Origin of the sequence: uncultured Zhongshania sp., assembly GCF_963975605.1 — a bacterium.
Taxonomy (GTDB): domain Bacteria; phylum Pseudomonadota; class Gammaproteobacteria; order Pseudomonadales; family Spongiibacteraceae; genus Spongiibacter; species Spongiibacter aquimaris.
Genome location: NZ_CAXBHN010000002.1, coordinates 345,354 through 403,024, shown reverse-complemented (window position 1 = coordinate 403,024; position 57,671 = coordinate 345,354). Strand labels below are relative to the sequence as shown.

The 57,671-nt window shown below is 49.4% G+C and carries 53 protein-coding genes, 1 tRNA gene and 1 other RNA gene (2 of these 55 cut by a window edge); 34 read left to right on the top strand and 21 right to left on the bottom strand.

All coding sequences use genetic code 11. From position 1 onward, the window contains the following. The 7 genes from ispD to rpoS form a co-directional block, all read left to right on the top strand. Positions 1 to 29, top strand: the 3' portion of a protein-coding gene (gene ispD, locus AAC007_RS04195; protein WP_339674750.1) for a 2-C-methyl-D-erythritol 4-phosphate cytidylyltransferase. It extends 679 nt beyond the left edge of the window; the window shows 29 of its 708 coding nt (coding positions 680-708); the start codon falls outside the window, past its left edge; its stop codon occupies positions 27 to 29. Then, on the top strand, positions 26 to 511 hold the full coding sequence (gene ispF / locus AAC007_RS04190) for a 2-C-methyl-D-erythritol 2,4-cyclodiphosphate synthase (protein WP_339674747.1): 486 nt from the start codon (positions 26 to 28) through the stop codon (positions 509 to 511). The genes ispD and ispF overlap by 4 nt, the downstream gene beginning before the upstream one ends. Then, positions 511 to 1,524, top strand: a complete 1,014-nt coding sequence (locus tag AAC007_RS04185) for a tRNA pseudouridine(13) synthase TruD (protein ID WP_339674745.1) — start codon at positions 511 to 513, stop codon at positions 1,522 to 1,524. The genes ispF and AAC007_RS04185 overlap by 1 nt, the downstream gene beginning before the upstream one ends. 67 nt (positions 1,525 to 1,591) lie before the next feature. Continuing rightward, on the top strand, positions 1,592 to 2,233 hold the full coding sequence (locus AAC007_RS04180) for a protein-L-isoaspartate(D-aspartate) O-methyltransferase (RefSeq protein ID WP_295871550.1): 642 nt from the start codon (positions 1,592 to 1,594) through the stop codon (positions 2,231 to 2,233). Positions 2,234 to 2,297: 64 nt separating this feature from the next. Further along, on the top strand, positions 2,298 to 3,203 hold the full coding sequence (locus tag AAC007_RS04175) for a DUF368 domain-containing protein (RefSeq protein ID WP_339674743.1): 906 nt from the start codon (positions 2,298 to 2,300) through the stop codon (positions 3,201 to 3,203). Between the two features lie 168 nt (positions 3,204 to 3,371). Then, positions 3,372 to 4,160, top strand: a complete 789-nt coding sequence (locus AAC007_RS04170; RefSeq protein WP_339674741.1) for a peptidoglycan DD-metalloendopeptidase family protein — start codon at positions 3,372 to 3,374, stop codon at positions 4,158 to 4,160. Positions 4,161 to 4,233: 73 nt separating this feature from the next. Further along, positions 4,234 to 5,229: an RNA polymerase sigma factor RpoS gene (rpoS, locus tag AAC007_RS04165; protein WP_339674739.1), complete on the top strand. Its 996-nt coding sequence runs from the start codon at positions 4,234 to 4,236 to the stop codon at positions 5,227 to 5,229. A gap of 81 nt (positions 5,230 to 5,310) precedes the next feature. Here the strand turns inward: rpoS and fdxA are convergent, their stop codons facing one another. The 3 genes from fdxA to AAC007_RS04150 all read right to left on the bottom strand — a co-directional run bounded on the left by fdxA (position 5,311) and on the right by AAC007_RS04150 (position 9,228). Beyond that, positions 5,311 to 5,634, bottom strand: a complete 324-nt coding sequence (gene fdxA, locus AAC007_RS04160) for a ferredoxin FdxA (protein WP_219041750.1) — start codon at positions 5,632 to 5,634, stop codon at positions 5,311 to 5,313. A 150-nt stretch (positions 5,635 to 5,784) separates the two neighbouring features. Continuing rightward, positions 5,785 to 8,367, bottom strand: a complete 2,583-nt coding sequence (gene mutS, locus AAC007_RS04155; RefSeq protein ID WP_339674733.1) for a DNA mismatch repair protein MutS — start codon at positions 8,365 to 8,367, stop codon at positions 5,785 to 5,787. A gap of 168 nt (positions 8,368 to 8,535) precedes the next feature. Further along, positions 8,536 to 9,228, bottom strand: a complete 693-nt coding sequence (locus AAC007_RS04150) for a hypothetical protein (RefSeq protein ID WP_339674730.1) — start codon at positions 9,226 to 9,228, stop codon at positions 8,536 to 8,538. Positions 9,229 to 9,652: 424 nt separating this feature from the next. On the opposite strand from AAC007_RS04150, the gene recA reads away from it, so the two are divergent. After that, positions 9,653 to 10,681, top strand: a complete 1,029-nt coding sequence (recA, locus tag AAC007_RS04145) for a recombinase RecA (protein ID WP_296434029.1) — start codon at positions 9,653 to 9,655, stop codon at positions 10,679 to 10,681. Positions 10,682 to 10,792: 111 nt separating this feature from the next. Here recA and AAC007_RS04140 read toward each other — a convergent pair whose 3' ends face one another. From AAC007_RS04140 to AAC007_RS04085, 12 genes are all read right to left on the bottom strand, one after another. Then, positions 10,793 to 11,950 carry a PilT/PilU family type 4a pilus ATPase gene (locus AAC007_RS04140; RefSeq protein WP_339674727.1) on the bottom strand — a complete coding sequence of 386 codons (1,158 nt, stop codon included), beginning with the start codon at positions 11,948 to 11,950 and terminating at the stop codon, positions 10,793 to 10,795. 81 nt (positions 11,951 to 12,031) lie between these two features. Next, positions 12,032 to 14,056: a pilus assembly protein TadG-related protein gene (locus AAC007_RS04135; RefSeq protein WP_339674724.1), complete on the bottom strand. Its 2,025-nt coding sequence runs from the start codon at positions 14,054 to 14,056 to the stop codon at positions 12,032 to 12,034. A gap of 5 nt (positions 14,057 to 14,061) precedes the next feature. Next, complete coding sequence (locus tag AAC007_RS04130) at positions 14,062 to 14,331, bottom strand: DUF3613 domain-containing protein (protein WP_339674721.1); 270 nt, start codon at positions 14,329 to 14,331, stop codon at positions 14,062 to 14,064. Then, positions 14,328 to 15,026 carry a hypothetical protein gene (locus tag AAC007_RS04125; RefSeq protein ID WP_296434025.1) on the bottom strand — a complete coding sequence of 233 codons (699 nt, stop codon included), beginning with the start codon at positions 15,024 to 15,026 and terminating at the stop codon, positions 14,328 to 14,330. Before AAC007_RS04125 ends, AAC007_RS04130 begins: the two co-directional genes overlap by 4 nt. Before the next feature lie 16 nt (positions 15,027 to 15,042). Beyond that, a complete protein-coding gene (locus AAC007_RS04120) occupies positions 15,043 to 15,912 on the bottom strand; it encodes a type II secretion system F family protein (RefSeq protein ID WP_296434023.1) in 870 nt (289 codons plus the stop codon). Between the two features lie 9 nt (positions 15,913 to 15,921). Next, complete coding sequence (locus AAC007_RS04115; protein WP_296434022.1) at positions 15,922 to 16,785, bottom strand: type II secretion system F family protein; 864 nt, start codon at positions 16,783 to 16,785, stop codon at positions 15,922 to 15,924. A gap of 17 nt (positions 16,786 to 16,802) precedes the next feature. Beyond that, the gene (locus AAC007_RS04110; protein WP_296434020.1) at positions 16,803 to 18,056 is read right to left on the bottom strand and encodes a CpaF family protein; all 1,254 of its coding nucleotides are present in this window, start codon (positions 18,054 to 18,056) and stop codon (positions 16,803 to 16,805) included. A 17-nt stretch (positions 18,057 to 18,073) separates the two neighbouring features. Then, the gene (locus AAC007_RS04105) at positions 18,074 to 19,381 is read right to left on the bottom strand and encodes a type II and III secretion system protein family protein (protein WP_339674716.1); all 1,308 of its coding nucleotides are present in this window, start codon (positions 19,379 to 19,381) and stop codon (positions 18,074 to 18,076) included. Between the two features lie 41 nt (positions 19,382 to 19,422). Next, positions 19,423 to 20,346 (bottom strand): Flp pilus assembly protein CpaB, encoded by a 924-nt coding sequence (gene cpaB, locus AAC007_RS04100; protein ID WP_339674714.1) that lies wholly within the window; start codon positions 20,344 to 20,346, stop codon positions 19,423 to 19,425. A gap of 168 nt (positions 20,347 to 20,514) precedes the next feature. Then, positions 20,515 to 20,997, bottom strand: a complete 483-nt coding sequence (locus AAC007_RS04095) for a TadE/TadG family type IV pilus assembly protein (protein ID WP_339674713.1) — start codon at positions 20,995 to 20,997, stop codon at positions 20,515 to 20,517. A 39-nt stretch (positions 20,998 to 21,036) separates the two neighbouring features. Continuing rightward, positions 21,037 to 21,486, bottom strand: coding sequence for an A24 family peptidase (locus tag AAC007_RS04090; RefSeq protein ID WP_339674712.1), 450 nt, complete (start codon positions 21,484 to 21,486; stop codon positions 21,037 to 21,039). A 27-nt stretch (positions 21,487 to 21,513) separates the two neighbouring features. Continuing rightward, complete coding sequence (locus AAC007_RS04085) at positions 21,514 to 21,690, bottom strand: hypothetical protein (protein WP_339674710.1); 177 nt, start codon at positions 21,688 to 21,690, stop codon at positions 21,514 to 21,516. 215 nt (positions 21,691 to 21,905) lie between these two features. Here AAC007_RS04085 and AAC007_RS04080 point away from each other — a divergent pair, with 215 nt between their 5' ends. Further along, complete coding sequence (locus tag AAC007_RS04080; RefSeq protein WP_339674709.1) at positions 21,906 to 22,307, top strand: regulatory protein RecX; 402 nt, start codon at positions 21,906 to 21,908, stop codon at positions 22,305 to 22,307. A gap of 551 nt (positions 22,308 to 22,858) precedes the next feature. Next, positions 22,859 to 23,287, top strand: coding sequence for a Spy/CpxP family protein refolding chaperone (locus tag AAC007_RS04075; protein WP_295871600.1), 429 nt, complete (start codon positions 22,859 to 22,861; stop codon positions 23,285 to 23,287). Between the two features lie 65 nt (positions 23,288 to 23,352). On the opposite strand, the gene AAC007_RS04070 is transcribed toward AAC007_RS04075, so the two are convergent. The 3 genes from AAC007_RS04070 to mnmC form a co-directional block, all read right to left on the bottom strand. Then, a complete protein-coding gene (locus AAC007_RS04070; RefSeq protein WP_339674708.1) occupies positions 23,353 to 26,313 on the bottom strand; it encodes an insulinase family protein in 2,961 nt (986 codons plus the stop codon). 315 nt (positions 26,314 to 26,628) lie between these two features. Continuing rightward, positions 26,629 to 27,480, bottom strand: a complete 852-nt coding sequence (locus tag AAC007_RS04065; protein ID WP_339674707.1) for a glutaminyl-peptide cyclotransferase — start codon at positions 27,478 to 27,480, stop codon at positions 26,629 to 26,631. A gap of 139 nt (positions 27,481 to 27,619) precedes the next feature. Beyond that, entirely contained in the window at positions 27,620 to 29,683 is a 2,064-nt protein-coding gene (gene mnmC / locus AAC007_RS04060; RefSeq protein WP_339674706.1) for a bifunctional tRNA (5-methylaminomethyl-2-thiouridine)(34)-methyltransferase MnmD/FAD-dependent 5-carboxymethylaminomethyl-2-thiouridine(34) oxidoreductase MnmC, read from the bottom strand. Positions 29,684 to 29,731: 48 nt separating this feature from the next. Between mnmC and AAC007_RS04055 the strand changes: the two genes are divergently transcribed. The 14 genes from AAC007_RS04055 to AAC007_RS03990 all read left to right on the top strand — a co-directional run bounded on the left by AAC007_RS04055 (position 29,732) and on the right by AAC007_RS03990 (position 47,040). Continuing rightward, entirely contained in the window at positions 29,732 to 31,375 is a 1,644-nt protein-coding gene (locus tag AAC007_RS04055) for a peptide ABC transporter substrate-binding protein (protein ID WP_339674705.1), read from the top strand. 2 nt (positions 31,376 to 31,377) lie between these two features. Beyond that, complete coding sequence (locus AAC007_RS04050; protein ID WP_295871613.1) at positions 31,378 to 32,322, top strand: ABC transporter permease; 945 nt, start codon at positions 31,378 to 31,380, stop codon at positions 32,320 to 32,322. A gap of 13 nt (positions 32,323 to 32,335) precedes the next feature. Next, the gene (locus AAC007_RS04045; RefSeq protein ID WP_339674703.1) at positions 32,336 to 33,646 is read left to right on the top strand and encodes an ABC transporter permease; all 1,311 of its coding nucleotides are present in this window, start codon (positions 32,336 to 32,338) and stop codon (positions 33,644 to 33,646) included. Beyond that, positions 33,643 to 34,644 (top strand): ABC transporter ATP-binding protein, encoded by a 1,002-nt coding sequence (locus AAC007_RS04040; protein WP_295871615.1) that lies wholly within the window; start codon positions 33,643 to 33,645, stop codon positions 34,642 to 34,644. The genes AAC007_RS04045 and AAC007_RS04040 overlap by 4 nt, the downstream gene beginning before the upstream one ends. Beyond that, a complete protein-coding gene (locus tag AAC007_RS04035; RefSeq protein WP_295871616.1) occupies positions 34,641 to 35,624 on the top strand; it encodes an oligopeptide/dipeptide ABC transporter ATP-binding protein in 984 nt (327 codons plus the stop codon). The genes AAC007_RS04040 and AAC007_RS04035 overlap by 4 nt, the downstream gene beginning before the upstream one ends. Positions 35,625 to 35,733: 109 nt before the next feature. After that, positions 35,734 to 36,201: a hypothetical protein gene (locus AAC007_RS04030; protein ID WP_339674702.1), complete on the top strand. Its 468-nt coding sequence runs from the start codon at positions 35,734 to 35,736 to the stop codon at positions 36,199 to 36,201. Between the two features lie 151 nt (positions 36,202 to 36,352). Continuing rightward, positions 36,353 to 38,059, top strand: coding sequence for an AMP-binding protein (locus AAC007_RS04025; RefSeq protein ID WP_339674701.1), 1,707 nt, complete (start codon positions 36,353 to 36,355; stop codon positions 38,057 to 38,059). 58 nt (positions 38,060 to 38,117) lie between these two features. Continuing rightward, positions 38,118 to 42,020 (top strand): ATP-dependent RNA helicase HrpA, encoded by a 3,903-nt coding sequence (gene hrpA, locus AAC007_RS04020; RefSeq protein ID WP_339674700.1) that lies wholly within the window; start codon positions 38,118 to 38,120, stop codon positions 42,018 to 42,020. Positions 42,021 to 42,432: 412 nt separating this feature from the next. Next, the gene (locus AAC007_RS04015) at positions 42,433 to 42,819 is read left to right on the top strand and encodes a hypothetical protein (protein WP_339674698.1); all 387 of its coding nucleotides are present in this window, start codon (positions 42,433 to 42,435) and stop codon (positions 42,817 to 42,819) included. A 50-nt stretch (positions 42,820 to 42,869) separates the two neighbouring features. After that, positions 42,870 to 43,736, top strand: a complete 867-nt coding sequence (locus tag AAC007_RS04010; protein WP_339674696.1) for a DUF692 domain-containing protein — start codon at positions 42,870 to 42,872, stop codon at positions 43,734 to 43,736. Beyond that, positions 43,733 to 44,482, top strand: a complete 750-nt coding sequence (locus AAC007_RS04005; protein ID WP_339674695.1) for a putative DNA-binding domain-containing protein — start codon at positions 43,733 to 43,735, stop codon at positions 44,480 to 44,482. Before AAC007_RS04010 ends, AAC007_RS04005 begins: the two co-directional genes overlap by 4 nt. A 76-nt stretch (positions 44,483 to 44,558) precedes the next feature. Then, the gene (locus AAC007_RS04000) at positions 44,559 to 45,284 is read left to right on the top strand and encodes a VacJ family lipoprotein (RefSeq protein WP_339674694.1); all 726 of its coding nucleotides are present in this window, start codon (positions 44,559 to 44,561) and stop codon (positions 45,282 to 45,284) included. An 81-nt stretch (positions 45,285 to 45,365) separates the two neighbouring features. Continuing rightward, positions 45,366 to 46,547 (top strand): SpoIIE family protein phosphatase, encoded by a 1,182-nt coding sequence (locus AAC007_RS03995; protein WP_295871627.1) that lies wholly within the window; start codon positions 45,366 to 45,368, stop codon positions 46,545 to 46,547. A gap of 4 nt (positions 46,548 to 46,551) precedes the next feature. Next, positions 46,552 to 47,040 (top strand): STAS domain-containing protein, encoded by a 489-nt coding sequence (locus AAC007_RS03990; protein ID WP_103684048.1) that lies wholly within the window; start codon positions 46,552 to 46,554, stop codon positions 47,038 to 47,040. A 25-nt stretch (positions 47,041 to 47,065) separates the two neighbouring features. Here the strand turns inward: AAC007_RS03990 and AAC007_RS03985 are convergent, their stop codons facing one another. From AAC007_RS03985 to dusA, 3 genes are all read right to left on the bottom strand, one after another. Then, positions 47,066 to 47,521 (bottom strand): TerB family tellurite resistance protein, encoded by a 456-nt coding sequence (locus tag AAC007_RS03985; RefSeq protein ID WP_339674690.1) that lies wholly within the window; start codon positions 47,519 to 47,521, stop codon positions 47,066 to 47,068. 213 nt (positions 47,522 to 47,734) lie between these two features. Further along, positions 47,735 to 48,685, bottom strand: coding sequence for a transaldolase (gene tal / locus AAC007_RS03980; protein WP_339674689.1), 951 nt, complete (start codon positions 48,683 to 48,685; stop codon positions 47,735 to 47,737). Beyond that, positions 48,675 to 49,697, bottom strand: a complete 1,023-nt coding sequence (dusA, locus tag AAC007_RS03975) for a tRNA dihydrouridine(20/20a) synthase DusA (protein WP_339674688.1) — start codon at positions 49,695 to 49,697, stop codon at positions 48,675 to 48,677. Before dusA ends, tal begins: the two co-directional genes overlap by 11 nt. A gap of 133 nt (positions 49,698 to 49,830) precedes the next feature. Between dusA and gltX the strand changes: the two genes are divergently transcribed. The 10 genes from gltX to rnd form a co-directional block, all read left to right on the top strand. Next, entirely contained in the window at positions 49,831 to 51,315 is a 1,485-nt protein-coding gene (gene gltX, locus AAC007_RS03970; RefSeq protein WP_339674687.1) for a glutamate--tRNA ligase, read from the top strand. 139 nt (positions 51,316 to 51,454) lie between these two features. Further along, a tRNA-Ala gene (locus tag AAC007_RS03965) sits at positions 51,455 to 51,530 on the top strand. 171 nt (positions 51,531 to 51,701) lie between these two features. After that, positions 51,702 to 51,980, top strand: a complete 279-nt coding sequence (locus AAC007_RS03960; protein WP_295871639.1) for a polyhydroxyalkanoic acid system family protein — start codon at positions 51,702 to 51,704, stop codon at positions 51,978 to 51,980. A 97-nt stretch (positions 51,981 to 52,077) separates the two neighbouring features. After that, the gene (locus AAC007_RS03955) at positions 52,078 to 53,478 is read left to right on the top strand and encodes a DegQ family serine endoprotease (RefSeq protein WP_339674685.1); all 1,401 of its coding nucleotides are present in this window, start codon (positions 52,078 to 52,080) and stop codon (positions 53,476 to 53,478) included. A gap of 38 nt (positions 53,479 to 53,516) precedes the next feature. Beyond that, positions 53,517 to 54,113 carry a DUF4136 domain-containing protein gene (locus AAC007_RS03950; RefSeq protein ID WP_295871643.1) on the top strand — a complete coding sequence of 199 codons (597 nt, stop codon included), beginning with the start codon at positions 53,517 to 53,519 and terminating at the stop codon, positions 54,111 to 54,113. A gap of 116 nt (positions 54,114 to 54,229) precedes the next feature. Beyond that, an RNA gene (gene ffs / locus AAC007_RS03945) (signal recognition particle sRNA small type) lies at positions 54,230 to 54,326 on the top strand. Between the two features lie 114 nt (positions 54,327 to 54,440). Further along, positions 54,441 to 56,360 carry a DNA polymerase III subunit gamma/tau gene (dnaX, locus tag AAC007_RS03940; protein WP_339674683.1) on the top strand — a complete coding sequence of 640 codons (1,920 nt, stop codon included), beginning with the start codon at positions 54,441 to 54,443 and terminating at the stop codon, positions 56,358 to 56,360. A 127-nt stretch (positions 56,361 to 56,487) separates the two neighbouring features. Next, entirely contained in the window at positions 56,488 to 56,811 is a 324-nt protein-coding gene (locus AAC007_RS03935; RefSeq protein ID WP_219041709.1) for a YbaB/EbfC family nucleoid-associated protein, read from the top strand. Between the two features lie 2 nt (positions 56,812 to 56,813). Further along, positions 56,814 to 57,413: a recombination mediator RecR gene (gene recR, locus AAC007_RS03930; RefSeq protein WP_219041708.1), complete on the top strand. Its 600-nt coding sequence runs from the start codon at positions 56,814 to 56,816 to the stop codon at positions 57,411 to 57,413. Next, a protein-coding gene (rnd, locus tag AAC007_RS03925; RefSeq protein ID WP_339674682.1) for a ribonuclease D crosses the window boundary here: on the top strand, positions 57,406 to 57,671 show its start. 853 nt of this gene lie beyond the right edge of the window; only the first 266 of its 1,119 coding nucleotides appear in the window; the start codon lies at positions 57,406 to 57,408; its stop codon lies beyond the right edge, outside the window. Before recR ends, rnd begins: the two co-directional genes overlap by 8 nt.

Here is a 57,671-nt window from a genome sequence, read left to right as displayed (position 1 = left end):
AGGTGTTTCTGCGTGGAGAAGAACAATGAGCGCTATTCGCATTGGTCATGGCTACGATGTGCACCGCATTGAATCAGGGGACGGTATCAGTTTATGTGGTGTCCGCATCCCATGTCAGTGGCGATTAATTGCTCACTCGGACGGCGATGTTGCACTCCACGCGCTGTGCGATGCCATGCTCGGTGCTTTAGCCCTGGGAGATATTGGCAAACATTTTCCAGATAGCGATCCGCAGTATGCGGGGGCCGATAGTAAAGTGCTGCTGCAGCATTGCTACAAATTAGTCTTGGATCAGGGGTATTGTCTCGGTAACGCTGATCTCACCATTGCGGCTCAACAGCCGAAATTAGCACCCTATATTTTGGCGATGCGCGAATCTATTGCTAATACCTTGGGTGTTTTAGCTTCCAATATCAGCGTGAAAGCGACTACCACGGAAAAACTCGGATTTGTCGGGCGCAGTGAAGGTATTGCAGTGGATGCAGTGGTGTTGTTGGAGCGAGCAGAGTAATGCAGCTAGCTGATTGGCCCCGAGCGCAAGGTTTGCCCAAGGTGTCTGGTGTACTAAAGGCGAGGCCTGAGGATTTTGTTGTCGAGGAAGTGTTTGATCTCGAGTTCAGTGACGATGGTGAATTCGACTGGTTGTGGATTGAAAAATGCGGCGACAATACCGAGTACGTTGCACGGCAATTGGCAAGAGTGGCCGGGGTTCAGCCGCGGGCGGTAACGTATTCTGGCCAGAAAGATCGTCACGCGGTAACGCGACAATGGTTTTGCGTGCATTTGCCGGGGAAAAATAAACCCCAGTGGGTCGTGCCGGAAAATGAGAGCTGGAAGATTTTACGGCAGGGTCGTCATCGCCAAAAACTGCGTCTGGGAAGCCACCGCTACAATCGCTTTATTCTCCGTTTAACGGATTTAACGGGTGATCTCGCAGACCTAGAGGCAAGACTGCCAATAGCTGGGCAGGGCTTTCCGAACTATTTCGGCGAGCAGCGATTTGGCCATGGTGGCGGCAATATTGATGCCTGTCGGCAATGGTTTGCCGGTGACTTAAGTCCGGGACGATTCGATCGCGGCATGTATTTATCCGCTGCACGATCGCTAATTTTCAATACGGTATTGGCAGCGCGTGTCAACGCAGAAAATTGGCAGCGCGGTTTGGACGGCGATGTATTTTCATTGCGCGATAGTGGCAGCGTGTTTTTGGCAGAAATAGATGCTGACATAGTTCAGCGCCTAAGCGAAGGCGATATTCACCCCAGTGGGCCACTTTATGGCAGCGCGAGTAAGGTCGCTGTGAGTGGTGCTGTCGCGCAGCTTGAAGAAAAGGTGTTTGGCGAATTTGCCGATCTATGTGCGGGCCTACTGAAGAATAATTTAACGATGGAGCGACGCGCTCTGCGAACCGTTCCAAAAGACTTGCAGTGGCAGCAAATCGATAAGCAGTCCATAGAACTAGCATTTTCACTACCTAGGGGCTGTTTCGCTACCGCGCTTGTGCGAGAATTAATCCATTACTAGGGGCTTTTTCGGCTCTGATGTTTATTGAGAAGACACGGTGACAATTTTAAATTTGCAAGGCATAGGGATGACGTCTCAGCGAACGCGAGATCGTTTGATCGAGCGTTTGACAGAACAAGGGATTACCGACAAGGCCGTATTGAATGTGATACGGGGGACTCCCCGCCATATTTTTCTTGATGAAGCCCTGTCGCACCGTGCCTACGAAGACAGCTCTCTGCCGATAGGCTTTCAGCAAACCCTTTCTCAGCCTTATATTGTTGCTCGCATGACGGAGTTACTCCTCGCAAACGGACCTCGAACCCGTGTGTTAGAAGTGGGGACTGGGTCAGGTTATCAAACCGCGATTCTCGCCCAAATGGTAGAGCGGGTGTTTAGCGTAGAACGTATTCGACCCTTACAAGAAAAGGCGCGGCAGCGTCTGCGCCAACTCGGCTTACACAATGTGCATTTGCGTCACGCCGATGGCGGTATGGGTTGGAAAGATCGCGGCCCGTTTGACGCCATACTCTCTGCGGCGGCGCCGGAACAGGTGCCCGCGGAATTGTTGGAGCAATTGGCAATGGGAGGGCGTTTGGTAATACCGGTTGGACCAGTGGGTAAACAGCAATCCTTATATGTATACGACAAAACCGAAGATGGTATTAAAGAGCAGCTAATTGAGCCAGTGTTATTTGTGCCCATGGTAGCGGGCGTTGTGGTTGCTTAATTTGTTGCGTGAAGTTGTTGTGTAAATTGATTAAAACTTAGCTGGTAGTTAAAAAGGACGTTTGATGAAGGGGTTTTCTCTAGGCGTATTTGTTCGCGGTATCGCAATGGGCGCCGCTGATGTAGTGCCAGGTGTTTCTGGTGGTACGGTTGCGTTTATTACAGGTATCTATGACCAGCTGATTGAGAGCCTTAAAGCATGTAATCTGCAAGCACTTAAACTCCTGTTTAAATCTGGCCCGCTCGCGTGTTGGGAATATATCAACGGTGGGTTTCTGCTGAGCTTAGTGTTGGGAATTGCCGTGAGTGTGGCGTCTCTAGCGCGCGTGATTTCCTACGGTTTGGAAGAGCATCCTCTGCCATTAGCTGCACTATTCTTTGGTTTGATTCTCGCTTCGGCTCTCATCGTTTTTCGCCAAATACCGCAAAGTAGCCGACACATAGGCTGGTTGCTCTTCGGTATTGTATTTGCTGTTGTGATCGGTGAGATTCGCCCTGCAGAAATTGCCGCAACACCGTTGTCCTTGTTTTTATCGGGTGCTTTAGCGATATGCGCAATGATTTTGCCGGGAATATCAGGTAGTTTTATTCTACTGCTGCTGGATATGTACGAGCCGGTGATCGGTGCAATTAAGCAATTTGATATAGTGTCGCTACTGAGCTTTATGGCGGGTTGTGCTGTCGGACTAATGTTATTTGTTCGCTTGCTGTCGTGGTTGATGCATCACCATCGACCGCAGTTGTTGGCTTCTTTGACGGGAATACTGCTGGGCTCATTGACGATAATTTGGCCTTGGAAGCTCGATGCGCAAGGGCAATTATTGGCTGAGTCGCTAGCGCCTGGTTGGCAGAATGTTTTGCCTTGGGAATATGCCCATACTGCTGATCCGAAATTGTTGGCATCGTCGCTAATCGCTGTGGCCGGGGTGTTTTTAGTCTTAGTTGTGGAGAAAATAGCGAAAAACGATTGATATTTTAAGACTGTTTTTTTCTATTACGTGCTTTTGAAAGTACTTTTAGTAATCAGGGAGCCACGGCGGCGGCTTATCGTAGTATGAGTACACATTATTTGATGTGAGTTTAGTGTTACTTCTTTAGCAAAAAAGGCTTATTTTTGTGCTTATAAAGACGGATACACGATGGCTATGCTGAGATATTTTTTCGGCATAATCACCTTGGTTTTAAGTGTTACAGCTTGCACTACAAGTGGCGGTTCTGCGCCTGTTTCTGATCGTTATAATCCCTCTGAGCGTCCACCTCCGTATTATGTTGTGAGTGCTGGCGATACGCTTTTTTCAATTGCATGGCGTTACGGATTCAATGTTAAAGGGTTAGCGACTGCTAACAAATTGGCTCCGCCTTATACAATTTATCCCGGTCAAGCCTTGGTACTTCAAGAAAGTACGCGAGTCATTGCTGCTGCAGCCAAGCCGGCGCCAACGAAAAACAAGCCATCCACTAGCAAGGCGCGTGTGACGCCAAGTAAGCCTGTTGCGGCGGCAAAAGTGCCCATTCCAAAACCTGCAATTAAATCAACCCCGGCGGTTTTGGATTCTGGCGAGGCTTGGCGCTGGCCGATTTCAGGTCCCCTGGTTCGATCTTTTGTGGCGACCGGGCAAGAGCATAAAGGTATTGATATTAAAGGCAAAATTGGTGAGCCTGTACGTGCAGCAAAGGCAGGCGTGGTGGTGTATTCGGGAAGTGGTTTAGTAGGTTATGGCAATCTATTAATTCTCAAACACTCTGATCGCTATTTAAGTGCTTATGGGCACAACCGACGTTTATTAGTCAAAGAGGGAGACAGCGTAAAGGCGGGTGCGGTTATCGCAGAGCTAGGTGATAGCGGGACAGATTCGCCAAAAGTACATTTTGAAGTTCGTATAGACGGAAAACCGGTTGATCCTTTGAGACTGCTTCCTAGGCGCTGAACGCCATTACGATCAGGAGATTGTCTTAAGTTTCACCCAAGTCGAGCAATAAAACGAAAATAAGGATTCGACGATGCGGGTATATGAAGAAAGTAATAATTATCGTTCTAGTTTAATTGAAATACCAAATAATGAAGATGCAAGTAGCGATGACTTTATTGCAGAACCCCCGGTAAAAAAGGCTGCAAAAGCCACTAAATCCCCTCGCGCTCGAAGGCAGAGCACAGATCTTGATGCAACGCAGATGTACCTCAGTGAAATTGGATTTTCGCCGCTGTTAAGCGCCGAAGAGGAGGTCCATTTCGCGCGTCTTGCGCGCAAAGGCGATCAGGCCGGTCGCAAACGCATGATTGAAAGTAATCTGCGGCTGGTTGTAAAAATTTCCCGACGATACCTAAACCGTGGTTTGAGTCTTCTCGACTTAGTTGAGGAGGGTAATCTCGGCTTAATTCGTGCGGTAGAGAAATTTGATCCGGAGCGTGGTTTTCGCTTTTCTACCTACGCCACATGGTGGATAAGGCAAACCATTGAACGGGCGATCATGAATCAGACAAGAACCATTCGCTTACCGATTCACGTAGTGAAAGAGCTGAATAGCTATTTGCGGGCGGAGCGAGAGCTCACTCAAAAGCTAGATCACATGCCATCGCCTGAAGAGATGGCTGAAGCCCTTGATCGTCCGGTGTCTGAGGCAAAACGCTTATGCGGGCTTAAGGATCGAGTTGGCTCCGTAGATGTGCCCCTAGCTCAAGATTCCGATCAGGTTTTGCTTGATACGATCGCCGATACGCAAGCTTTAAATCCCAGTGATATTTTGCAGGGCGAAGATTTGTCTAGCAGTATTGATGAATGGCTTGACGAGTTGAGTGTAAAGCAGCGCGAAGTGGTCGTTCGCCGGTTCGGCTTACGGGGGCATGAATCGTCGACGCTGGAAGAGGTCGGACGTGAAATTGGCTTAACGCGCGAGCGCGTAAGACAAATTCAGGTAGAGGCGTTAAAAAGTATGCGAGTGCTTTTTGAGGCGAATGGTCTCAGTGCCGCTTCGCTGTTTGCAGAGGACTTTAATTAGTCTTCAGTGAATAGAGTACGCAGAACTAAAAAAGCCCGCTATTGCGGGCTTTTTTAGTTCTATCAATGGCCTTGGCGATGCTTAGCGCTCAAGGTATTGAAGCTTGTCGGGTTTGCCAGCCCAGTCCTCTGCGTCGGCAGGAGGCGTTTTCATCTCGGTGATGTTTGGCCACACTTCCGCAAGTTCTGCGTTCAATTCTAAGAATACTTGCTGGTCATCTGGCAGCTCGTCTTCAGAAAATATGGCATTTACCGGACATTCTGGTTCGCACAATGCGCAGTCAATACACTCGTCAGGATGAATTACGAGGAAGTTCGGGCCTTCGTAAAAACAGTCTACCGGACAAACCTCAACACAATCTGTATGTTTGCACTTGATGCAATCTTCGCCTACAACAAAAGTCATTTCTGGTCAGCCCCTTTTAATCCTGACTTGGGTGGTAATTCTTTGAGCGGCGTATTGTAACACCAGTGAAAAAAATCGGTATAGCCTAAGTCTTAACAATAATTTATATGTGCCTAATCGTTTTTACCCCTTAGTCATTTAATTCGCGTTTTAAGACAGCTTAGCCTTTAAGGCATACAGTAATTCATGGGCTTGGCGAGGGCTCAGGCTATCGGGGTCAATTTCGTCTAATGCCTCAATAATAGGGTGCTCTGCGGTTGGCATGGCAAATAAATCTGTTTGAGGCCCCGCGGTGACTAGCTGGCCGTGGCCGATGGCTTGATTCTCGAGCTCTTGCAGTTTGATTTTAGCGGCGCGAACCACATTGGCGGGAATGCCAGCGAGTTTAGCGACCTGTAAACCATAGCTTCGGTTGGCAGGGCCCTCTTCAACACGGTGTAGAAAGACAATATGGTCATTGTGTTCGGTTACGCCAAGGTGGACATTCGCGGCCTTGGGGTAGGTTTCTGGTAATACGGTGAGTTCGAAGTAATGGGTGGCGAATAGTGTAAAGCCCTGGACGCGGTCAGCTAGGTCTATGGCGCAGGCCCAGGCGAGCGATAGGCCGTCAAAGGTGCTGGTGCCGCGACCTATTTCGTCCATCAGGATTAAGCTTTTATCCGTTGCATTGTGCAGGATATTTGCGGTTTCGGTCATTTCCACCATAAACGTCGAGCGTCCGCCGGCGAGGTCGTCAGAGGAACCTATACGGGTGAATATCTGATCCACCAAGCTCAGTTTGACGGCTTTTGCAGGTACAAAACTGCCGATGTGAGCTAGCAGTACAATCAATGCTGTCTGACGCATATAGGTCGATTTACCGCCCATATTCGGGCCAGTAATAATGAGTGTGCGTCGGTCTTCGGCGAGTTTTAGGTCGTTGGCAATAAACGGGTCGTCGAGCACGCTTTCGACAACGGGGTGACGACCCTGCTCGATATCTAATATAGGCTCGTTGCAAAATTGTGGCCGGCAAAGCTCTAACTGCACCGCACGCTCTGCAAGGTTGGCAATGACGTCTAGTTCGCACAGTGCCTGCGAGCAAACTTGCAGCGCATTTAATTCGGCGTTGACCGCGTCCAGGAGTAACTCATAAAGATGTTTTTCCCGCGCCAGTGCCCGGCTTTTACTGCTGAGGGCTTTGTCTTCAAAGGTTTTTAATTCTGGCGTAATAAAGCGCTCGGCATTTTTGAGTGTTTGTCTGCGGATATACTCGACAGGCGCTTGCGCCGCCTGCAGTTTGCTTATTTCTATGTAGTAGCCGTGTACGCGGTTATAGCCAACTTTAAGGGTGCTGAGTCCAGTTTTTTCGCGCTCTCGGCGCTCCATCGCTAATAGAAATTCACCGGCGTCGCTACTCAAGCTGCGCAATTCGTCCAGTTCGCTGTCGTAGCCTTCAGCGATAACGCCACCATCCCTCAACACCATTGGCGGATTTTCTGCTACTGCGCGGGCCAGCAGGTCGTCGAGTGCCGGAAATTCACTCACTTCGTTTCGCAAATTAATTAGGTAGGGAATGTCGAAGGGCTTTAGCTGACTTTGCAGTAAAGGCAGTGTCGCCAGTGAGCGCTGCAAGCGCGATAGATCGCGGGGGCGCGCAGAGCGCAGTGCCACCCGCGATAAAATACGCTCAAGGTCGCCAATCTGTTTTAGTGTGTCTCGTACCGATTCAAAGTGGTAGTCCTCAATAAGGCCAATAACGCCACTTTGTCGCGCATTTAGAGTGGACTGATTGCGCAGTGGGCGGTGCAGCCAGCGGCGAAGCAAACGGCTTCCCATCGCGGTTTGGCAGCGGTCAAACACCGAGGCGAGGGTGTTCTCAGTACCACCGCCTAGATTGATATCAAGTTCTAAGTTGCGGCGTGTAGCGGCGTCCATTGCCACCGCATCATCGCGGGACTCGTGTTTGAGTTGATTGATGTGGGGAAGCGCACTGCGCTGGGTGTCTTTGACGTATTGCAGCAGGCAACCCGCTGCGCCGATACCCTGGCTTAAGGTGTCGCAACCAAACCCGGCGAGGTCTTGTACCCCGAAATGCTGACATAGGCCGCGGGTGGCGGCGTCAATATCGAACTCCCATGGCGGTAAGCGCCGCAGTCCCGGTAATTTGGGCATATCGTCTAAAACAAGATCGTCAGACATCAACAGCTCTGCGGGGCGCAAGCGCTGCAGTTCGCCTAGGAAAGCGGCTTGGCCGAGCACTTCAAATACGTGGAAGCGTCCGCTGCTCATATCTAACACGGCAACGCCGATTTGTTGGCCGAGATTACAAGCCGCTAGCAGCAGGGCGTCTTTTCTTTCATCTAATAAGGCTTCGTCGCTAATTGTACCCGGTGTGACGATTCGGGCGACGGCGCGTTCTACAGGGCCTTTGCTGGTTGCTGGGTCGCCGATTTGCTCGCAAATGGCCACTGACCAACCACCTTTAACGAGCTTGGCTAGATAGCCTTCTGCTGCGTGGTGGGGCACGCCACACATTGGTATGGGCTTGCCGCCTGATTTGCCTCTTGCGGTTAAGGTAATATCGAGAAGTTCTGATGCACGTTTGGCGTCGTCAAAAAAAAGCTCGTAAAAATCGCCCATACGATAGAACACAATTTCGTTGGGGTGTTCGGCTTTAATTTTTAGGTACTGCTGCATCATGGGCGTGTGGCCCGGATCTATGGCGCTGCTAATATTTGCGTCAATGGTCATAGCGGTGGCTTATGCTCTGTGTGTTTGTGCGCTAAACGACGTTGTATAAAAATGTTGAGATCGAATATCGTTGTCTGGATGTATGGCGCTGAATAAAGAGCGCAAGGATAGCAAATCAAATATAAAACCACTACGCAGGGCGTCGTTGATTGCCCTCGTTTGCTAAATTTACTCCGATGCCCGCCAAGGCTTTTGGGCGAGAAATATGGTGTGACGACTTCCCTTGCCGGGGCGCGCGCGAACGGTGTGAATAGATACCTTAAAACGGGCTTTTTTAAGACGAATCGCAAACATGCTGTCTGCGCCGGCTGACCAAATTGCCAGCATTCCCTCTGGCCGTAAAGTCCTAGAGATGGATTCCAGTCCGCGCTGTGAATACAGCCAATTATTATCGGTGTGGGTGAGACCTTCAGGGCCGTTGTCTACGTCTAGCAATATCGCATCGTATTGCTCATGTTGATTCTCAAGCAGTTCGGCAACGTCGCCCAAAACTACCTTGGTGCGGGGATCACGCAGGGGGTTTTGTGCGCAATCACCCAGAGGCCCCTTATTCCATTCAACGACTTCCGGAATAAGTTCGGCCACTGTGACCTGTGCGCTAGCGGCGACAGCTTGCAAGGTCGCGGCGAGGGTGTAGCCCATGCCTAGTCCGCCGACCAACACATGCGCATCGCTTTTTTCCTTTATTAAGGCGCAGCCTAACTCCGCTAGTACCTGTTCTGAATTGTAAATGCGGCTATTCATCAATTCACCGCGCACCCCTGACAGGCGTATCGAAAACTCTTCTCCGCGTTGCGATAATTGTAATTCACCGCCATTGTTCGGTATCTGCGCGATACCAAGTTTTTTCCAGGGAATCATAGGTTTTGCCGGTGAGTTAATTAAAGGTGATTTTTTTGGGACGCGAACTTTAGCACAGTTCCTTATCAGGCGATTACCTAGGCGTTAATATGTGTCTCCTAGCAGCTTGTTGATGTAGCCACTGCTGGGTTAAAAACGGACTCAAATCGGTTATTTATGATGTATAAACTCCCTCATTTCGGCCGTTTTTGTCGGGGCGGCCTTCCGCTTGCATTGGCGTCCTCGAAAACGAAAATCTACAAGCTGCTAGGGCGCGGATACCGCAATTGGCGCCTTGTGTTCATTAAAGTGGATGGCGGCGAAAGAAATTGCGTTATGCCATTGACAAGCGCTTGCATAATACTGATCATATATACAGTGTATGGCTGGATGTAGATTTAGGTCATCGTAATTAATATCAACCTCCACAAAGGGTAGAAAGCACATGGATCCGAATAAACAGAAAGCACTGGAGTCAGCGCTGGGTCAGATTGAACGTCAGTTTGGCAAGGGTTCGATCATGAAAATGGGCGACAGCTCACGGGAAGTGATGCCCTCGGTTTCAACGGGTTCCTTGGGCCTTGATATCGCGCTCGGCATTGGCGGTTTACCCTACGGTCGTATTGTGGAGATCTACGGACCGGAATCATCAGGCAAAACAACCCTGTGTTTGCAAGTTATGGCTGAAGCGCAAAAAGCGGGCAAAACCGTCGCCATAGTCGATGCCGAGCACGCACTTGATCCGCAGTACGCCGAAAAACTCGGTGTTAATCTGGACGACTTATTGGTGTCTCAGCCAGACACAGGTGAGCAGGCTCTAGAAATTACAGATATGCTGGTGCGTTCTGGTTCGGTTGACGTGATTGTTATCGACTCGGTAGCGGCCTTGGTGCCAAAAGCGGAAATCGAAGGTGATATGGGTGACTCCCATGTTGGTTTGCAGGCGCGCTTAATGTCTCAAGCCCTGCGTAAATTAACTGGCAGCATCAAGCAGACCAATACACTGGTTATCTTTATCAACCAGATCCGTATGAAAATTGGTGTTATGTTTGGCAACCCAGAGACCACCTCGGGTGGTAACGCACTCAAGTTCTACGCATCGGTTCGCCTAGATATTCGCCGAATCGGCGCAGTGAAAGAGGGTGAAGAGGTCACTGGTAATGAAACTCGCGTAAAAGTGGTGAAGAACAAGGTATCGCCACCATTTAAGCAAGCTGAGTTCCAAATCTTATATGGTCGCGGCATCTACCATATGGGTGAGGTAATCGATCTAGGTGTTAAGCTCGGTTTAGTAGATAAATCCGGCGCATGGTACGCCTATAAAGGCGACAAGATCGGTCAAGGCAAGGCAAACGCCGCTAAATACCTGTCGGAAAATCCTGAAGCTGCTGCGGAAATTGAAGCGAATATTCGCGAGCAGTTACTGCCAAAGCCAACGGCGAAGAAAGTGCAGGAAGAAGTGGCTGCTGAATAAGCCAGCTAAGCGGCAAAGCAAAATGGCTATGAGTTATTTTGTCTTGCCGCTAAGCTGCTTTCTCATTGTGTTTGTTAACCCAGCTTTAGTACATCTACCGACTAATCACTTCTAGCTTTGCTCTTCTTCATCGGTTTCAATGCTAAGCGAGAAGGTGTTTTGCTTTTCTTCTTTAGCGACGTCCTCGACACTTCCCTCTGGAATACCACGACTACTGCGAAGCTTTATTTGCAGACGTAGGTTGTTCGCAGAATCTGCATTCTTTAGTGCGTCTTCAAAGGATATTTTGCCGCTTTCGTAGAGTTTGAATAATGCGGAATCGAAGGTTTGCATCCCTAAATTTTCGGATTTGCTCATTATTTCTTTGATGGTTTCTATCTCGCCCTTGTGGATTGCCTGTGCAACCGTAGGCGTGCCCAGCAGTATTTCTATCGCGGCGGCGCGCTTACCATCTTCCGTGGGCACCAAACGCTGGGAAACAAAGCACTTTAAATTAAGGGACAAGTCGAGTAGCAGTTGATTACGCCTCTCTTCCGGAAAGAAGTTAATAATGCGATCTAGCGCCTGGTTTGCGTTATTGGCATGGAGGGTAGAGATGCAAAGATGTCCTGTCTCCGCAAAAGCAAGAGCATGCTCCATGGTTTCGCGGTCGCGAATCTCGCCGATAAGAATAACGTCGGGTGCTTGGCGCAGGGTGTTTTTCAACGCCTGATGGAAACTTCTGGTGTCCATCCCGATTTCGCGTTGATTAATAATGCTGCGTTTGTGCCGATGAAGAAACTCAATGGGATCTTCAATGGTAATGATATGACCGCTACTGTTGGTGTTGCGGTGGTCGATCAGCGCGGCAAGTGAAGTGGATTTACCCGAGCCGGTCGCACCGACGAACAAGACTAAACCGCGTTTCGTCATAATGACGTCTTTTAATATTGGCGGCAGGCCCAATGCATCAACGTTGGGAATCTCGGTGACAATATTTCGCGCAACTATCGAGATTTCATTTCGCTGCTTAAATATATTTACACGGAAACGGCCGACTCTCGGAATATGGTAAGCCAAGTTCATTTCTAATTCTTGCTCAAACTCAATGATTTGCTCGCTATCCATAATCGAATAGGCTACCGCCTTGATGTCACCAGGTAGATATGGTTCCTTTTGAAGCGGCTTCAACTTGCCATGGAACTTCGCGCAAGGTGGCGCGCCGGTGCTCAGAAATAAATCGGAACCGTCGTTTTTGGCTAGAAGGGTTAGTAATTCATCAAAGGTCATATTTTGCAATCACCGATTTGTTATGGCGTTATCATTATAGGCTAACGCCATTTTCACAGATGATAGAATTGAAGTGTACTTTTAATTTGTTAATCTCACTTTGTCATTTTCACAGGTGAGGGCAGCGCCAACTTCGGCGCCGGCTAAGTCTGCCCCTAGAATATCCAATAAAGGTACGCCAGTATTTGGATCTATAAGTGCGTTTACAATACCTGCGATTAAACCATCATTTGCTAGTAGTGCGTCTAACAGACCATCAATTAGTCCGGTAAGTAAGCTTAGATTCCCACTGGCTAGCGTTCCATACGCTTCAATATTTAGGTCAATCCCCCCCAGCTCTCGCTCCCCAATTGGAATGGGTTGGTAGCATCCGGGGTTCTCTCCAATGCATGGGTCGCCAAGTTCTGGTAAATTGGGGTTCTGAAAGCTTGTGTTGAGGTTGGCTCCGACAAGCTCCGTGTCAGCACTCAGTTGAAGGCCGCCTTGAACGTGCTCGTAGGCACTTGACTCATCCGATGTGTTGAAGTTAGTGCCAGCTTCATTCGTTGCCCATTTCAGATTGCTACAAATCCCAATTATGCATGAGCTTGGCCTTGCTATTTTGTAACCTATTTCTATGATGGAGTATGGGGTTGTTGCAGGAGGAGCATCTGATGAAAATGCGTCGGCGTTATCTATTTTGCCTATACGGGCACTTAGTAGTGACGTTTTGACAATAGCAGTTAACTCTTTCGTTTCACCAGCACAGATGTAAACCGGCAGGTTTGCTTGGTTAGGCGAGGTGGAAATTTCTCCGCCCCCAGCGTCAATATTAATTTGGAGCGGTTCCGCAAGTATTTCAAGGTACGCAATTTTTTGTTTCGGACATTCGGGTTGTAGGAATCCCCCGCAAGCGAGTGTAGCCAACCCATTGAAAACATTTTCCAGCAAATTTCCTACAGCTCCGAATACATTTCCCGACACTACGTCATCAAGTAATTCTGCAACGGGCCCAATGAACGGCGCAATCACTCCAGTTAGTACATTTACTATTTGAGCAGTTTCGCTCAGGTCCACAGAGACAAGCGTTCTAACCTGTGCGGAGCGGACATATATTTCATCGGTCTCAGGATTGCCGATAGGAGATTGCTGCTGTGGCTCAATAATTTTTGCTTGCACGGATACGGATGCTAAGCCGGGTAGGTTCACGGGTAGATCGACGGCAGTCGCGTTGCCGTCAGATGCAAGTTGAATTGATCCTTGTATAAGGTTAAATAAATTTATGTCTGCATCTAGTGCAGCCTCGTCTGCACCAGTCTGTAGGTTTAATATATCTCCCAATTTAATTAGTGGAGTAAAACCTGGGATTGCGGCAGCTATGGTATTAAAGGCTGTTACTGAGGCTGTATCCCCTGAGTTATTAAGTACTTCCGCTGAAACTTCAATTAAGTCAGTAAGGCTAATATCTGTAGTTAAAACCCCATTGTAATCTCCCGCATCTAGATTTAGCTCGGCTCCCAGCGCGTCAAGATAGCTCAGTAGATTGATGTTAGTGTCCAATACTCCGTTCCAGTCGGCCGCACTTAGGTTGAGCGTTGTACCAAGTAGGCCGCCTAAAATTGGATTCAGTAATAGAGACTGATTGCTATCAATTTCGGCAAGTTTGCTTCGCATTGCTAGCTGCGCAATTGGCTCACATGCCTTCGCTGTAGCGGTGGCAGTCAGATTGACCTCATTGTCATCACTTGGAAGCAATTGCTCAAAAAGTGACGCGGGTACTTTATAGGAGAGGGCGACAGTAATTGCATTGCCATTTCGCGTTACCGTGACGGTGCTATTTGCGTCATTGCCGAGAAAGTTATTACGTTGAGCTGATAGTACATTCATATCCTCTAGGGTCATTGCTTCTACATCGAGGGTTTGATCTCTGCAATAAAGCAACGCCGTCTCCAAAGCCGCCAAGTCTGCATTCTTTTGCAAAGTGCGTTTTTCTAAATAAAGGCGCCCGGTATCGGTAACCACAGCGAGAAATGTAAATAAGCTCAGCATCATCAATACAGCGAGAAGTGTCGTTACCCCGCGCTGCTTTTGATAGGAATGACTTGATATTCGCCGCTGTGTTTGCATGTTGATTACTCTTCGTTGAACGAATCGTTGCTAAAGCGTTCTGGTATGGCATGCGAGAAGCTCTTTACATAGCGGTTATACACTTCGGTACTGACTTTGCCGCTTAGGTACTGTTCTTCCGTGCTTGCATTTTGTCCAGAGCGCTGTAGCTCAAGTAGACGATGGGTAGCGGTTTGTGGCGCTGGGTTTTGGGTGTAAATAACTTCTGGCTCTGCAAAAACAGTTGCCGAAAAAGTTGTAACACCAATAAAACATGCGATGGTTAATTTATTCATAGTGGTGCTCCTTGTTTAATGACGTTACTACCCGCAATTGTGGGTTGTTTAAATGCGTTGGCTTGGCTCAGTAGCTCTCTAAATTCTTGCGACGGGATGTCGTTATTTTTTGCCATGCGCAGGGCGGTTCTGCTGTCGCCATCCAGTATCAAACTCATTACCATATTGCGAATGGCAACTGGGTGGCCTGGCTGTAGCTGTAAGGCGGTCATAAACTCGCGCTGTGCGCCCTTAAAATTCTTGTGGGCTAACAGAATAAAACCGTAGTCGTTGCGAATATCGGCATTGCTTGGGGCAAGGCGACGTGCTTTTAGCATTTGCTGATGAGCTTGTGGGATATCGCCGCGGGTCGCTAAAATTTTTGCCATACCGGCGTGACCGAAAGCTGCCATGCAAGTTAGGCTTAGGTTTCGATAGCTTGTGTAGGCTTCATCTAGCATACCCGTATTGCGTTGTGCTTCAGCGCGCAGTCTTAACACCCGCGGAGAGCTGTCAGGCGCTTTTTCAAGATAGGCTAGCGCTGAGTAATACTGTTTTTCCGATACTTGCTGTTCGATTAGATCAAGTGTGACGCTTTCCTCTTTGCTAGTTGGAACATTGCAATTACTCGCCGCGGCTTGCTTGGAGGCTGGCGTACTAGCGCAGCCACTTAACAGCAGCACTAATGTGCATGAGGAAATTAATAATTTATTCATTTGCAACGCTCCTTGCTTAATTACCTATATTGCTCATTACACTTGAAACGGACATAAGGGCTGGGCCAGCAACGACGATCAAGAGGGCTGGGAATAAAAACACCATCATGACCAGCGACATCTTGCCCGACATTTTGGTAACTTCTTCTTGCAAATCCAGCTTTCTGCGGTTTTGCAAAAGTTTGTATAGTTCGTCAAGGGCTTTATCAATGCTGCCACCCGTAATGGCTTGTTGGCGGACAACAATAAGGTATTCTTTAAATCCCTCGGCGTTGGTGCAACCTATTAGCTCATACAGCGACTCTTCCTGACTTTGGCCGGATTCAATCTTGTTTACCGCAAGTTGTAATTCCTGCGAACAGGTTGGGGCAAGATTGCGCAATTGATCGCAAATAATCGCTAGTGTTTTAGGTAGTGATAAGCCCACGCGCCAAAGCATCCTTGTTGTTTGCACTAGTATCAGGGTTTCCTGGTTCAGTTTTTCTTGGCGATCTTCGGCAATTTTCTTCAAGAAAAAATAGGCCAAGTACACCAGCAACACGAAACCAAGCGTAATGGTAAGTAGTATGGTGGTAGCGGGGCTGCCTTTGAAATATGTATATATACCAAGGCATATAGCGCTGGTGATGATCGCGATGAGGCTTATTGATATGGCATTCACTTGTTGTTCAGTGTTGAACAAACCAGCGCGCCGCAATAATTGTGATAAAGACGCGATGTGGGTGTTTTCTTCACGTAGCTGGCGCCACATATCCTTTGAACTAAATTCAAATTCCTGTTTTTGGCCGGATGACGTTGTTTCTACATGGGCTATGGCCAGCAGTAGTACGGGGGCTGTGCACAGAATAACCGCGCCAATAATGTAATACAGGTGATGTGCTTCCATGTTGTTCTCCTAGGCCCCAATGGATTTGACCATGCGCCACAAGACGGTGACGCCAAGTAGCTGCATGACAATGGCAGCAATTAGAGTTTGTTGACCACCGGTGCTATTCCACATGTCGGTGAGCATTTTAGGATCATTAAAAAACGTGTAGCCCGCGATGCCGACAGGGAGGACAGCCAGAACAAATGCAGTAAATCTGGTTTCACCGGTCATGGCGCTGAGTTCGCGTTTACCCGAATCTTGCATTCTTAGAATATCGACGATGTCGTCGAGAATTGAGCGAATACTGCCACCATACTGTTCGTTGATGCGCAGTGCTGTTGCCAGTACATCAAATTCGTTTAGCTGATTAACGCGTGCTTCACGTTCAAAGGCCTGATGAAGGTCGTAGCCATAGTGCACGCGCCTGACAATTCGTCTCATTACCGTGCCCAGCGGCCGCTCCAATGTTTCTACCGAGTCGGCAAAGGCATTTTCCACAGAAACGCCGGCAGATAGGCGTCGCGTAACTTGGTTGATAAATGAAGGAAGCTGTTCTAGCATTTTAGCTCTTCGTTGCGCGCCAATTATTCTAACGAGCGAGAAAGCAATAAATACAACACCAGCTGCTGCGAGGACACCCACCTTGATAGGCAGGATTAGCAGGCTTAGTGCGATACCAGTGAGCATGATTGCAATGGCAACATAGACAATCGCAGGCGGTAGTTCAACGCCGTTGCTGCCGAGGTAGTTCTCTAATGCCGCCGGCAGCTTGGGGCCGGCCTCGGGAATGATTTCATTCTCGGGCGTCCGCGTTTCGGATTCGCCACTAATCAGCATTAGCACCACAAAAGCTAAGCCGACCAGAAGTAGTGCGAGTGCAATCCATAACATAGCGAAACTCCTTTAGCTCAGATGTGCGCCAAGTCAGGTGAGCGAGTTGTATCCTTAGCTCCATCAACGCGAAGTACTTTTCGGCTTGCATCGTCGTAGCAGAAGATATCTTTTAGGGTTAGTTCATTATTGATGACATGCAGTTCTGAGATCTGAAGTACACAGCGGCGTCCATCTGATTTGCGGCCTATATGCACAATTAAGTCGAGTGCGCTGCCGATCATTTTTAGGATTAACTCGCCAGTGCCTTTGAAACCGGAAATACCCACCATCATTTCGAGACGCGTAATGGCATCGCGCGCTGAGTTTGCGTGCACGGTACTCATAGAGCCATTGTGGCCAGTGTTCATCGCTTGTAGAACGTCCAGAATTTCGCCGCCACGGCTTTCGCCCACGATGATGCGGTCTGGGCGCATACGCAGGGCATTTTTCACAAGTTCTCGTGCGGTGATTTCACCGACACCCTCATTGTTCTCTGGGCGGGTTTCTAAGCGAACCACGTGCCCATTGCGAAGCTGAAGTTCAGCCGCGTCTTCTATGGTGACAATCCGCTCGGTGCCAGGAATAAATTGGCTGAGAATGTTGAGTAACGTGGTTTTACCCGAGCCAGTTGCACCACTTATCAGAATATTGGTGCGGTTGCTTACCGCATTCGTTAGGTATTCAAGGACATCTTCACTGATTGAACCGGTTGCTAGTAGTTCTTGCGCAGTAAGTGGATCTTTGCGGAACTTACGAATCGAAAGGCAGGGGCCATCGAGCGCGAGTGGTGGCACAATCGCGTTGATACGACTGCCATCCTCCAGGCGACCGTCAACAATTGGGCTAGACTCATCAATACGGCGGCCCAAGGGTGAAATCATCCGGCGAATAACCCGCAGTACGTGACGGTTATCGAGAAAGCGCATATCCGCCTTTTCGAGTACGCCGGCACGTTCGATATAAATATTACGCGGACCGTTAATCAATATGTCGTTTATCGTTGGGTCATCTAGAAGACTTTGCAGCGGCCCAAAACCGACGATTTCATTTAGTAAGTGCTTTTCTAATGAAAGGAATGTCTCGCGGTCGATGGTTGCTTCGTAGATTCGACAGTATTGACGAATGTACGCCGAAATCGCCTCTTCCAGCTTTTTCTGATTGTCGTCGTAAATGACTTTGTCATCTTCAATTCTATCGATAACAAATTTGTGCATATCTGACTTTAGTTTTTCATAATCGTCAGTAGGGGCAACTGGTTTACTTGGTGTTCTTCGTTCTATCAATCTCATCACGGAATACCTAATAATCAGTTAGAAAAGCCGACGCCGGCTGACGGTTTTGAAGTCTTACCTGAGCTATTACCCTCTAGTGAATCACCAAATAACATATTGGTGAACGAGGGGGTGTAGTCTTGGTAAATTGCACCCGGTAACTCGCGTAGCTCAGTATTCTTCGCAATGGGTTTGACTAGGTGAGGCGTTACTATCATCACCAATTCTTTGTCGTCCTGTTCAAAGCGTGTGGAGCGGAACAGTGCACCAAGAATGGGTATGTCACCTAATCCAGGTACTCTATCTGCATTGTTGAACGTGTTGCGAGTAACTAAACCGCTAATGACGAAACTTTCACCTGGAGCTAGCTGAATCGCTGTATCAGTTCTGCGAACTCGTAGGGTTGGAACAGAAACACCACTTGCTTGAACACCACTGTTAAAATCGAGATCGCTCACTTCTGGCGCAACCTTTAACATAATGCTGTTTTCGCTTAGCACCGTTGGTGTTAAACGTAGACGAACACCAAACTCTTTAAACTCAATTTGTACTCGGCCGTCTCTATTAGAAACAGGGTAGGGGAACTCGCCGCCCGCCAGGAAGCTGGCAGTTTGTCCAGATAGACTGACCAGTGACGGTTCCGCTAAAGTGTAGGCGTAGCCATTTTGTTGTAGGGCATTCACTGCAGCCTTGAAGCTGCCGGTTGCGTGACCTACTAAGATAGATGAGGTATCGCTGCCCGTTGCGATGCCACCAAGTAGTTGACCAACTGGGTTGCCGCTTAATATGGGTAATAGGCTTGCTGCACCGGTGGCAATGGATGTGTCTCCGCCGGTGTATGCCAATGCGGTACCAATCTGCTTTAGTTGCGAGCGGCTATATTCAATAATTCGAATGTCAGTCTGAACCTGAATCGCGCCTTGTTGCACTGTATTGTCGATTGCCTTTTCGCCCGCTTCAGCAATAAGTTGATCATGCTGGATAAGGGACTGTGTTTTACCTTGCAAAACAATATTGTCACCTGATGCGTCTATGGCAATGCCCGCGGTGCTAGAACTGGCTACATCAGGCACGACATCGATTTTGAATACAGTCGGATCGCCACTACCTTGCCATAGCAAAAGTTGCGTCGACCCAATTTGTTTCGCCGTAATCAGAAACTGCGTCGAATTCAACACTTTAAGACTCGCGATGGCTGGGTTGCCAATTGCGCTGCGCTTCACACTGTACTGTGTGGTTAGCGCTTGCTGTTCGCCAGTAGTCATGCGCATAGTTTTGTAGGGGGTCGCCTGAGCTACCGAAACGAGCGCAAGCAGCAAGCTAAATATAAATCCTTTTTTCATCTTGGATACTCCTTCTGTGCCCTTGAAATTGCTCGTTTTCATTAGTTACGTACCGTAATTGTTTCGACTGAATCACCGCTATAAACATAGACAGATTTCGGTGCTGGTGGTGGTTTTAAACCGGTAACATCGCGGATAAATGCAGTGCGGTCGGCGTCACTCATGTGCTTACTTAGTGATGCCTCAGTCTCTGTGCTGGCAACGTCGTTACCGTCCTCGGACTCCATGTCGATCTCACCAAGTGCGACTAAGCGAAGATCACCGCGGTCCTCCGCGAGAGTCAGAACTGGGATGTCCTCTAGAGCAATCTCGAGGACGGCTGAGCGACTGCTTTTTCCAGACTCTTTTTCTGCTTTTGCGCTAGACTTTTTCTTGTTGTCGGTAACTACAATATTTTTATCTGCACGTTCAACATCCGTCCCAAATGCAATGACCCGGATATTTTTAAGCAGGCGGCGAGATATGCTTTTGTTGTAGGTTTCTTTTGATGCCTTAGTTGTAAAAACGACATCAACACGGTCACCAGGTTGTAGAAATCCACCTGCACCGGATGCTTCATCAACTTTAATTGCCAGTGCGCGATAACCTGGGTTGATATAGGGAGCTAGCGTACTTTGCTTTTCAAAGTCACTTGCGCGAATAATGGCTCCAACTGCAACTTTGGATTCTAATTTCTTGTTGAGAATGTCTTCTGCTTTCGTGAAGCTGCCGTCGACAAGAAGGGGGTAGGGGATAAGCTGGACGTCTTCAGCAGTAATGATTTCGCCCTTGTCCATGCCGCGATTTGCGATAAGCAATTTTTGCGCATAGGCAAAGTTGGCTTGCTCTGCGCTGCTCGCTTGCGCCTGCGACACTGATCGGCTCTTGGACGAGTCCTCCTGACTTATTTTGTAGCCAATTATCCCCATAAATACAGCGCTGATAATCAGCAATGCGGCGATAATCTTTAATGTCCTTGCTTGCATAGTCGTATCCCTAAAAAGGTCAATAAATTGAAGTGCTATTTATTACCACTGTCTTTAAAACGAATCTTAAGCACTGTGTCATAGTGATGCTATTGTGGCTGTTACGTATGATGCTTGCGGCTTTTACACGAGGTGCTACGAATAATGTTGCGCTCGCGCTAAACACTCTTAAAACAGTAAGCTAGCTTTACCGCTTAGTTGGTTGGGTAAGGTAGGGAGTTTCCCAAAGCCCGGCATGCTGATTCCGTCTAGCAGCGGCGCTGCTGATACCGTAACTTCACATATAATGCCGTCAAGCGCTGGTTCACCATCTTCCGGTACAGAGGCGTCTCGGCAGTCGCTGCTCCATACCAGAGAGTCTGGAGAGTAGATAAGCAGGCCATCCGTATCATCTTTCTTGAGGCGGATATTTGCTATAGTGTCTATCTCTATTTCCCAGTCTTCGGGAGTCTCGCAATCTTCACACGCCAGTGCGGCTCGTAAGACTTCTTCGCTTGAATACGTGAAATTCTGAACTAATAGGAATGCCAAGCCATAAACGATAATTGCGTAGCACATGATAAAAAAAACTGGGAAGATAAAGACAAACTCGATAGCAACGACACCTTTTTGCCGCTGCAAAAGTGAGCGATAAAAATTTCGGTATGTCATTGTCGTGCTCCATGCATAGCTAGTGGGTGAAATATTGATTTAAGTGACAAAGGACATAAATACTGCGCCGATCGCGACTGCACTTCCCAAGGGAATACCTCTGTGAAATGTGTTACTTACGGAGTTCGTATTTGGATAGAGTGCTTTTGTTAATGACATTTTTGAAATCAAGTGAATTAATGACATTAATAACAGCAGACTAAAAATTCCTATCGAAAAAACAGCAAGTAATTGTAGTGGCTGCCACAAGGGAGCTATTGCTAGCATCAGCTTTACATCACCGCCGCCGACTATTCCTTTAATATAACCAGGTAACGTTAGTATTAGTCCTATGCCGATGTTAATCGTAATATGTTCAGCATTAATTCCCGAGGAGAAGGCGGCATAACATGCCGCCCATCCTGCGAGTATCATTACCCAGGTATTGGGTATACGACGGTGTTGCCAGTCGATGTACCCAATGGTTAGTAGTATAGGTAGTGACCACATTGCTAATCGTATTTGTATCGCTCCAATTTACGGAGGATTCATGGCGCCGTCGATGGCAGTGAATGATGTGTCAAAGTTGAGTAGTCCTAGAGCTATAACAATTACTCCAACTAGAATCGCAGCCATTACCGCATATTCAATTGCACTGGCACCGTTCTCGTCATTTTTGAAGTTGCGTAGTTTGCTAGTAATTTTGTTTAACATGATTCATTCTCCGTGATTAATTTAAGAGGACCGAACAGCGCAGGTTTTCCCTCTCGGCCTTGGTGCTAACTTTGCTCTTTACACACTTTGAAAGAAATAAGTAGTTGCCGAAGTTAGTTTACGGAAAATAGTAGGTTTTAAGGGATATTGCGAGGTTTTTGTAACGTGGAGCACATTTTTTGAGTGGTGAGAGGAAAAATGTAAGGCTGAAAGCGATGGATTTTCTCGCAAGGCGTGAATATTCAAGACAAGAATTGCAGCAAAAACTATCGCAACGCTTTCCTGAAAGCTCAGAAATTGATCAGGTTTTAGATGAGTTGAGTGCAGATGGCTTACAGGCGGATAGCCGTTTTGCAGAATCATTCTTTCGTTTACGCGTAAATATGGGGTATGGCCCTCAATATATTCGCGCTGAATTACGCCAGCGCGGTGTGGCTGAAAACGTGGTTGAAGACACATTTTCGAACCAAGATGTAGATTGGGTAGCCGCGGCGCAGCAGCTGTTTGAGAAAAAATACGCGGGACAAGATATGTCTGACGCTAAGCTGCGGGCTAAGTGTCAGCGCTATATGCAGTATAAAGGCTTTGCCTTTGACCATATTCGTGAGTTGTTTTGATTTTTTCGTAGTGCCTGCGATACTAAAAGCCCCGTCGTATTGAATAGACGAAATCCTCGCTGCGTATTGCAGAATAAAATGCTGCTACCATTTGTCGCCAAAAATTGAATCATGCTTGGCCAAGTTAAGGGTTCTAGGTGATCGGAACCGATGTTTTTACTTAAATTCAGAACAGGCCGGAGGCCGAGGTATTTGGATCCCCGATCGGGGTCGGGGATGACGGTTTGTAGTGTGGTCGGTGATGACGGTGGTATCTCCCAGCATCGTCATACTCGGCCGCGACCGAGTATCCAGGTGAGCGGCAGCGAACGTCTTTGGCTTCAGACGTCCGACAAATCTAATCGTTTTTGACGGAGTATAGTGCGGCTCATAGCCCGAGTGTATGCGGATCCCGATAGGGGCAGGGGATGGCAGTTCCTCGCTTTATCTGTTTCTTTGAACGGTAATTGAGCAGGTATTGGCGACGTATACGTAATATCAGCGCTGTGCATTTGGGGCTTTTTGCGATTACTATGTTTAGATAATACTGTTGTTAGTTTAGTGGGGAAGTAATGAAGAAATTTAGCTTTATCATGTTATTAAGTGCTGTTTTGAGCGGCGTTGCCATTTCACCAGCTTTAGCGAATGACGCTGCATTTGGCGGCGCACGGTTAGATGTTTTAAGCGAGAAATTGAATCTTTCGCAAGGCCAGCAAGGGCAGATTCGAACCTTGCTTGAAAATTATGCCAAGGAAGCAGTTGTTATTCGCGATGGTCTCGTTGCAGCGCAGGAGAGCATTCGCCGGGTTAATTTGGCAAGGTTGGACGAGACCGGTGTGGCGCGTTTAAGTCGAGAAGCCGGGCGGCTTTCGGCGGCGCATACTAAGGCGCTACTGGATACACAGCGCAAGTTCTACGCGGTGTTAAATAAAGAGCAAAAGCGCGCTTATAATAAAATACGTTCAGACGCGCTTCAGGCGGCGAAAACGCCAGCTAAATAAGATATCTCTTTGCCTAAATAGCTAGCCCGCTGGGGCTAGCTAAAGTCTGTTTCCAATTTAATCTTTTACAGCCTTTGAATACTTAAGCCTTCTTGCGCTATCCAGTCAGCCAGTGCATCTGCTTTGGTTTCGTTGCTAACAATCGCAATGCTCGCTTCTGCATTCGTAAAATATGTCTCACAAACGCGCAGTAAGTCCTCCGCGGATACAGCGAGGACGCGCTGGCGGAATTGACGGCGTTCGGCGATCGTACGACCAAAAATATTGCTGTGATAATCTTGCTTGGCTTCGCCTGCGGGTGAGCCGGGTTTGTCGATACTACCAACAACACCGAGAATGGCTTCCTCCAATCCCTGCGCCGAAACGGGTGTAGTGAGCATCCACGTGATCGATTTATCGAAATCGTTCAAGGTTTCTTGTAAGCGTGGGTCTCGGTAGGAGTAAAACCGGAATGCGGCTATGTTGGAGTCTTGCGAAGCGCCGCCGCCATAGGCGCCGCCTTGTTCGCGGATCGCACGGTGTAAGAAGCCATTGCGTAAATACACTGCAAATACGCTGAGTACTGGGGCGTCAGGGTGGCCAGAGGCTACGGTCGGGTAGGCTTTGGCGCAGAAGTTGACTTGCGAGTTGGCGAGCCAGAACTCTTTATTGATCCCTCGTAAGGCCGGTAGCTCGAACCCTTCGCTGGCGACCGCATTGAAATCCTGCCAAATCGGGCCGATGTCGGCACATAAACTTTGCAGTTGGTCGTTTTCGGCAATAATCAGCAATTGTTTATTACTGGAAAGCATTTTCTGGTGTATTGCCGCCAGCTCATTTGCAAGGTTCGCTAGCGAGCTCTTATCGTCGATGCGCTTGGCGAGTAGCTTGAGTTGCCGAATCCCGCTCAAGCCGCCTAAATCTTCATTAACCTTGGCAATCGGGCTCATCGCCGCACTGGCTGCACTCATTGCTAAGCTATGGCCATTGCCGGTGACGGCTGATTCGCGGCGCCCTTTAAGCTGGGCAATGAGTTCTTTTAGTCGGTCGTGCTCGTCAAAACGCAATTGCTCAAAGGTGTCACGCATCAACTGGGATTGATCCGAGGCATTGCGCAGTAGCGCTTTGGAAGACAACACTAAGAAAGCTTGTGTTTCCTGTTCATTGTTAATGCCGCCGCGCATTGTCGTATAAGCGCTGATGCCACCGCAAACCTGCGACTGGCGCGCCTGAACTTGAAGGTAACTTTGCTTGCCAAGGCCAAGCTCGGTCGCGACAAGAGTGTATATGGAAAGTAGCGAAAGCTCGTCTTCGGTCAGTGCCGGCAAGCTAACGAGTAATTGCTGATAAACCAGTCCATTGGTGCCACGGCCATATTGTGTGTACGGTAAGTTGCCGAATTCCGCGGTGTCAAAGTGCAGTGCTGGCGTGTCTAGCGGCACGTCATCGAGGGTGACTTTTGGCAAGATGGACTCGTCTTCTTCCATCGTTTGACGTTCAGCCAGGGCGGCTGCTTGATCGATGATGGCTTGTTTTTGAGAGTCGCTAAGCCCGTTTTTGATCGCTGTTAGGCGATCTATTTCTGCTTTTTCTGCCCGCGCTTGAATGTTTTGGTCGGGACTCATCACCAAGGTCACTCGGTGAGGGTTGTCCAACAGATTTTGGGCAAGTTGTTTGATGTAGTCTGGGTTGGCGGTTTTATTTCTTATCGCCTGTAACGCGGGGTCCAAATTGAGTAATTCAATCGGCTTGCCGCGATGAGTCGCGCTGCCCAAGGCGGTTAATATTAATTGCAGGCCATATGGATAGCCGTCACCACCGATTTCGCGCTGGCGCAGCTCTAGCTGATGCAAAACGGCATCGACATCCTCTTTGGGAATCCCATTTTCAGCGACATTTTTTAAGGTCTCAAGAATAAGGTTCTGAACCTCGTCGGTGTTTTCTACGTTGCTACCTTCAACACCGCAGGCCAACACCATCTCACGCATCGAGTCCTCTAGCCCACACATTGGCGAAGGCGCGCTGCCAAGTGAGGAGGTTTCCAATGTGTGCATTAGTGGGCTGGCGCTATTGTCGAGCAGTACTCCGGCAAGTAATTGCGCTTCTAACTGAGTCTCCAGCTCGGTGCTTTTGCCCATTAACCAGGCGACAACGATATGAGTTTTTTTGTCTGTGTCTTCAGAGGGTGGCAATGGGTAGCTTTCTTGAACGCGCATTGGTGCGTGGTAGCGTTTTTCATCGCCAACCGCGATATGGGTGTCGAGTGCCTCAAAGCGATGCAGTGCCAAATCTTCAAAGCGAGCCTGGTGTTCTGCGGCGGGAATATCACCAAAGGTCATAAAAATAGCATTGCTTGGGTGATAGTGGCTTTGATAGAAAGCCTTTAGTTGATCGTAGCTGAGGTCTGGTATGGCCTCGGGGTCACCACCGCTGTTGTAGTGGTAAGTAGTGCTTGGAAATAAATACTTACACAGTGTATGCCAGAGTTGGCTGGGTACTGAACTCATGGCGCCTTTCATTTCATTGAAAACCACGCCTTTAAATTCCAGCTCGGAATTTGGGTCTCCAGGGTTTTTAAATTCCAGCCGATGTCCTTCTTGGGCAAAGTCCAGTGGGTGCAAACGAGAGAAAAAGACGGCGTCTAAATACACTTGCAGCAGATTTTCAAAATCTTTGCGATTGCTACTGGCGAAGGGGTAGGCCGTCCAGTCAGAGCTGGTAAATGCGTTCATAAAGCTGTTTAAGGAACGGCGAATCATCATAAAAAACGGGTCGCGAACCGGATATTTTTCGCTGCCGCACAGGGCGGTGTGCTCCAAAATATGGGCAACGCCGCTGGAGTCTTTTGGCACGGTGCGCAGCGCCACGAGAAACACGTTTTCTGGATTGTCGCTGGCGATGTGGTAGTGGCTAGCGCCTGTTTTGCTGTGACGGTACTCAGCAATGCACACTCCAAGTGCGGGTACATCTTCGTTGCTGATTAATTCAAAGCTGGGATATGCCTTTGGGTTTGCTGCTGTTGTTACTGCGGTGTCGACTTGAGTCATGCGTCATCCGTATATTTGGCGAAGAAGTAAATGCTGTTGGTATTCTAGGCTCTGTGGGCGTGAATTGCATCAGCGCGACTAGGCTGTTTTGTACACTAAATCGTTTAGCTGAAGGAGTACTGGTACTCCTTCAGCTTGAAAATGACGTGTGACTCTGTAGGTTGGGTTGAGGAACGAAACCCAACATGGTGGGATGCGCTACCATCGCTTGTTGGGTTTGATAAACCGCCCGAATGGGCGTCCAGCTTAAAAGCTTGTCGTTCCTCAACCCAAGCTAGGAACTTTGGCATTAGGTAATATTATGTTAAAGGAGTTCTAAGGCAGGGCGGGCAGCTCGAATCTTATGCGGAATATGTTTGGCCAAAGCTTGCCGGTCACTAGCCAGCTATTGTCTCTGGCGTCGTAGGCAACGCCGTTTAACACCGCCTCGGGGGCGAGTGGGCTGGTTTTGTTAGCGGTGGCGACAAGTTCTGATAGATCTAGCTTGCTAAGCACCTTGCCATCGCGGCCATCGATGATAAATAGATAATTGCTGTGCCATTGATTGGCGATGACGTAGTCGCCAACACATTCGAGCTCGTTTAGTTTAGTTACAGGTGAATTGTTTTCTGTGACGGTGAGGGTGTTAATCAAGGTCATTGTATCGGCAGCTAACCATTGTAACTCGCTGCTGCCATTGCTCATGACAAAGTGATCGGCGCGACCCTTGACGATACTGGCGCAGAGTCCCCAGCCTTCACCTTCGTAGGGAAACACCCCGAGTAATTTAAAATGCTGGGGGTCGATAATTAGGCCGCGTCCTGCGCGCCAGGTCAGCATATATAGCTTGCCGCGGTATTGGGTAATACCCTCAGCAAAAACAGTGTCTGGCAGGGCTGAGCCGCGGATACTGTCGTTAGCAGCTGGTGGGAAATTACGAGCGATAATTTTGGAGTGGCCGTAAAGGCCGCTGCTTTCGTAAAGCTTCCCTTGGTACAACTCTAACCCTTGAGTAAATAGGGCGGGTTGATGCGGATAGGTGTTGATTAGTTCGTAAGCCAAGTCGGGAAACGCGCGGCTGGACACAATAAGCGAAAACAAGATAAGTGCCACGCCTACGCTACCGTGTCTCGCCATCTTGGCGATGCGGCGGCAAGATGATTTGGTCTGGTTTACGGATTTGTTCACGTGCTATCTCAAAAGGTGGTGGAGCGCCGACCGAAATCAGTTTGTTTGAGTCTGCCATAAATCGGCTTTAGCTCGTAGCTTTAGCGCAAATCCCTGCGCAGACCTTAAGTGGAAATTAAGCGCAGATCAGAATGCCGGTCTAGATTTTTTGATTGCGAATGATTCTGCGCATGGTAAATCGTGCGGGTGATAGCGCTTCACACAAATGGCGAGGCAGAGGGCGCACCTCTCCGCATATATAGCTAGCCAGCAACTCTGCGCACACTGGGGTAGACGTTAGCCCGCGCGATCCGTGAGCCACATTGATATACAGCTTGGGGTAATTGCTGGCGGCGGTATCAATACATAGGCGAGCGTCTTTGCCCAATGCAGCATAGTTCTTGGCATAGTCTGCCACGATAGGTGCGGCCCCGACGATGGGGAGATAGTCTGAGCTGCTGCAACGCAGTGAGGCACGGCCGTCAAGGGCGCTAGCCGTGCTTTTTAATAAATTAGGTGAGATTGCCTTTAACTGGGCGAGATTTAAGCCGTGATCACATTCCCTGAGCGCGGTGTCCGAGTCCCTCAGGGTAAAGCTGGCGCCAATACATAATTTGCCTGCTATGGGTGGGGCCAAATATCCCTCATGGCAAATCACGCACTGGGGAATTTGTGTTAAATCAGACTCGTTTAGGTAGCTTAGCTGGCCGCGAATCGGTTTGATCGGCAGGTGCTGGGTTTGGGAAAATTGCAGCGCATCGTTGCTGTTGGCGACAATAACCGCATCAGCATCGACGATGCTTTGCCCTTTGTCATCCAATACACACCATTGCCCATTTTCGGCGTTTGATAGTGAAACACCTTCGCAGTGGGTGATAAGGCGAATATTGGGATGATCCAAGTCGGCGTTGCAGACACTTGGTGGCGAGAGCCAGCCAGCATTTGGATAATAAAAAGCTTGGCCGTTTAAGGCGACTCCACTGACCTTTTCTAACTCATCTCCGCTTAAAAACTGCAACCAATCTTGGTCGGCGAGTAGGTTTTTCAGCTGATCAAATTGTACGGCGTCTTTCTTTGAATTTGCTAGCTGCAAAACACCGCAGAGCTCACCTTCGATGACACCGCTGGCGAGCCGCTCGCGATAATGAGCCAAGGCATGCAGAAAACTAGTCAGGGTGAATTGGTTTAAATCGCCAGGGGCAGGTGAGAGCTTGGTATATAGCACGCCTTGCGGGTTACCTGATGCCCCACTTGCCGGTGTGTTGCGTTCAATGACTGTGACTTTTATGCCGCGCTGGGCTAAAGCTCGGGCTGTGCTGCAGCCCGCTAGGCCTGCGCCGATGACTATTGCGCTATTTACCGCTGACGCAGCGGACGGACGGTGCCACGGTACGGCAACAGTTTCGGGTTTTGGCGCGTCGGCGTCACTCTGATTTTTAAATGTGCCGCGCAACATTTCCCGTTTGCGACCGTAGCCGGTGACTTTCTCGATCGCAAAGCCTTGCCCACGCAGTCCGCGTTTAACAAAGCCCGCCGATGTGAATGTAGCGAATGTAGTGCCCGTGTCGCTGAGTGCCCCCATACAGCTAAACAAGGTGTCGTGCCACATGTCGGGATTGCTCGCGGGCGAGAAGCCGTCCAGAAACCACGCGTCGACGCAAGGTGGTCGATCTAGTGGCGAGGTTTGTGATCGAGGGCTTGATGGGCTCGGCGAGTCTAGTAGTGCCGGCAGACATTCAAGTGCGTCGCCGAACAGCAAATCCAGGCAAACTTGTGCACTATTCAACATTCTTCGGTGCTGACCTGGTAACAGCGGCGGATAATTGTGCTGTAGTATAGAGGCCAAATGAGTCAATTCTGGCCAGTATGCATGCGCTCTGCGCAAGTCTGCTGGATGCAAAGGATGTTTTTCGACGGAAATAAAGTGGAGTTGCCAGTTGGACGGCGCTAAGGATTGCCAAAGCTGCCAAGCGAGTAAGAAGTTTAAACCGGTGCCAAAGCCGGTTTCAATGATGGTGAACCTTCCACTTTGCTGTGTGTCCAGAGTTTTCCAGCGTTCAGTTAACTGATTGTGAATTAAAAAAACATGGCGGCTTTCATGGATGCCGCTTTCCTGACTGAAATAAATATCGCCGTAAGTATCGGCCCGGGGGACGCCATCAGTTCCCCAATCGATACTGGCGGCCTCAAGAAAATAGGGGTTGGGGTGCGAGCTCTTAGCCATTGTGTATATAAATTCAGTATTGCCGGGGAGCGTATTGTAGCAGTGAAAATGGCTAAAACCTCCGCGAGTCGATTTTTGATTGTGCCGGCTGTTGCCGTGCAATTCTTGGCGATTTTTGTATTATCTTTTAGCCTCGTGTCCCACGTGCAGGCGCAGGCGGTTGACGCCCAGAAAAGTAAAGTGACTCTCGCCTTAGCGACTGAGCCGCCAACCTTAAATAGCGCGGTGGCGACAGATACCATAGCCAGTTTTGTATTGTCGCATTTGATGGAGGGTCTGTTGGTTTACGGTCCCGATGGTGAGCTGGCGGCGGGTGTTGCAGAGCGCTGGCAACTAGATGCTGATGGCGCCACGTTTTGGTTGCGTAATTCGGCGCGCTGGAGCGACGGCAAGCCGGTGACGGCCCATGATTTTGTGTTTGCCTGGCGTCACGCCCTTAAACCCAGTACCGCGTCGCAGTATGCGTTTATCTTCTATCCCATTAAAAATGCAGAAGCGGTTAACGGTGGACAGCTAGCGGCGACGGAGTTGGGTGTTACTGCGGTGTCCGATCATGAACTCCGGGTGGAGTTTGCTAAGCCCTGTCCCTACTTTCTCAGCTTAGCTGCCTTTATGACGTTTTTACCGCTGAGGGAAGACGTCGTTGAGCATTGGGGTGGGCGCTACGCCGCTGATAGTGACAAGCTGGTGGTTAATGGCGCTTATGTATTAGACAAATGGGTACACGGAGCTCATCTTAGATTGCGTAAAAATGGCCATTATTGGCAGAAAGATGGCGTCAAAATAAACGAAATAGATATGCCTTATATTACGGCCGACCCCAGCGCCCAGTTTAATTTATTTCGCGATCAACAAATTGCCATTGCGCCATTGGATACGGGCTTGCTGGATGAGGCTGTCGAACGTGGTTTTAATATTGAATATTTTCACACCGGCTCCCTATATTTTCTCGAGTTTAATTTTCGGGAAGGGCGTATTAGTAGCAATCGTGCGTTTAGAAAAGCGGTTCAGCGTTTAATCGACCCAGACTTGCTAGTCAATAAAATCATCGGTTTGCCGGGCGTTAAGCCAGCGTATTCACTTTTTCCTGTCACCGTTAAAGGTAGTGAAAAACCCTTTCGCGAAGAATATCCCGTCATGCGTGTCGACGCCGATATTGCCGAGGCGCGCAAGTATTTAAAGCGGGCTAAGGCTGAGTTGGGTTTAGAGTCGTGGCCGCCATTAGTGATGTTGGCGGGAGATAGTCCAAGAGCCTTGCAAGAAGCGGAATACTATCAGTATTTATTTAAAAAGGGCTTGGGCTTGGAGCTCCGTATTGACCAGCAGGTGTTTAAGCAGCGACTTGAAAAAATGCGCCGTGGCGATTTTGATATTGTCGTGGCCGCGTGGGGGCCAGATTACGACGATATTATGACCTTCGCCGATCTATTCGCCTCCTGGAACGACAATAATCGTGGACGTTATGATAATCCACTCTATGATCGCTGGATTCGATTGGCACAATCGAGCAATGATGCGAAGACGCGTTTTAATGCCATGGCGCAAATTCAACGCATAGTTGTAGAGGATGTGCCCATTTTACCCACCTATGAAAATGGCGCGCTGTATGTTCAGAACCCGCGGTTAAAAGGTGTTCGACGCTCTATCTTCGGTGGTGATCCGAATTTTCGCTACGCATGGATTGAGCAATAATTATGCTGAGTTTTATTGCCAGAAGACTGTTGTCGGGGGTGATTACGATTTGGTTTATCGCCACCGCGACGTTTTTTGCTATGCATGCGGTGCCGGGAGACCCGCTTACCCAGGAAAAGGCGATGTCGCCAGCGGTACGCGCGCAGTTAGAAGCGCGCTATGGTTTGGATAAGCCACTATTTGAGCAATACCGCTTGTTTATGAGCAATATGTTGCACGGCGATTTTGGGATTTCATTTACCCAAGAAAATCGGCGGGTGAACGACATTATCAGTAAGCACTTTCCTATTTCGGCGATCTTGGGTATCGCCGCCGTATTAATTGCGCTGGTGGGTGGGGTGGCGGCGGGGTCAGTAGCTGCGTACTGCCGAAATCGTTGGCCAGATCGCTTGGTGATGGTTGCTGTTATTGCCGCTATTTCGGTGCCGGGTTTTGTTATTGCCGGTTTGGCGCAGCTGGTCATTGTGGCAATGAATAATGCCGCAGGTAAAACCTTATTGCCCGTTGCGGGTTGGGGCAGTGTGAGCCAAATTTGGGTGCCAGCTCTGGTGCTGGGTTTGGGCACAATGGCGTATTTGAGCCGAATTATGCGCGCATCAATGTTGGAGGTGCTCAGCGCAGACTACAATATTGCGGCCAAAGCCAAGGGCGTTCATGGATGGCGTTTGTTTTGGCATCATCAGCTGAGAAATGCGGTGTTGCCAGTGGTGACCGAGTTGGGCCCAACTATCGCCGCAATTACGACCGGTGGCTTTGTGGTGGAATTGATTTTCGCCATACCGGGTTTGGGACGATATTTTGTGCAAGCTGTTCAGCAGTTGGACTACACCGTCATCATGGGAACGACGGTGTTTTACGGCGCCTTCCTGGTGCTGGTGGTGGTATTGGTTGATATTAGCTATGGCTTAATTGATCCGCGTATTCGTTTACACCGAGGCAGAGCATGAGGCCGTCGTCCTAATGGCAATCTCAGTATTTCGTTTTGCTCCTAAAACGTGGGGCGCCGCAGACGATTTGGAAGCGGTTGCGCCTATTCCACTGCCGAGCATGGCCAATCCCACTGTTATTTTGTCGGGATTGATGGTGATTTTTTTACTGTTGTTTGTCACTGTCGGGCCGTCGCTATGGCGTCAAAGCCCGTCGCAGCAGTGGCTGTCGCAGATATCGGAAGGAGCGAGTCGCGCTCGGTCGGTGCGGATTGTATCGGACAACGGCGCGTGGCGGCCCTCTAAAAAAGCAGATGCGCCAAGCGGTTTAAAAGTTCACGCAGCGAATACCGAGTATGTAAGGCTGCAGTGGCCGAAATTGGCTGGTATAGAACGCTATCGTGTTTATCGTGGTGACGCCAACAAACCTGGACTTGGCTTGGCGATCTCCGAGACTGCAGACAGTTATTATCAAGATCGTCTGCAGCTGAGTAGCGAAGTGTATCGCTACACTATTGCCGATGCCGATACCGGACTCTTACTACTGTCGAGAGAGGTCAGGCCGGAAGCGGCAATGTCAGTCTTTGAGGCCCAGTTACAGGGCTTAATTCCGGTGACGAATAACAAAACCCAGTGGGTTGAAATACCGGGGCATCCGCTGGGCACCGACGCGCTAGGGCGCGATATATTGGCCCGCTTGATGGCGGGTGGCCGCACATCGCTGTTTGTTGGTGTGGTGGCTCCCTTACTTTTTATTACTTTCGGTTGTATTTTTGGTGCGATTGCAGGGTTGATGGGAGGCTGGGTAGATCAACTCGCCATGCGTTTCGTCGACTTTGTGGTGGCACTGCCGTTTTTATTATTTATGATTTTATTCCGCGTTGCGTTTGGCATCGGCCCTGGCGAAAACGGCATCATGCCACTTATTGTTGCGATGTTGGTGTTAAGTTGGCCGGGTAGCGCGAGATTGATACGCGGCCAGGTATTGGCGCTGCGCAGCCAGCCGTTTGTAGAGGCATCACGCATCGCTGGCGTCAGCACCTCTCGCATAATTCTCCGTCATATGTTGCCCAATGTATTGCCGATGATATTAGTGGCATTTAGCTTTGCGATTCCGCAGGCAATATTTACCGAGGCATTTTTGTCATTTATCGGTATGGGGGTGTCGCCGCCGACCACCTCGTGGGGAGCGCTGTGTAATGAAGGTATCAAAACGCTGTTGTCGCATCCTCGCCAACTCATCCTTCCAGCCATATTCATCAGTCTGTCGGTGCTGGCCTTTAATATATTGGGCGATGCCCTGCGCGATGCAACTGATCGACGCTCGGGGGTGGTGCGCGCATGAGCCTACTCAAGTTAACGTCATTGCAGGTTAGTATCGGCCCAGTAAAAGCGGTTCGCGATGTGTCTCTGAACTTGGAGGCAGGGGAGTGCAGAGCGTTGGTTGGTGAATCGGGCTGCGGTAAGTCGGTGACGGCGATGACCTTACTGGGACTCATGCCAAACGCAGCAAAAATCAGTGCTGAAGAATGGTGGTTTGCTGGTCGCGATATGACGCAAATCAAGGAGCGTGAATGGCGTCAGTTGCAGGGAAATCAAATCGCGATGATTTTCCAAAACCCGATGACGGCTTTAGACCCGACGCAAACCATCGGTGCGCAGATAGCCGAGCCATTGCGGATTCACAAAGGCCTGTCGCGACGAGAAGCAAAAATGCGCGCAATCGCGTTACTTGAACGCTTGGCGATTGCCAACCCTGCGCAGCGGGCAGAACAATATCCCTTTGAGTTTTCTGGCGGTATGTTGCAGCGGGCAATGATCGCGATGGCGGTTGTGTGTGAGCCAGAACTCCTTATCGCCGATGAGCCTACCACCGCCCTCGACGTTACTGTGCAAGCAGAGGTTTTGTCTTTGTTACAGGAGATGCGGGAGTCAAGCGGCACTGCCATGTTGTTTATTACCCACGATCTCGGCGTCGTTGCCGAGATCGCAGACTCGGTGTCAGTGATGTACGCCGGTCAAACCGTTGAGTCAGGTTCGCTGCACGATGTGTTTAGTCGGGAGGCCCATCCTTATACCCAAGCTCTAAAGCGGGCCGTTCCGAGTTTGGAGAACCCTAAGCCTTTGGAGGCAATAGCAGGCACCCCACCTGATTTGCGTCAGCCGCCGAGTGGCTGCGGTTTTGCCGCGCGGTGTTCGAAGCGCATGGCGATTTGCGAAGAGTCACCGCCACTGATGTCCTGTGGTGAAGATCATCTTGCGCGCTGCTGGTTGTGGCATAAAGATCACCCAGAGCGCTGGCGCGAGGCCGAAGCTGTTTCACTGTTGGGAGGAAAATCATGACCGCGCCGCTGGTGGATATTCGCCAATTGCGTTGCCATTTTAAAAGTGGTGCTAATTTATTGGCGGCGGTGGATGGCATTAATCTGCAAATTACAGCGGGTGAGGTGTTAGGGCTTGTTGGTGAAAGTGGCTCGGGTAAATCGACCCTGGGACGAATGATTGCTGGTTTGCAGTCCCGTAGTGCAGGCAAGATTTATATTGATGGCAAAGACATGCCCCATTCCTATCGCCGTCATGACTATCGCGAGATGGCGACCCAGGTTCAAATGGTGTTTCAAGATAGCTATGCAAGTTTAAATCCGCGGATGACGATTTTAGCGAGTTTGCAGGAGCCGCTTTGGAGTCTTGGTATTCATGGTCAGGCCGCGCGGGATAAAGCAGCCTACTGGCTAGATCGCGTTGGTTTACCGCAATCCGCGGGGGAGCGTTATCCCCATGAGTTATCTGGCGGTCAGCGCCAGCGTATAGGTATTGCCCGGGCGTTTATTACCGAGCCAAAGTTGGTGATATGCGATGAGCCGGTATCGGCACTGGATGTCTCAGTGCAGGCGCAGATTATTAATTTATTGCAGGAATTGCAGCGTGAGCACAATACCGCCATGCTGTTTATCGCCCACGATCTAGCCGTTGTAAGATTTTTAGCCACGCGCACGGCAGTTATGTATCTTGGTGAAATTGTAGAGATTGGGCCAACAGCCGCCGTGTTTGAGGCACCTCGTCATCCCTATACGGTGCGATTGCTCGCGGCACATTTAGATGGAAACCCAAAGGGCCGAATGCTAAACAAGTCACTACCAGCTCAGACTGTTGCCAATCGAGCACCGCTGGCGACCGATAGGGGATGTCGATTCGCGCCACGTTGCCACATGGCAGAATTGGCGTGTTGCGATACCCCGCCTTGGTTACAGCCCAGCAGGGTGCGCACTGAAGCAGCCTGTCATCGCTTAGTGGATATTGAAATTCTTAGGTCCAGGGCATAGCGTCGGTATTGAGGTTTTATCGGCTAGGCTTTGTGGTCTTAAAATAATTGGGTAGTTAGCCAGCCCTCTGAAAATATTAATATTGGATAGTCATTTTATGAAAGTGAATATGGATACATCGAGCGTACTGACAATTTCAGTAAATTTATTTAAGACCTGCTTGCTAGATGTGGGCCGCACCGAGGCGAAACGTTATTTTAAGGAGCTAGAGGCTGGTCGGGAGTTGTTTTTGACCAAAATGGACATGCCGGATAAATCTACAGTGCGGGTTAGATTGCAGTTAATGCCTGAAGAGTTTCGCGGTCACTTAAATTTCAGTGCGTTTAAACTGCAATTGCAGATGTTGTGCGCCGAGTTGGTCAAGGTGATACAGACTAAATCAGAGCCAATTGTGATGAGCGATGATAGCGGCCAGCAACTTGTATTTAATATTCCAGCTATAAGTCATATCGATGGTCATCTTAATGCACTGGTTTTGGCCGCGGATCTGCGGCGCAGTGGTGAGCTGGTCTTGCAGCTGATGTTTATTGATCCTGAGCAATATCGTGTAGCGGAACCCGCCAGCGTTGAGGGATAAGCTAGGGGAACAGCACAAAGCCGCTCGCAAAGTGCACTAGTGTTGACAGTGAGTACAAATATCGATAGCTTGCCACCTTTAGTAGCCGTGGTCAGACTGCCTGTCATCTGGCCCGGCATTAATAACAAAAAGGCCTTACGAGGGGACGACTTTGTCAGCAGCAATGGAAGAAATCGCAGCAGCAATAAGTGCGGCGCGGAAAAACGCAAATGTGTCGAGTAGTGTTGATCTTGCTCAGTACGCTAATCTGGTGGACATGTTTGCCTACTGCGCAACAACGTTTGCGAATCACCCAGTTATATCGTGTATGGGTAAAACTATTACCTATCGCGAGCTAGATATCTTATCTGCTCAATTCGCGTCATACCTTCAGAACCATACCAACCTGAAGGCCGGTGACCGTATTGCCTTGCAAATGCCAAACATTATCCAATATCCGGTCGCACTTTTTGGTGCAATCCGCGCGGGCCTGATCGTGGTTAACACCAACCCACTTTACAGCGAGCGCGAACTGAAACATCAACTGAATGACTCAGGGGCGAAAGCGCTAATTGTTTTGGCAAACGTTGCCGAGGCAGCTGCGGCGGTTGTCCCAGAGACACCAGTAGAAACGGTGATTGTCACTGAAATAGCCGATCTGCACACCGGCTTTAAGCGGCCATTAATTAACGTCGTAGTCAAGCGTGTTAAGAAAATGGTGCCTGATTTTAGCTTTGAAAATCAGATTTCATACCGAAAGGCATTGTCCTTGGGTAAAAGCGGCAAATACACCCCTTCTTCACCGGGTGCAGAAGACGTCGCTTTATTGCAGTACACCGGCGGTACAACCGGTGTGTCTAAAGGCGCCATGATCAGTCATCGCAATCTGATGGCCAATGTCCTGCAAAGTAAGGAGCTGTTTGAAAGCTATGGCTTGAACGAGGCGACAGAAACCTTTTTGTCACCGCTGCCGCTTTACCATATTTATTCTTTTATGCTGTCATTCTGCGTCATGATGCAGGGTAATCACGCGGTGCTTATTCCAAATCCGCGTGACTTGGGCAGTGTAATTAAAGAAATGAAGCGCTGGCGCTGGAGCGGCATGAGCGGTATCAATACGCTTTTCGTTCAACTGTGTAATCACCCGGAATTTAAAACACTCGATTTCTCCTCCGTCAAAGCCACTTTGTCAGGTGGTATGGCATTAACTGCGGGTGCGGCGAAAGAGTGGATGGAGATGACTGGGGCGCAGGTTTACGAAGGCTACGGCTTAACTGAAACCTCGCCGGTGGTATCAATTAACCCAGGTGGTGCCAATCAAATCGGCACTATCGGGATTGCCCTGCCGGGCACCGAGATTCGTATCGTCACCGAGGGTGGTGAGGACGTGGGAATCGGTGAGCGCGGTGAGCTTTGCGTGCGAGGCCCGCAGGTGATGATGGGCTATTGGCAGCGCCAGGATGAAACTGATAAGACCATTAAAAATGGCTGGTTGCATACCGGTGATGTTGCGGTTGTGCAAGAAGACGGTTATATGCGGATCGTTGATCGCATGAAAGACATGATTATCGTTTCTGGCTTTAATGTTTACCCCAATGAAATTGAAGATGTGCTGAGTGGCCATCCCAATATTGCAGAGTGCGCAGCGATTGGTGTACCTGATGAGAAGTCAGGCGAAGCGGTAAAAATCTTCGTTGCTGCTAAAAATGGCGACATTGATAAGGACGAGCTGAAAGCATTTTTGCGTGAACGCTTAACCGGCTATAAAATGCCGCGTTATATAGAAGTTCGCGATGAATTACCTAAAACCAACGTTGGTAAGGTTTTGCGTCGTTCACTTCGAGACGAGGAGCTTGCCAAGCTCGCCAAGGCTGATTAAATTTTCAGCTCATTGCAAAAAGGCGCCTGATGGCGCCTTTTTTATTTATTTGGAATGTATGCCAGAAATTACCGCAGCCTCACTACTGGCCAGTGTTGACGAATGTATGTTGGGCGATCAGTTTGCATTCGCGAGGCAGTGTCGTCAGCTCGCCAAGCAAGATCGAGAAAACACTGACATTGGCGATAAATTGCTCGCGCTGGCTCAGCGTATTAACGCGTCCGTACTTAGGCGGAAGGCGCGCCAGGAGAGCCTGCCTAAAATTGTCTATCCTCAGGATCTGCCCGTTGCGCAGCGGCTGGATGATATTCGCAAGGCAATTAGCGAGCATCAGGTCGTGGTGCTCGCCGGGGAAACGGGGTCGGGTAAAACCACCCAAATACCGAAAATTTGCCTGGAGATGGGGCGTGGCGTTGCGGGCTTAATTGCCCACACTCAGCCCCGACGTTTGGCTGCGAGGGCGGTGGCTCAGCGTTTAGCAGAGGAACTTAACACCCAGCTCGGCGAAGGCGTTGCTTTTCAAATTCGCTTTCAAGAAGTAGCCTCGCCGAATAGCTATATTAAGGTAATGACTGACGGTATTTTACTGGCTGCTATCCAGCGCGACCGATTTCTCAGTCAATACGACACCATTATTATTGACGAAGCCCACGAACGTAGTCTGAACATTGACTTTTTATTGGGTTACTTAAAAACGCTTTTACCGAAGCGGCCTGATTTAAAGCTCATCATTACCTCCGCGACAATTGATGTGCAGCGCTTTTCTGCGCACTTCAATGATGCTCCTGTTATTGAAGTGTCTGGTCGCAGCTATCCGGTGGAGTATCGCTATCGACCTCAAGAGGAGCTGAGTGCCGACAATGATTTGGCCGAAGCAGTGGAGTTGGTGCTTCGGGAGCTGATGGCGGAGGGCGCTCAGCGTCACGGTGACACGCTGGTATTTCTTAGCGGCGAACGCGATATTCGCGAGTTAACCCGCCACCTCAAACGCGCCGAATTGTCGGGGGCAGAGATATTGCCGCTGTATTCGCGCTTAAGTGGCTCAGAACAACAACGGATATTTGATTTGCGGGCACGGCGGGGGTGGCGGGTGATATTGGCCACCAACGTGGCAGAAACCTCACTCACCGTGCCCGGGATTCGTTACGTTATAGACGCGGGTACAGCGAGGGTCAGTCGTTACAGTGTGCGCAGCAAAGTGCAGCGTCTGCCGATTGAGGCCATTTCGCAGGCCAGCGCCAATCAGCGAGCGGGTCGTTGCGGTCGCGTGGCGCCGGGTATTGCGTATCGCCTATACAGTGAAGCCGATTATTTGAGCCGGCCAGAGTACACCGAGCCGGAAATTCAGCGTACAAATTTAGCGGCCGTTATTTTACAAATGCTGCAGCTGAAGTTGGGCGATATTTCAGATTTCCCCTTCGTTGACGCGCCGGATAAAAAGTTTGTCAACGATGGTTTTGCGCTGCTGGCAGAGCTGGGCGCGGTTGATGAGGGGCGCATAACAAAACTGGGTGAACAGCTTGGGAGTTTTCCCGTTGACCCGCGTATTGGCCGTCTTCTATTGGCAGCTGCAGACGCATCCTGTCTTCGCGAAATGCTGGTAATTGCAAGTGCTTTGAGTATTCAAGATCCCCGTGAGCGCCCCGCCGATAAGCAGCAGGCCTCGGATGAGAAGCATCGCCGATTTTGGCAGGAAGATTCAGATTTTGCCGGCTTTGTGGCGCTGTGGGATTACGCCGAGGAACAGCGTCAGGCGCTGTCGGCAAATCAGTGGCGAAAGCTTTGTCAGCGTGAGTTTTTGTCGTGGACGAGAATGCGTGAGTGGCGAGAAGTGCATCATCAGCTAACCCTGATGTGTCGGCAGTTAGGCTTAAAGCAGAATAAAGAAGCCGCCGGTTATGAGAGTATTCACCGCGCCTTGTTACCTGGTTTCCTCGGTCAAATAGCGACCAAGGACGAGAATCGTGAATTCACCGGTGCACGCAATCGAAAGTTACATATTTTTCCTGGCTCGGGATTATTCAAAAAGCCGCCAAAATGGATCGTGGCGGCGGAGTTAGCCGAAACAAGCCAATTGTATGCGCGCTGTGTCGCAAAAATTGATCCCGAGTGGGTGTTTGGTGTCAATGATAGTTTGCTTAAGCGTAGTTACTCAGAGCCACATTGGCAGGCCCGCAGCGGCCGAGTTATGGCCTTTGAACAAACCGCGTTATACGGTTTGGTCATTCGCGATAAAAAGCGTGTTCACTACGGCCCGATTGCGCCTGAAGAAAGCCGCGAAATTCTTATTCGGCAAGCGTTAGTCGAAGGCCGCTACCAAGGCCGCGCGGATTTTTATAAACATAACAAAGCGTTAATCGCTGATATTGCGGAGATAGAAGACAAGGCTCGTCGTCGAGATATATTGGTGTCTGATGATGAGCTATTTCGATTTTACGATGAGCGTATTCCGGCGGGTATCGTCACTGCCAAGCACCTTGAACACTGGCTAAAAGCAACGGCTCCCCCAAACACACTGTATTTGACGCGCGGCGAATTGATGCGCCACGGCGGTGGTGATGTCACCGAACAGCAATTTCCAGATACTTTAACGTGTGGCGGCATTAGCTTCGCGCTCAGCTATCACTTCGAGCCAGGTCACCCCGCCGACGGTGTCAGTGTATCGGTGCCGTTGGGGAATTTAGCGCAATTACCTGCGGGGCGACTCGAATGGATGGTGCCGGGTTTGTTGCGAGAGAAGTGCATTGCTCTAGTGAAAACCCTGCCAAAGGCGCAGCGCAAGCAGTTGGTGCCGGTGCCGGACTATGTTGATCGCGCTATGCCGATGCTTAAGGTGGGCGAACAGGGGCTGCTTGCACAGCTTGCGACAGCCTTGTTGCGCTTGAGCGGTTTGCAGATCGATATTAATGAGTGGGCTGCCAATCGCATTGACGATTACTACTTAATGAATATTCGTGTGCTGGACAATACCGGAAAACTATTGGCACAGGGGCGTGATTTAAGGCTGTTAAATACCCAACTTGCCGATCAAGTTCAGCAGGGTATTGCGGAAGAAAGCAGTGGCAGTTTTAACAGTAAAGTACTTCAAGATTGGAATTTTGGTCGCTTAGAAACGCGCCATGAGTTTAAGCGCGGCGGCGCAACATTGACTGCATATCCGTGTTTGCGGGATGACGGCGACCATGTTGTTTTAGAGTTGGCAGAGTCGGCGCAGGACGCGAAACAGAAGAGCCTTTACGGGGTGCTGAGATTACTATTGCTGCGACTGTCTCAACAGACAAAATTATTGCGGGCGAGTTTGTTTCGACATAACGCGGTGCAATTGCAATTCGCCGCTGTGGGTGAAGATAAAAAGAAATGGCTCGAAGACAGCTTAATAGCCGCAGCTCGACAAAGTTTTGCGATAGATCCTGACAACTTACCTGAAACAGAAGCCCACTTCGACAAACTGTGGCAAGCGGGGCGTGCAAGTTTTACCGCTGACGCTGAGCGCTATGCGGAAATGCTCACGGAAATATTGGGTCATTATTCCGATATTCGGCGGGCTTTGAAAAAGCTGAACTCGCTGAGCTGGATTCACAGTATTAACGACGTAAATAAGCAGCTTGACGGCTTGTTTTTCAACGGCTTTATAACGGCGTTAAATTATGAAGAACTGAGTCAGTACCCTCGATACTTGAAGGGGATTTTGCAGCGCCTTGCAAAACTGGATGGACACTATCAGCGAGATCGTCAGTGCACCCTTATCTTAGAGCCTTTGCAAAACCAGTTGAGTGACTTCTTGCTGAAAGCGCCCGATGAACTTGCTTCACATCCCGCCCTTAGAGATTATCGCTGGCAGCTAGAGGAATTCCGCATTTCTCTGTTTGCTCAAAATATCGGCACGCGGTCGCCGGTATCAGAAAAACGATTGAAGCAATTATGGAAAAGTGTCACCCAAGATGTAACATTCAAAGTCTAGTTAGGTCTATTGGCTATGGGCACGCTAGTTTGATTGTCTTTGCTGGGCGGGAAAATGCCCCTGGCAATTCTAGTTAACCCTAAATGGCGCCATTCGCCGGCTCTTCGCCTACTTGGAATACCAAGTTGTATTCCTCTCGTCTCGGCGGGGCACAGCTAGGTAGCCGTTTCTTTAAGCATAGTCGTGACAATCAAGCTATTCGTGTCTGGTACTAGCCGCGACGTAATTTACGGCAAAGATCGGAAACCTTGGTGTTCTCGTAAGCTAATCATTGCATTGTTAAATTTTGAGATCCGGCTATGCTGAAAATGCGTTTTTTACCGTTTAGCTCAGATACATTGGCTGTTTTTTGAGCAGAATTTTAATTTACTTGAAGACTAACTCGGTGCATAGCCGGAATGGAGAAATAATAATGGCGTCTTTTACGAAAAAACCTCTAGTTGCAGCCTTTGGTGCGGCGATGTTGGCTTCTGCTGTGAGCCCTGCGATGGCTGATAGCAACCCGTTCGCGGCCAAGCAATTGAGCGCGGGCTATGAACTTGCGATGGGAAGCTCCGATAAAGCGGCTAAATCGGAAGCTAAGTGTGGGGCTGATAAAGCCGGTGAGGCAAAGTGTGGAGCTGATAAGGCTGGGCACGAAGGCAAATGCGGCGAAGCTAAGTGCGGCGCTGACAAGGCAAAGGCCGCCCACGAAGGTAAGTGTGGTGAAGCGAAGTGTGGCGCTGATAAAGGGGCAATGGAAGGGCAGTGTGGCGGCGACAAAGCGGCGAAGGAAGCGTCATGCGGTGCTGCGAAATAAGCATTATTTTCTTAGTGTTAACGGTTCTCTGAGAGGCAATCACAGTATCAATGGATGAGCTTAACTTAAATAATAGATCTGCTTTGGCAGGTCTCGGTTTGCGTCGAGGTCTTATGTCGGCGTTTAAACAGCTGAGCCCAGACGATATTGATTTTATTGAGGTTGCCCCTGAGAATTGGATAGGTATTGGCGGTCGCTACGGCCGCTCATTTCGTGAAATAGCTGAGCGTTACCCCGTTTATTTACATGGGCTATCATTAAACATTGGTGGTTTTTCTCCCCTCGACACAAGCTTGCTGAAAGATATTAAGCAGTTTATGGCGGATTTTGACTGCCCTCTGTATTCAGAACATTTGACCTATTGCGGTGATGAGGGGCAACTGTATGATTTGCTGCCCATTCCGTTTACTGACGAGGCAGTTCATCACGTCGCTGACCGAGTTAAGCAAGTACAAGATGTTTTAGGTAGACGTATATTGCTAGAAAATGCGTCTTATTACGCAGCTCCGGCTCAGGAAATGAGTGAAAGTGAGTTTATTAACGCGGTGCTGACCGAGGCAGATTGTGAGCTGTTACTAGATGTAAATAATATCTACGTGAACAGTATTAACCATCGCTACGATCCCCATGATTTTTTGCATTCACTTCCTCTGGAGCGCGCGAGGTATGTGCATATCGCCGGCCATTACGATGAGGCCGATGATCTGCGTGTCGATACACATGGTTCAGATGTCATTGATCCTGTCTGGGACTTGCTAGACGCGGCTTATGAGCGCTGCGGTCCCTTGCCAACTTTGCTGGAGAGGGACTTTAATTTCCCGCCGATGGCAGAGTTGGTATTAGAGGTAGAGCGTATTAAGCGTGCTCAAGCTATCAACGAGTGCAGTGTCGCTTCTCACCGGGTTGCTGTGAGATGAGCAATTTTCAGCATGTTCAGCGCGAACTAACCCAGTTTATCCGCAATCCCGACGCTTCTTCTGGGTTGCCGGGTATAGAGGGCCGTCGTCTAGATATTTATCGCGATTTGTTTTTCAACAATATCAATGGCTTTTTAAGTAATGGCTTCCCGGTGTGTCGTAGTTTGTATAGCGATTCGGATTGGGGCTCGATGGTGCGGGACTTTATGATTCGGCATCAGTGCGCGAGCCCTTACTTTCTTAAAATTGCGGAAGAGTTTCTTGAATATCTTCAGCATCAGCGCAGTGGTATAGCCGTAGATCCGCCGTTTTTAGCCGAGCTTGCCCATTATGAATGGGTAGAGCTGGCACTCGATGTCGCTGTTGACGAACTTCCTTCCGCAGTAGAGCCTCCCAGCGATATTTTGGATGCGCGGTGGCGTCTGTCTTCACTCGCTTGGCCGCTGGCTTACGGTTTTCCCGTCCATCAAATTAGCAGGGATAACCGTCCCGCAGAAGTGACCGGCGACGTCACCTATATTGTGGTGTATCGCAACCGTGCCGATAGCGTTGAGTTTTTAGAAATCAATGCAGTCACGGCGCGGTTACTTGCGTTGTTTGATGACGCGTCTTCGCTCAATGCGTACGGAGTACTTAAGGGAATTGCCGCCGAGCTTGGTGTTGAAGCTGAAGCGGTGGTGGGGTTTGGTCGCGAGCTTGTGACACAGTTGGTTGGTCTCGATATATTGATTATTGCTGAGTCGTAATCATGCAGTTAGTGCCAAGCAAGCGCGCATTGCGTATAGTGTTAGCCGCTTTTTAGAATTGATGGATATGACTCCAATGGAACGAATAGCTTGTGCCTTGCTATTGACGCTGCTGTCTACATTTCAGGGCGTAAATGCGTCTGTAAATGATAGCGACAGCGATCCTCGCGACCCTTGGGAGGGCCTCAATCGTGCTGTCTTTGTATTCAATGACACGGCTGACCAGTATGTCTTGAAGCCTGTCGCGAAAGGCTATCGCAATATTACGCCGACGTTTGTTGATCAAAGTTTAGCCAATTTTTTTAATAATCTCGGTGAAATTAAGAATATCGGCAATAATGTATTGCAGGGTGATGGCAGTCATGTCCTGATCAGTGGTGGACGGTTCATTATTAACACAACGGTTGGTGTATTAGGCATTTTTGATGTCGCTGGAGCGATTGGTTTAGTGCGTGACTCCGAGGATTTTGGTCAAACCCTTGCTGTGTGGGGGGTGGGTAATGGCCCGTACATAATGCTACCGTTTCTCGGCCCCAGCACTTTGCGGGATGGTGCTGGAAGGGGAGTTGATTCTTATACCAATGTGATGCGCAGTGTTGATCCTGAAAGTGCGCAGTACGGCATGACCCTTCTGGATTTGATTCAAGTTCGAGCCTCTTTACTTGGGACAGAAGAGTTGGTGTCGGGAGATAAATACACCTTCTTCAAGGATGTTTATTTGCAGCGCCGAGATTTTCTTATCAATGACGGCAAGCTTAAAGATGATTTTGGCGATGAAGATTTCGAATCCTTTGATTTCTAATTTCGCGCCTGATTTCCCTGGCGTAAATTCTGCGCATAAATACGGCTTGTGTGTTCTTGCTGATGCGAGTAAAAAGTCCGCATGAAAGCTACGTTTCCCCAGAGTATCTTATTGGTTCAGCAGGCTGATGCTGTCCACAACGAGCTAGTGTCCTCCTTGGAGAAGCTGGGTATGTCCGTGCTTGCGATTGCGGATTGCTCGACGGCAATGGTGGGGTTTCGCGAAGAAGATATCGATATTGTGATGGTTGACATCGATTTCCCCGATGATCGCGGTATTGATCTTCTCGGTAAAATGGCAGCTGACCCCCGTGAATTACCTCTAATCGGCGTTTCTCGTCGCAAAAGTCTCGCTGACGTTGTTGAGGCTGTTAGGCACGGTGCAACTGATTATCTGATGCTCCCACCAGAAAATTTGGACGTTATTCGCCATGTTATTGATCGGGCGGTTGAGCGTGGCGCCCTAAAACGCGAAAACTTGGCCTACCGCACTAAGCTTGAAAACGCGAACCGAGATTTACTTGAAAGTTTGACCTTGTTACAACAAGACCAGCAGGCGGGAAAGCACGTTCAGCAGCTTCTGCTACCAGATACGCCAAAGCAAATTGGCGGCTACAGTTTTTGCCACTTTATATTGCCGTCTTTGTACCTGAGCGGCGATTTTGTTGACTACTTTATTGTTGGTGAAGATCACGCGGTGTTCTTTGTTGCAGACGTGTCAGGGCACGGCGCTAGTTCGGCCTTCGTGACGGTGTTCCTCAAAAATTTGTTTGCACGTAAGCGCAGTGATTTCTTACATCGCGGTTCCACTGCTATTTTGTCGCCAGCGAAGATGCTTGCCATAGCGAATCGGGAATTACTGGAAATGGGGATCGGCAAACACGTAACAATGTGTGTCGGTGCTTTTGATCTTAAGTGCCATCAGCTCTGTTATTCGGTAGCAGGTCATCTTCCCGCGCCGGCAATGGCGGTAGACGGTAAGGCGGAATTTCTGCCTGAACACGACATGCCTGTTGGTTTATTTGCCGATGCCGAGTACAGTGATCATATGATCACTTTCCCACCGGGCGCAGTGCTAACGTTGTTCTCGGATGGTATTCTAGAGGTGTTAGACAGTGACACCCTCGAAGAGAAAGAGCTGAAGCTGCTCGATATTCTCGGCGAGGGTGAAAGTATGTCGACGGGACTGGCGAAAACTTTCGGTTTACTAGAAATAGACGAAGCGCCAGACGATATCGCAATTTTAGTCGTGTGCAGGTTATAGGCAAATGCAGCCCGGTAGGATATTGGTAGCAGGACAAGACGGCGCGTTTGTTATCAAACTAGTTGGTGACGTGCGGTTGACGCTGTGTACAACCTTGGACGAGTTTTTCGATGAGATGTTATCTGTTGAAGGCTTTGCCAGTGTTGTCGTTGATCTTTCTGATGCCCTAAATGTCGACAGTACTACTTTGGGTTTACTTGCTAAATTAGCGATTAAAGCCAAAGAGCGTTTTAAGTTTGTCCCCCTTATTTTATCCACTAATCCCGATATCACCCGAGTGCTCGAAAGCATGGGTTTCGACCGGGTGTTTAGAATTCGAGAAGAGCCACTACTCGACGATGAAGACCTGGGCGAGCTGCCGGTTTTACCCTGTAGCGAAGATGCTGTTAAGAAGCGGGTGTTAGAGGCGCATCGCACGCTAATGGGGCTGAGCGACAGTAATCACGCTAAGTTTCGTGAGTTAGTGTCGCTTCTAGAAGGTCAGTGTTTTTAATTTTTTCTCTGCACAAACGCCATCCTTATCTATTTGCCAGCAGCTTTTCTGTCGTTGTCAGCTTTGCTCGGATAAATTCGGTGTGAGGTAAATAAATGAGATCAGAGATCTTCCGGATCAAGTGATCTTCGTATTTATCTATTTGCCCATCCTCAATGGCCACTTCCCAAAGCGCGACAATCAGCTCATATTTTTCAATATTATTGCAATTGTCGTTGATGTAACGGGTAAACGGATACAAGGAGGTGCTGTCTTTATTAAGCGCTGTTGCCGTCGTCATGAAATCTTCAATATTCGCTAGCGACACTGAAAAACACCGAACCAGCAATTCTTGTATTTTTTCAATTTCTTTGGGGTCTTGTTCGTAATCAGATTTGCTCACTTCGATAAGTAGGGCTGCTGCCGCTAACTCCAGCGACATCGTGGTTTTCTTGTCGTCTTCTTCCACGCCAGAAAAAAGCTGCTTTAATTTTTCAAACATATCCTAGTACTCTTTCAATTTGAAAATGATGTGTGATTCTGTAGGTTGGGTGGAGCGGTAGCGATACCCAACAAGCGGTGGGAGAGCATCCCATCATGTTGGGTTTGATAAACCCCTTCGGGGCGCCCTGACGGGCGTCCAGTCTGAAGGCATGTCGTACCTCAACCCATACCTACGAACTTTGACATTAGGCAATATCATATTGAAGGAGTACTAGTTCCATTCGCTAAGCAGGGTTTCAAGTTTCACTTGGTCGGCGGCAAAGGCCCGAATACCCTCAGCGAGTTTTTCTGTTGCCATGGCATCGTCATTCAAGGCCCAGCGAAATCCGGATTCGGTAATGTCGAGTTTTGGATGGGGGATGAAGTTCATATCTGGACCGAGTTGGCGCGGTAAGGCTTGTGTATTTTCACTCAGTTCAGTTAGCAGTGCTGGGCTTATTGTTAGGCGATCGCAGCCCGCTAAAGCCTCAATTTCGCCTATATTGCGAAAACTTGCTCCCATTACAACGGTTTTGTAGTCGTGTTGCTTGTAATAGCTGTAAATGGCAATGACAGACTGAACCCCAGGGTCATCATTTGCCGTTTCAGGTGTAAGACCACGGGCGACATGCCAATCTAAAATACGACCAACAAAGGGTGATATTAAGGTTGCGCCAGCTTCTGCACAGGCGGCAGCCTGAATAAGGCTGAAGAGCAGAGTCAGGTTGCACTCTACACCTTCTTTTTCTAATACCGCGGCGGCTTGAATGCCTTCCCACGTTGAGGCGACTTTAATGAGTAGCCGGTCTTTGGCGATGCCTTTTTGCTGGTAAAGCTCGGCTATGTAGCGGCCTTCGGCAATCATCGCCTCGGTATTGAATGAGAGGCGGGCGTCGACTTCAGTAGACACTTTCCCGGGTACTAATTTGCAGATTTCGGCGCCAATTTCTACCGCTAGCTGAGTGGCGGTTTTTTGCAGCCACTGGGCGTCTCGGGGGCCTTTACTCTGAGCGGAAATGACGCGCTGTATTAGCGGTTGATATTGGGGAAGTTGAGCGGCTTTAAGAATGAGTGATGGATTTGTCGTGGCATCTTGAGGAGAAAAACGCCGGATTGCATCTATATCACCGGTATCGGCAACCACATCGGTGAACTGCTTTAGTTGTTCTAACTTACTGCTCATTACTTACTGTCCTTTTTGTCATCATGGTCTGCAGGGCTTCTTCGGTAAGGCTTAATGCCTGCTCCAATACCTCAATACCGGCGTTGGGGCGATGGCCGTGCTCGCTTATATAACGTCGAAATAGTCGACCACCGGGTTGTCCATTAAATAATCCCAGCATATGTCGGGTCATATGATTGAGCCGCGTACCTTGTGTAAGTTCCGCTTCTATATAGGGGAATAGGCCGCGAATGACGTCACTTCGCACAGCGATCTGTCGGTCTTGGCCGTAAAATTGCGAATCCACACTAGCCAGAAGAAACGGGGTTTGATACGCGCTGCGGCCCATCATAATGCCATCCACGTATGACAATTGCGAGGTGGCATCTTCGATGTTCTGAATGCCGCCATTGATGATAATTTCGAGCTTGGGAAAGTCCTGTTTTAGCTGGTGTACCAAGTTGTAGTTCAGCGGCGGAATTTCGCGATTTTCCTTTGGGCTCAAGCCTTGCAGCCACGCCTTGCGGGCGTGAACGATGATCGCGTCAGTGCCGGCCTCGTCAATGGCGGCGACAAACTCCTGCAGCGGCCCGTAGCCTTCTTGTTCATCAATGCCGATACGGTGCTTAACGGTAATGGGGAGCGAAGTAGCGTCTTTCATTGCCTTTACACAATCGGCAACGAGGGCAGGGCGCGACATGAGACAGGCGCCAAAAAAACCATTCTGAACGCGATCCGAAGGGCAGCCGCAGTTTAAATTCACTTCGTCGTATCCCCATTTTTCAGCGAGTCTTACCGAGTGGGCCAGTGCCTCGGGGTCGCTGCCACCAAGCTGCAGAGCGACAGGGTGCTCAATATCACTAAAATTGAGGTGGCGCTCGGCATCGCCATGGATCAGCGCGCCGGTGGTGATCATTTCGGTGTACAGCACCGCTTCTGTGGTCAGTTGGCGCCAAAAGACACGGCAGTGCCGGTCAGACCAGTCCAGCATGGGGGCGACGCAAAAGCGGCGATTAAGTAAATTTTTGTGCATCTGCCGCGAAATACCTCTGCGGGTGGGTGAATCTTGCCTCGTCCGGAACGTATAATGGCGGCCTGAATGGCCCGCTCACGCAAATTGATGCGAGGCTAAATGTCTATTGTATTCAAATGGTAATAAACACTCCATGACTGTTCGCACTCGTATTGCTCCTTCGCCCACCGGTGACCCGCATGTAGGCACGGCTTATATCGCACTGTTTAATTATTGTTTTGCGAAAAGCCAAGGTGGCGAGTTTTTGCTGCGCATTGAAGACACCGACCAACAGCGTTCTACTCCAGAGTCTGAGCAGGCGATTTTGGATTCACTGCGCTGGCTGGGTTTGGAGTGGGCAGAGGGGCCAGACATTGGAGGGCCGCACGGGCCGTATCGCCAGAGCGAACGCAGTGAAATTTACAAAGCGCATTGTGAACAACTTATTGCTGCCGGACATGCCTTTCGCTGCTACAGGACAGCTGAAGAATTGGATGTGCTGCGTGAAGCCCGTCGCGAGGCAGGGGGGCATACCGCTCTAAAGTATTCGGATCTGAAATTAGACGATGCTGAGCACGCGCGTCGCGAAGCGGCTGGTGATGCTTATGTGATTCGAATGCACGTGCCTGAGGACGATGGCCGCTGCGAAGTTGACGATATGCTGCGGGGTAAAATTGAATTGGAGTGGGGGCAGGTGGATGCCCAGATCCTTTTAAAATCTGATGGCTTGCCGACCTACCATTTGGCAAACGTGGTCGATGACCACTTGATGCAGATCACCCATGTGCTGCGCGGCGAGGAGTGGATTAATTCTGCCCCTAAACACAAATTATTGTATGAGTATTTTGGCTGGGAAATGCCGGTGTTATGCCATCTGCCCCTGTTGCGAAATCCCGATAAAAGCAAGCTCAGTAAACGCAAAAATCCGACCAGTATTTGGTACTACCAGCGCATGGGTTTCCTGCCCGAGGCGCTGTTGAATTATTTAGGCCGCATGGGCTGGTCTATGCCAGATGAAAGCGAGAAGTTCAGTCTGCAAACCATGATCGACAATTTCGATATCACCCGAGTGAGTTTGGGTGGGCCGATATTCGATGTTGAAAAACTGCGCTGGCTAAACGGCTTGTGGCTTCGTGAAGATTGCAGTCTTGAGCAGTTGGCAGATCGTATGCAAGAGTGGGCCTTTAACCGCGAGACGTTAATGAAAATGCTGCCGCATGTGCAGTCCCGAATTGAAGTGTTTAGCGATATGGCACCGTTAGCGGCGTTCTTTTTGTCGGGTATGTTGCCGCTTACTCCCGCGAGCTTTGCCGCTTCAAGTCTAAGTGAAGAAGAGTTAGTCACCTTGTTGCAGTGCGCGGCGTGGCGCTTGGAATCGTTAAATGATTGGCAGCGTGATCGAATTTTCGCAGAGGTGAAATCCTTGGCCGATGGCTTGGGAATCAAGTTAAAGGATTTTATGCCGCCATTGTTTATCGCTATTGCGGGTACAACTTCGTCGATCTCAGTTGTTGATTCGATGGAAGTGTTAGGCCCAGATATGAGCAGAGCGCGATTGCGTCATGCCATAGAAGTCTTGGGTGGGGTAGGTAAAAAACGCCTGAAAAAGCTGGAAAAGCAGTATCAGGAGCTCGCATAGCAAATTCCTGCAATGTGGGGAGTTAGCTCATAGTTGGAGCGGGGATTCCCTAGCGACAATGAATAGAAAAATGCAGTGATTTCAAGTCGATGTGTTGACAAGTTCTGGGGCTGACCGTAATATGCGCAGCCTCCACTTTGGGGCTATAGCTCAGCTGGGAGAGCGCTTGCATGGCATGCAAGAGGTCGGCGGTTCGATCCCGCCTAGCTCCACCAAAGTTTTAAAAACCGCGTAAAAGCGGTTTTTTTTTGCCTGCACTTTAGTGATCCTGTGCAACGGTTTCAGCTGTGTCAACGTTGTGCACAGTAATTGGGCAATTTTCGTGTGAGGTGCCATAATGCAAATGTCTTATCAAGCTACGTCTCTTTTTGTGGGGTAATCAATCTGTGTCGAATATTTCTCTTCGTCAACGCCATAATAAAAAACCAGAAGAACTTCGCGAGTTAATCCGGCAGATGGCGATCAAATTAGAAGAGCGTTATCAGTTGAGTTCTCGCTGGCTAAATAATGATGAGCTCGAGGTTGCACGTTCTGGTGTAAAAGGGCGAATTACCTTGGGGATTGACGAAGTGAAGGTTGATATCAAGTTGGGCCTAATGATGGGCGCCTTCAAGTCGACAATTCAAAAAGAAATATCACGCTCAATGGCTGAAAAGCTGGTTTAAGAAAGATAAGGCGCAATTCATGCCTCTGCGGAATTTTTTAGCCAAAGCGGGACTCTAACGGTCACAGTTAATGACTATTGGGAGTCTGATATAAGATATGACTAATATGCTTCTGTCGCTTCGCGCATCACGCCACAAACTACTTCGCGTATTGATATTTTGTTTTTTAGCTGGTCTTGCTCAGGGCAGCTTGGCATTTTTCCCTCAGCAGGATGGTAATGGTCGCGAGCTTCCCAGCCTTGCGCCAATGCTAAAAACCGTCAACCCTGCTGTCGTTAATATATCGACCTATACAACGCAGACTATTCGTCAAAACCCGTTGCTGAACGATCCATTTTTTCGACGTTTCTTTAATGTGCCTGAACAGCAGATGCAGCGTCCCCAGCAACGTCGCACCCAGGCGGCTGGCTCGGGCGTTATCATTGATGCCAAAAAAGGCATTGTTCTGACTAATCATCATGTCATCAACGGCGCGGATGAAATTACCGTCAGCATGGAAGATGGTCGCAATTTCACTGCGACACTTGTTGGCTCGGATCCCGATGTCGACATCGCAGTGTTAAAAATAGATGCCAAGAATTTGCACAGCGTTAAATTGGCAGACTCTGATAAATTAGAGGTAGGTGACTACGTCGTAGCCATTGGCAATCCCTTTGGCTTAGGGCAAACCGTAACAACCGGTATCGTGAGCGCCTTGGGGCGTACTGGCTTGGGAATTGAAGGTTATGAAAATTTTATCCAGACCGACGCCTCAATAAATCCGGGAAACTCCGGCGGTGCACTTGTTAATTTAAGGGGCGAACTGATTGGGGTAAATACCGCGATTTTAGCGCCTGCTGGTGGCAATGTTGGAATTGGTTTTGCCATACCGATCAATATGGCGAAAGTTAGTATCGATCAAATTTTAGAGCACGGCGAGGTGCGTCGTGGTCAACTCGGTGTGGTTATTCAGGATTTAACGCCGGAGTTGGCCGATGCCTTTAAGGTCGGAAAACATCAGCGCGGCGCGGTGATTGCTGAGGTTCAGAGCGGGTCTGCCGCCGAACAAGCCGGTTTGCAGGCAGGCGATGTCGTCGTCGAGGTTGATGGCAAGGATATTCTTAGTTCTGCACAATTGCGCAATGCGGTTGGTCTAAAGCGGGTTGGTGATCGTATTATTGTTACAGCCTTGAGAGAGGGCAAGCGAAAGGAGTTTCGCGCGGAACTCGCTGAAATGGTGACATTGCCTGTCGCTACAGTTGGCGAGGCGACCAGTGAGCTCCTCAAGGGAGTAACACTCCGCGACGCCGAAAATGGTCAGGGCGTGTTGGTGACTGAGGTGGCGAATACAGCAGAAGCTGCGGGAAAATTGGCGCAAGGTGATTTGATCGTGTCAGTAAACCAGCGCCGCGTTGCCGATGTTAAAGAATTTAGTGAGGTATTGTCTGCGAGTAAGGGGCGTTTGTTGCTGCGAGTGGTGCGGGGCCAATTAGCGCTTTGGGTTGTTTTGCAGTCATAGTTTTAATGGGTATTTTAAAAGCGCTTGGGGAGACGGTAATGAAAAAGATAGTAATGGCTGTTGTGGTGGCTTTGTTGGCGGCCTGCGCTGGGGTTCCGGTTTCGACCGATTATTCTCAGGAGTTTGATTTTAGCGGTGTATCGACTTATGCCTGGCTGTTGCCCGCCAAGCATGCCGACCCAGAAATTGACAATGACTTGGTTCGGCAGCGAGTTGTGGATGCGGTAGACGCACAATTTACCGCGAAAGGTTTGAAGCAGGTCGCAGATGTCAGCCAAGCGTCTGTATTGGTGAGTTACCAGTTGGGGCAAGAGGATAAAATTGCCATCGATAATTTTGGTTCCTGGTATACCCATTACGGCTATTACCCATGCTACCACTGTGGTTATCGCCCCGGTTTCGGCTATTTCGGCCGCAGTCATTTTTACGATGACGATATCTGGGTACGAAACTACAAAGAAAGCACCTTAATGATTGATGTGATTGACCCCGCATCGAAAAAATTATTGTGGCGCGGTATGACAAAGCGGGTTATTCCTAGCTTGAAAACGCCAGAAGAACGGCGCTTGTATGTACTTGAAACGGTGTCAGCGATTCTGGCTAAGTTCCCACCGGGTTCTGCGGTGGCGCGTTGATATTATTCGACATTTTCCTGTGATTTCGTCGGCGGGTCCCTTGCATGTGCCAAGTGTTTCGCCGACAATAGCGCCCGCGTTGAGGCACTGTCACAGCGTGTCTTCTGCGGTGGTCCTTCCGGTCCCCTCGCAACGATAGATAGCAAACCCCGCCAGGCCCGGAAGGGAGCAACGGTAGTTATCAACTCGTGTGCCGGGGTGTGGCTGGTTGGACCGCCACCAAGTTCTGCTTAATCCCCTGTCTACGTTTATTTTCCTCTACCTTCATTGGTTTATGTCCATGCTGGGCTGGTGTATCCTTGCTGCTTGCATGTTAGGAATTGTTCAATGAGCTATCAGGTGTTGGCGCGGAAGTGGCGCCCGAAAACCTTTCGTGAAATGGCGGGGCAGAATCACGTTTTAAAGGCATTAGTAAATGCCCTAGATCACGATCGCCTTCATCATGCCTATTTGTTTACCGGTACCCGTGGTGTGGGTAAAACCACCATTGCCCGTATTTTAGCCAAATGTCTTAACTGTGAAGTTGGCGTTAGCTCTGAACCTTGCGGGCAATGCAATGCCTGTGTCGCAATTAGCGAGGGTCGATTCGTTGATCTGCTAGAGGTCGATGCGGCGTCGCGAACCAAGGTTGAAGACACCCGTGAAATTTTAGATAACGTCCAGTACACGCCGAGCCAAGGCCGCTATAAGGTTTACCTCATAGATGAGGTGCACATGCTGAGTAGCAGCAGTTTTAATGCGCTGCTGAAAACCTTGGAAGAACCTCCGGCGCATGTGAAGTTTTTACTGGCGACCACCGATCCTCAAAAATTGCCGGCGACGATTTTATCGCGCTGCTTGCAGTTCAATTTAAAAAACCTGACGCCTGAGCGAATTGTCGACTACTTAAAGACTGTACTCGACCAAGAGATGGTTCAGTTCGATGAGTCATCGCTGTGGTTATTGGGTCGTGCTGCCGACGGCAGTATGCGTGATGCTCTTAGTTTAACGGATCAGGCGATTGCCTTTGGTTCCGGCAAGCTCGGTGAGGCAGACGTGCGGCAGATGTTAGGTACCATCGACCATAATTCTGTTTATCGGTTAATTGAAGCCTTGGCCAGCAGTGATGGTGCTGGGCTACTGGCTGTGGTGGCGGACCTTGCCGAAATGGGGGCTGATTTCCCCGGTGTAATTAGTGAGCTATTGCTTGTTATGCATCGCTTAGCCGTGGCGCAAACAGTACCTGATGGCTTGGATAATAGCCTTGGTGATCGCTCTAAAATCATAGAGTTAGCGGGCAAACTTACAGCAGAAGATGTGCAGTTTTATTACCAGATAGGACTGGCAGGGCGTCGCGATATGGGCTTGGCGCCCGACCCCAGAGCAGGTCTTGAAATGGTTCTGCTCAGAATGCTCGCGTTTAAACCCCAGGGGGTTATTGACGCGCCTCGCCAAGTATTGCCTAGGCCTGTATCTGCAGTGGCGGAGGCCGCTGCTCCGGTAAAAAAGCCGCAGACGCTTGATTCGGCAGATGATGCGCCGACAAGCATCAGCGCTAAGCCGGACGTAAGACCTGAAAATTTGACGGTTTCGCCGTCGGCAAAACAAGCTACTGAGAACACCTCTCAAGTGCAGACACAGCCGGCGATAGATGAGTCGCCTGGCGTGCCTGAGGTGATGTCTTCGAACGATATACCAAGCGACATAGCTGCCGCTCACGTCGAAAAACCTGCAAGCTCCGTTGGCTTTGACGCGGCGTCTGATCTAGCTCTCGAGAAAGTCGCGATTGTAGTCGAAGAGCAGCAAGTTGCGGGGATTGAGCCGATAGCACAGGCTCGTGACTCAAGAGTAGAATTGACTACAGAGCGAATCGATTTTTCGCAACTCAATGAGAAGGTATGGCGCGAACAATTTGACGTGTTTCAATTACCTGGAATGTTAGGAAACTTGGCGGGGCTTTGCCAAATAGCGGCAAAGTCGGACAACGGTGTCGAGTTCGTTGTGGATTCTGCGAACACCGCGTTTCTAAGCGATCGTAACGTCGAGCGACTAGGTGAGCTGCTTTCAGAGTATTTCGGTAAGTCGCTCCAGGTCACCGTTACTATTGCCGAGCTTGATATTGAAACCCCAGCGGGCTTTAAACAGAGATGTTTGGACGAGCGCTTAGTCCTTGCTAAAAATGCCCTGCGCGCCGACAACTATGTGAATCGTATCATAGCGGAATTTGATGGTGTGCTAGATGAAGACTCAGTGCGCCTTGTCGACTAGACCATGACGACTAGATCCAGTTGCTTAGACTTTGTTGACGATTGGATGGCATAACTGAGCGGCTTAAGTGCATGAATAGAGCGCTACTTTTTAACTAGATTTCAAAAGATCTGAATGAGATAGAACTATGAAACCTGATTTGAATGAATTAATGAAGAAAGCTGCCGAAATGCAGGAAAAAATGCAAAAGGCGCAGGATGAGCTCGCCAATGTTGAAGTGCAAGGCGAGTCTGGCGCGGGCTTAGTGAAGGTCACTATGACTGGCCGTCACGATGTGCGCAGAGTGGCGATTGACGCAAGCCTGATGTCGGAAGACAAAGAAATTTTGGAAGATCTATTGGCTGCGGCGGTGAACGATGCCGTTCGTAAAGTAGAAAAAAACAACCAGGATAAAATGGGCGGCATGATGTCTGGGCTCGGTATGCCCGCCGGCTTTAAGATGCCGTTCTGAATATGAGCTATAGCCCGCTAATAGATGAAATGATTGATGCCCTGCGCTGTTTGCCGGGTGTGGGTGCAAAATCTGCGCAGCGTATGACCTTTCAGTTGTTGGAACGGAATCGTCCGGGGGCAGCGCGTTTGGCCGCTGCCCTGAGTAAGGCGGCGGAGCATGTTGGACACTGTAATAGTTGCCGCACCTTGACTGAGAATGAGCAGTGTTTTATTTGCGCTGACCAGCGCCGTGATCAGCAAACAATCTGTGTCGTTGAGTCACCTGCGGACGTTGTCGCTTTTGAGCACAGCGGCGATTACAAGGGCTTGTACTTTGTATTGATGGGCCATTTGTCACCCATCGACGGAATTGGTCCCGCGGAAATAGGTATAGACAGATTACTTCAGCGCACGGCTGAATTGTCGGTAAGCGAGCTAATATTAGCGACTAACCCGACCGTTGAGGGTGAGGCGACAGCTTATTATATTACCGAGCAAATGCGCAGTCGCGGAATCGCCGTGAGTCGCATAGCCCACGGGGTACCCTTGGGTGGTGAATTAGAATACGTGGACAGCGGCACGCTGGCACATGCACTTAAAGGACGCCGTCCCATTGACTGATCCTCTTGAATCCCGCGTTTATATCGATACCGACGCGGCGCTGAACGCTGCCTGTAAAAATTGGGCGACAGCCGCATTTTTAGCCATCGATACTGAGTTTATTCGCACCGATACCTTCTATCCGATTGCGGGATTACTGCAGGTTGGCGCAAATGGTGAGCTATACCTGATTGACCCTCTCTCTATTAGCGATTGGTCTGCCTTTACCGCTTTACTGCGGCGGATGGATTTACCGAAAGTTATTCATTCCTGCAGTGA

Bases quoted from the DNA above. Each gene is read 5' to 3' on its own strand.
- AAC007_RS04070 (WP_339674708.1), bottom strand. From the start codon at position 26,313: ATGACTCAAGTCGACACCGCAGTAACAACAGCAGCAAACCCAAAGGCA.
- AAC007_RS04120 (WP_296434023.1), bottom strand. From the start codon at position 15,912: ATGGAAGCACATCACCTGTATTACATTATTGGCGCGGTTATTCTGTGC.
- AAC007_RS04150 (WP_339674730.1), bottom strand. From the start codon at position 9,228: ATGATTCCCTGGAAAAAACTTGGTATCGCGCAGATACCGAACAATGGC.
- AAC007_RS04010 (WP_339674696.1), top strand. From the start codon at position 42,870: ATGGATGAGCTTAACTTAAATAATAGATCTGCTTTGGCAGGTCTCGGT.
- AAC007_RS04085 (WP_339674710.1), bottom strand. From the start codon at position 21,690: ATGTTAAACAAAATTACTAGCAAACTACGCAACTTCAAAAATGACGAG.
- AAC007_RS03990 (WP_103684048.1), top strand. From the start codon at position 46,552: ATGCAGCCCGGTAGGATATTGGTAGCAGGACAAGACGGCGCGTTTGTT.
- mutS (WP_339674733.1), bottom strand. From the start codon at position 8,367: ATGACCATTGACGCAAATATTAGCAGCGCCATAGATCCGGGCCACACG.
- mnmC (WP_339674706.1), bottom strand. From the start codon at position 29,683: ATGGCTAAGAGCTCGCACCCCAACCCCTATTTTCTTGAGGCCGCCAGT.
- recA (WP_296434029.1), top strand. From the start codon at position 9,653: ATGGATCCGAATAAACAGAAAGCACTGGAGTCAGCGCTGGGTCAGATT.
- AAC007_RS03985 (WP_339674690.1), bottom strand. From the start codon at position 47,521: ATGTTTGAAAAATTAAAGCAGCTTTTTTCTGGCGTGGAAGAAGACGAC.
- AAC007_RS04090 (WP_339674712.1), bottom strand. From the start codon at position 21,486: ATGTGGTCACTACCTATACTACTAACCATTGGGTACATCGACTGGCAA.
- recR (WP_219041708.1), top strand. From the start codon at position 56,814: ATGAGCTATAGCCCGCTAATAGATGAAATGATTGATGCCCTGCGCTGT.
- AAC007_RS04170 (WP_339674741.1), top strand. From the start codon at position 3,372: ATGGCTATGCTGAGATATTTTTTCGGCATAATCACCTTGGTTTTAAGT.
- AAC007_RS04175 (WP_339674743.1), top strand. From the start codon at position 2,298: ATGAAGGGGTTTTCTCTAGGCGTATTTGTTCGCGGTATCGCAATGGGC.
- AAC007_RS03935 (WP_219041709.1), top strand. From the start codon at position 56,488: ATGAAACCTGATTTGAATGAATTAATGAAGAAAGCTGCCGAAATGCAG.
- AAC007_RS03950 (WP_295871643.1), top strand. From the start codon at position 53,517: ATGAAAAAGATAGTAATGGCTGTTGTGGTGGCTTTGTTGGCGGCCTGC.
- AAC007_RS04050 (WP_295871613.1), top strand. From the start codon at position 31,378: ATGCTGAGTTTTATTGCCAGAAGACTGTTGTCGGGGGTGATTACGATT.
- AAC007_RS04125 (WP_296434025.1), bottom strand. From the start codon at position 15,026: ATGAATAAATTATTAATTTCCTCATGCACATTAGTGCTGCTGTTAAGT.
- AAC007_RS04035 (WP_295871616.1), top strand. From the start codon at position 34,641: ATGACCGCGCCGCTGGTGGATATTCGCCAATTGCGTTGCCATTTTAAA.
- fdxA (WP_219041750.1), bottom strand. From the start codon at position 5,634: ATGACTTTTGTTGTAGGCGAAGATTGCATCAAGTGCAAACATACAGAT.
- dnaX (WP_339674683.1), top strand. From the start codon at position 54,441: ATGAGCTATCAGGTGTTGGCGCGGAAGTGGCGCCCGAAAACCTTTCGT.
- rpoS (WP_339674739.1), top strand. From the start codon at position 4,234: ATGCGGGTATATGAAGAAAGTAATAATTATCGTTCTAGTTTAATTGAA.
- gltX (WP_339674687.1), top strand. From the start codon at position 49,831: ATGACTGTTCGCACTCGTATTGCTCCTTCGCCCACCGGTGACCCGCAT.
- AAC007_RS04040 (WP_295871615.1), top strand. From the start codon at position 33,643: ATGAGCCTACTCAAGTTAACGTCATTGCAGGTTAGTATCGGCCCAGTA.
- AAC007_RS04075 (WP_295871600.1), top strand. From the start codon at position 22,859: ATGAAGAAATTTAGCTTTATCATGTTATTAAGTGCTGTTTTGAGCGGC.
- cpaB (WP_339674714.1), bottom strand. From the start codon at position 20,346: ATGCAAGCAAGGACATTAAAGATTATCGCCGCATTGCTGATTATCAGC.
- AAC007_RS03995 (WP_295871627.1), top strand. From the start codon at position 45,366: ATGAAAGCTACGTTTCCCCAGAGTATCTTATTGGTTCAGCAGGCTGAT.
- AAC007_RS04080 (WP_339674709.1), top strand. From the start codon at position 21,906: ATGGATTTTCTCGCAAGGCGTGAATATTCAAGACAAGAATTGCAGCAA.
- ispF (WP_339674747.1), top strand. From the start codon at position 26: ATGAGCGCTATTCGCATTGGTCATGGCTACGATGTGCACCGCATTGAA.
- AAC007_RS04135 (WP_339674724.1), bottom strand. From the start codon at position 14,056: ATGCAAACACAGCGGCGAATATCAAGTCATTCCTATCAAAAGCAGCGC.
- AAC007_RS04030 (WP_339674702.1), top strand. From the start codon at position 35,734: ATGGATACATCGAGCGTACTGACAATTTCAGTAAATTTATTTAAGACC.
- AAC007_RS04115 (WP_296434022.1), bottom strand. From the start codon at position 16,785: ATGTTATGGATTGCACTCGCACTACTTCTGGTCGGCTTAGCTTTTGTG.
- AAC007_RS04110 (WP_296434020.1), bottom strand. From the start codon at position 18,056: ATGAGATTGATAGAACGAAGAACACCAAGTAAACCAGTTGCCCCTACT.
- dusA (WP_339674688.1), bottom strand. From the start codon at position 49,697: ATGCACAAAAATTTACTTAATCGCCGCTTTTGCGTCGCCCCCATGCTG.
- AAC007_RS04045 (WP_339674703.1), top strand. From the start codon at position 32,336: ATGGCAATCTCAGTATTTCGTTTTGCTCCTAAAACGTGGGGCGCCGCA.
- tal (WP_339674689.1), bottom strand. From the start codon at position 48,685: ATGAGCAGTAAGTTAGAACAACTAAAGCAGTTCACCGATGTGGTTGCC.
- AAC007_RS04005 (WP_339674695.1), top strand. From the start codon at position 43,733: ATGAGCAATTTTCAGCATGTTCAGCGCGAACTAACCCAGTTTATCCGC.
- AAC007_RS04105 (WP_339674716.1), bottom strand. From the start codon at position 19,381: ATGAAAAAAGGATTTATATTTAGCTTGCTGCTTGCGCTCGTTTCGGTA.
- AAC007_RS04095 (WP_339674713.1), bottom strand. From the start codon at position 20,997: ATGACATACCGAAATTTTTATCGCTCACTTTTGCAGCGGCAAAAAGGT.
- AAC007_RS04130 (WP_339674721.1), bottom strand. From the start codon at position 14,331: ATGAATAAATTAACCATCGCATGTTTTATTGGTGTTACAACTTTTTCG.
- AAC007_RS04055 (WP_339674705.1), top strand. From the start codon at position 29,732: ATGGCTAAAACCTCCGCGAGTCGATTTTTGATTGTGCCGGCTGTTGCC.
- AAC007_RS04140 (WP_339674727.1), bottom strand. From the start codon at position 11,950: ATGACCTTTGATGAATTACTAACCCTTCTAGCCAAAAACGACGGTTCC.
- hrpA (WP_339674700.1), top strand. From the start codon at position 38,118: ATGCCAGAAATTACCGCAGCCTCACTACTGGCCAGTGTTGACGAATGT.
- AAC007_RS04185 (WP_339674745.1), top strand. From the start codon at position 511: ATGCAGCTAGCTGATTGGCCCCGAGCGCAAGGTTTGCCCAAGGTGTCT.
- AAC007_RS03955 (WP_339674685.1), top strand. From the start codon at position 52,078: ATGACTAATATGCTTCTGTCGCTTCGCGCATCACGCCACAAACTACTT.
- AAC007_RS04180 (WP_295871550.1), top strand. From the start codon at position 1,592: ATGACGTCTCAGCGAACGCGAGATCGTTTGATCGAGCGTTTGACAGAA.
- AAC007_RS04000 (WP_339674694.1), top strand. From the start codon at position 44,559: ATGGAACGAATAGCTTGTGCCTTGCTATTGACGCTGCTGTCTACATTT.
- AAC007_RS04015 (WP_339674698.1), top strand. From the start codon at position 42,433: ATGGCGTCTTTTACGAAAAAACCTCTAGTTGCAGCCTTTGGTGCGGCG.